Raw genomic sequence first — 57,671 nt, 5'->3', positions numbered from 1 at the left:
CGTCTTCCCCGCCGACCAGGCTCCCGCCTCCCACAGCGGAGCCGACCTGAACGCCGGCGACTACGCCCGAGCCACCGTCACCTATCTGAACGCCTCCGGCCGTCAGGTCAACCAGGCGACCCCGGGCCACCGGATCACCACCACCGAGTACGACGACCACGGCCACCAGATCCGCACTCTGACCGCCGCCAACCGCGAGCTGGCGCTCGGCGGCACCGACGCGGCCAGGGCCCAGCTCGCCGACCTCGGCATCGACACCCTGCCCTCCGCCGAACGTGCCCGCCTGCTCTCCAGCAGCAGCACCTACAGTGAGGACGGCCAGCAGGAGACCGCCGTCCTCGACCCGCTGCACCGCGTCACGCTGGCCGCCGACGCCGTCTCCGGCTCCACCGTCCTGGCCAGGGCGGGCAGCCAGCTGCCGGTCCGTCAGCAGACCGTGAAGACCTACGACGAGGGCCGCCCGACCGACGGCTCCGCGAAGATCAAGAACCAGATCACCCGGACCACCACCGGCGCCCAGCCGCGTGCCTGGCCCGAGCTGCTGGTCGACACCCGGCAGGACCGCACCACCTACGACTGGGCCCTCGGCGTGCCGACCGCCCAGACCAAGGACAGCGCCGGGCTCGCCCTGACCACCATCACCAAGTACGACGCCCAGGGCCGGGTGACCGCCACCCAGCTGCCGTCCTCCAACGGGGCCGACGCCGGCACCACCTGGACCAGCTACTACACCGCCGGCGGCACCGGCGCCTGCGCCAACCGTCCCGAGTGGGCCGACCTGATCTGCCAGACCGGCCCGGCCGGGGCGATCACCGGCGGCGGCGCCAACCCCGCCCAACTGCCCACCAGGACCACCCAGTACGGGCAGTTCGGCCAGGTCGCCCTGCTGACCGAGACCGCCAACGGTGTCACCCGCACCACCGGCACCACCAGCGACGCGGCCGGACGCCCCGTCACCGTGACCGTCTCCGGCGGCGTCGGCGCGGCCGTCCCCGCCACCACCACCGCGTACCACCCGGGCACCGGCTCGGTGGTCCAGCGGAGCTCGGCCACCGGCGGCACCGTCTCCAGGACCTACGACGACCTCGGCCGCCCGCTGACCTACACCGACGCCGACGGCGCCGTCACCTCCACGGAGTACGACGCCCTCAACCGTCCGACCAAGGTCACCGACAGCGCGCCGTCCACCACCACCTACACCTACGACACCGCGATCGACCCGCGCGGCCTGGCCACCTCGGTGACCGACTCCGTCGCCGGGACCTTCACCGCGCGCTACGACGCCGACGGCAAGCCGCTCACCCAGGGCCTGCCCGGCGGCTACACCCTGACCGACCGTCAGGACCCGACCGGCGCCACCACCTCCCGGACCTACACCCGGGACTCCGACGGCACCGTACTGGTCTCCGACGGCATCAGCGAGACCGTCCACGGCCAGCGGGCCACCCACACCGGCACCCCCGGAGTGACGGCCGCCCAGACCTACGCCTACGACGGCGCCGGCCGCCTCACCCAGGTCCAGGACACCTCGGTGGACGCGGTCTGCACCACCCGCACCTACACCTTCGACAAGAACACCAACCGCACCGCGCTGGCCACCGCCACCGCCGTCCGCGGCCAGACCTGCAGCACGGCGGGGGGTGCGGTCGCCGGTAGCACCTACGACAGCGCCGACCGCCTGGTGAACGCGGGCTACGCCTACGACGCCTTCGGCCGCACCACCGCGCTGCCCGGCTCCACCGTCGCCTACTACACCAGCGACCTGGTGCAGCAGCAGACCACCGGCGCCACCCGCCAGACCTGGAGCCTCGACTCCGCCCAGCGCCTGCGCAGCTGGACCACCGAGACCAACGGCTCGGGCAGCTGGACCGCGACCGGTAGCAGGACCAGCCACTACGGCACCGACGGCGACAACCCGCGCTGGGTCACCGAGGATGCGGCGGGCACCCTGACCCGCAACGTCAGCGGCGCCGGCGGGAACCTCGCCGCCACCACCACCAAGACCGGTGGCATCGTCCTCCAACTCGCCAACCTGCACGGCGACGTGACGCTGCGCCTGCCGTTGGACACCGCCGTCGCCCCCACCGTGCTCGACCACGACGAGTACGGCCAGCCCCGGGCCGGCCAGCCGGCCGCCCGCTACGGCTGGGTCGGCGACAAGCTGCGCTCGGCCGAGACCCCGGCCGGGCTCACGCTGATGGGCGTCCGCCTCTACAACCCGGCCACCGGCCGCTTCCTCTCCACCGACCCCGTTCCGGGGGCCAGCGCCAACGCCTACGACTACTGCAACGCCGACCCGGTCAACTGCACCGACCTCGACGGGCGGATGCCGGGCTGGCTGAAGGCGGCCCTCAAGGCCGCCGTCGCGCGCGCCGTCCAGCTCGCGGTCACCGCGGCGGTGGCGGCGTGGGTCCCGTTCCTCGCGCCGTGGGCCCTGCACATCGGCAACTGCGCCGGTGGCGCCTGCGCCGGCGTCCTCTTCGGCTCCGGCGGCTGGAAGCAGCGCATAGTCTGGGCCGTGGCCGGATGCCTCGCCGGGTTCGTCTTCGACCGGGGCGTCTCCCAGCGGATCATCGACAAGGTGGTCGGTGTCGTGAGGCGGTTCATATGACAGCGGCGGAGCAGCGGGACGGGCAGGGCGAGCGCGACGCTGCTCGCCGGGGCGAGCGTGACGGTGACGGCCGGGGCGGGCATCCGCTGCGGGTCGCCGTCCGCAACGGTGCCTGGCTCGCACCGTCCTTCCTGGTCGCCTACCTGATCGCCGATCAGCTGACGACCACCGCCACCGCCCGGACCGTGGGCACCCTGCTGCTGGCCCCGGCGATCGGCCTCCTGCTCCGCCTGACCGTCACGGGCCTCCGGCGGCTCGGCCGCTGACCCTGCCCGACCATCCGACCGGCCCGCTCCTTCCTGGAGCGGGCCGGTTCGTTTTGCGTTCAAGTGAATGGAATTTGCGTCTTGCTGCCCGAGTATTGCGTGCGGATGTCGCCCTGATTACGCTTCAGTCGCCCGCCACGGGTGCGGAGTGGACGAGGACGACCGGTCGAAGGAGAAGCGAATGGGTCTCACGCGGCGCACGTTCCTGCAGGCGGCCACGGCCGCGGGGGTCGCCGGGGCGGTCGGGCTCGGAGAGGGGGCACTCGCCGGCCCGGCCGCCGCCGCGGTGAGCGGCCCCGGGGACGTGGTCGGGAAGGTGACCGTCGGGTACCAGGGGTGGTTCGCCTGCGCGGGCGACGGGGCGCCGGTGAACGGGTGGTGGCACTGGGCGCAGAACTGGGGCCAGGTGCCGTCGGCCGCGAACCGGGCGATCGTCGCGTGGCCGGACGTCCGCGACTACCCGAGGACCTACGGCACCGCCTTCGCCAACCTGGGGAACGGGCAGCCGGCTTCGCTGTTCTCCTCCTACGACCAGTCGACGGTGGACGTGCACTTCCGCTGGATGCGGGAGTACGGCATCGACACCGCCGCGCTCCAGCGCTTCAACCCGACCGGCGGCGAGGGCCCGACCCGCGACGCGATGGCCGGCAAGGTGCGGTCGGCGGCCGAGGCGCAGGGCGTGAAGTTCTACGTGATGTACGACGTCTCCGACTGGACGACCATGCAGACCGACATCAAGGCGGACTGGACGGGCAAGATGCGCGCCCACACCGGCTCGGCCGCGTACGCGCGGCAGAACGGGAAGCCGGTGGTGTGCATCTGGGGCTTCGGCTTCAACGACGGCCAGCGACCGTTCGGCCCGGACGCCTGCCTGGACGTGGTCAACTGGTTCAAGGCGCAGGGGTGTTACGTCATCGGCGGGGTGCCGACCTGGTGGCGCACCGGCGACCGGGACTCCCGGCCCGGGTTCACCGGGGTCTACCACGCCTTCGACATGCTCTCGCCGTGGATGGTCGGCCGGATCGGCAACGCCGCCGACGCCGACAACTTCTACAACGTGGCGACCGTGCCCGACCTGGCGGACTGCACCGCGCGCGGCGTCGACTACCAGCCCTGCGTGCTGCCCGGCGGCGTGGGCGACCGCCAGCGCGCCCACGGCGACTTCATGTGGCGTCAGTTCTACAACATGGCCCGGGCGGGCGTGGCCTCCGCGTACGTCTCGATGTTCGACGAGTACAACGAGGGCAACCAGATCGCCAAGACCGCCGAGTCCCAGGCCTGGGTACCGGCCGGCTCCGGCTTCCTCGCCCTGGACGAGGACGGCACCGCCTGCTCCTCCGACTACTACCTGCGGCTGACCGGGGACGGCGGCCGGATGCTCAAGGGGCAGCTCGCCGTCACCGCGACCCGGCCGACCCCGCCGGTGGCCGGGGGCGGCGACACGGTGCCGCCCACCGCCCCCGGGAACCTCCGGGTCACCGCCGTTACCGACACCACCGTCGCGCTGGCCTGGACGGCCGCCACCGACAACGTCGGCGTCACCGGCTACCGGGTGCGGCGGATCACCGGCACCACGGCGGTGCCGGTCGCCACCGTCGCCGGGAACGTGACCTCGTACACCGTCAACGGCCTCGCCCCCGCCACCGGTTACACCTTCGACGTGCAGGCGCTCGACGCGGCGGGCGCGGTCTCGGCGCCCTCGGGGCCGGTCTCGGCGACCACGGCCACGGGTGGTTCCCCCGATGTCGACCTGGCCCGGAACCGGCCCACCTCGGAGAGCAGCCACACCCAGGTCTACGGCTCCGGCAACGCGGTCGACGGCAACCCCGGCAGCTACTGGGAGAGCGCCAACAACGCCTTCCCGCAGTGGCTCCAGGTCGACCTGGGCACCGTGGCCGGGGTACGCCGGATCGTGCTGACGCTGCCCCCCGTCGCGGCCTGGTCGACCAGGAGCCAGACCGTTGCCGTCAGCGGCAGCACCGACGGCACCGCGTTCACCCAGCTGCTCCCCGCCGCCGCCGTCACCTTCGACCCTGCCACCGGCAACACCGCCACCCTGAACCTCACCGCCACCGCCCGACACCTCCGTCTGACGTTCACCGCCAACACGGGCTGGCCGGCCGGGCAGGTCTCGGGCTTCCAGGTCTACGGCGGCTGAGCGGGGGGCTGGCGCTCGTGTGACCCAGCGCACGGCGGAACGGGGACTTCGGACCCGTCCGCCGGGCCCTCGGTCGTCCGTACGGTTTCACGGAACACCGTCCCACCACGAACGATGGACCCCTGTTGAACCCGTACGACCAGCCTCATCCGCCTGCCGCCGCCCCGCCGCCCGGTCCCCGGAGCTTCGGGAACCGCCTGGTGCGGGTCGCGGCCCTCGTCCTGCTGCCCCCGATCGCCGCCGTCTGGCTGTGGGGCTCGCGCCGCCTGAACGTGACGGCCAAGGTGCTGCTCACCGTCTGGTGCGCCTTCGCCTCGCTGATCTGGCTCGGCGTGATCATCGGCCCGACCGAGAAGGACGCCGCGACGCCCGGGACGCCGTCCGTCACCCCCACGGCGACGGTCACCGCGACCGCCACTGCCTCGGTGACCGCGACGGTCACGGCGACGCCGAGCCCGGTCCAGGAGGAGGCGCCGACTGCTGCTCCGACGCCGACACCGACGCCCGAGCCCGTTGCCCCGACCACCCCGCCGCCGGCACCCCCGGTTGCGGCGACCACGCCGCCCGCCCCGGCCGCACCGGCTGCCCCGCAACAGAACGAGGCGTCCCAGGGCGGGGGTGGCGGCTCGGCGTACTACGCCAACTGCACCGCCGCCAAGGCTGCAGGCGCCGCTCCCCTCTACCGCGGCGAGCCGGGCTACCGTTCCGGCCTCGACCGTGACGGTGACGGGATCGCCTGCGAGAAGTGACCCGACCAGTCACCGGTCAACGTGACCCGGCCCGGTTGGCCTGACCGAGCGTCAGGCCAACCGGGCCTTCGCGTGCTCACCTCCGGCTCACTTCCAGACGGCGAAGGCCTCGTCGTCCTTGCGGCGCAGCAGGCCGCCCTTGACCCACTCGACCTTCGAGGGGGCGGCGGTGGAGCCCGTGGCGGAGAGGTAGACCATGCAGCCCTCGTAACTCTCGCCCGCTCCCGCCGCCTTGAACTTGGCCGAGTCGTGCGAGTCGAGGCACTTGTCGAACTTCGGCGCCTCCTTGTAGCTCAGCTTGCCGTCCGCCCCGACCACCGGCTCCGGGAAGGCGGCCATGATGCTCAGCCGGGTCAGCAGGTCGCCGTCGGCCGTGACGTCGAAGGAGGGGCCGGTCACGTCCCCGGCAGCGGTCTTGGTCACCTTGTAGTGCAGGTAGTAGGGCGTGCGGCCCTGGTACTTGGACGCGTCCTTGAGCACGGAGAGGTCGGCGGTCGTCCCGGCGACCACCCGCTCCACGCTGACCTCGATGTTGTCCTTCTTGGCGCCGCTGCCGTAGGACAGCTCCTGGGTGTCGGAGCAGCTGGTGAGCAGCAGTGCGGCGGTGGCGGTGCCGAGGACGGCAACTGCGGTGCGGTGGTTCATGGTTCCCCCTGTGGCTGTGGTCGAGCGGGACGTTTCTACCGCAGGTCGGCGGCCGCGCGCTCGCACCGGGCGCGGGCGGAGATGAGGATCACATGCCAGGCGCGCGGCCCGGCCGGTGGCGTCAGGTGAGGTGATCCGGCGTCAGCAGGACGCTGTGGACGCCCCGGAGGTTCCCCTCGGGGCCGCCGGACAGCTCCGCGACGATCACCGCGACGGCGTGCACCGGGACGGTGTCGGGGGCGACGTAGACCGGGGCGCCCGGATCGAGGGAGCCGGGGCCGTGCAGGGTGAGGACGGGCTCGCGGTCGAGGGGGCGGCCGTCGTGGGCGAAGAAGAACAGGCGGTGGTTACCGGCCCGGACGAACGGGGTCTCGGAGCTGGTGGTGAAGGTGATCCGGCGTGCGGGGTCGAGGGCGGCGGTGGCGAGCGCGCGGACGTCGGCCGCGGGGCTCAACTCGTAGCGGCCGGCCGGGCCTTCGAGGGAGTGCAGCATCCCGGTGACGAAGCTCTCGACGACCTCGCGCTCCGCAGGCGTCTCCAGCCGGTCGACGGTGAGGTCGGCGGCGGTGGTGAGGTCGAGCACCAAGGTGCCGTCCGGGTGCGGGGGTTGCCGGGCGACGGTCAGGGAGAGGTGGGCTCCGTCGGCGGGGGTGAAGAGGTGGTAGTCCGTCATCCGGGGCGACTGCCCGGCGGCCTCCATGACGGCGACGGCGCCGGAGAGCACGGGGATCCGGAGCGGGATCCGGCCGTGCGGTGCGGAGAGGTCGGCGGTCAGGGCGAGCTGCGGTGCGCCGAGGAGTAGTTCGTCCGCGTGCAGAACGGCCCGGTCGCCGTGCTCGGCCACCACGCCGGTGAAGGAGAGCGCCCGGAACGGGCCGGAGGCCGTCCGGGCGGCGTGCAGGGTGGCCAACCGCCGGTTCAGCGCGTCAACGTCCTTGGTCATCGTCGTGGTCCTCGTTCCTCGGTGCGTCGGCCTCACGGTAGGGGGTCCCACCGACGGCGGAGGCCGGTGCGCGGGGTCTGTCGGAGGGGTCTGGGACAATCCTGGAGGTGCCTCAACTCTGCTGTAGATCAGGCCAGTTGGAAGCTTCACCGGATCGTGTGGGATTGCCGCCGAGCTGCCGACAGGGCCCCCGTCCGCCTCCTACCGTGGGACTCCCAGCGAGAGGACCCCCTCCGGGGAGTGAGGAGCACCGCTTGTCCGGCATGCAGACCTCGAAGGGCGCCGCCACCGAGGAGACGGGAGGGACGGGAGAGGGGGACGAGGAGGTCCGCTCCCGCTTCCCCGGTGACGGGCCGCAGGAGTTCGTCGAGTCGATGTCCACCGTCGCGATGGTGCGGCGGCTGCCCCAACTTGTGCGCCGGGCACTGGGCCTGGCCTGGGAGGCCGACCGGGCCGCGACGGCGTGGCTGCTGGTGTGTCAGGTGCTGTCGGGCGTCTTCGAGGCGCTCGCGCTGTACTCGACCACCGGGACGCTGGCGGCGCTGCTGGCCCCCGGCCCGGTCGGCGAGCACCTGCGGTCCGCCGCACCGTCGTTGACGCTGCTGGTGGTGTCGGCCGGGCTGCGGGCCGTACTGGCCATCGCGGTGGTGGGTCTGTCCGGCCGGGTCTCGCCGAGGATCAACCGGGAGGCCGACCTGGCGCTGCTCGCGGCGGGCTGCTCCGCCGAGTTGAGCGCCTACGACGAACCGGCCTACTCGGACCGCTGGGAGGCCGCCGACCGCGGCGCGGCCACCACCCCCGACCTGCTCTCCAGCGCGCAGGACGTGATCGCCGCCGCGATCTCGCTGATCGCGGCCGCCGGCGTGCTGGTCACCCTGGACTGGCGGATCGTCCCGTTCCTGCTGCTGGGCTCGGTGCCGACCGGCGTCGCCGCCGTCCGCACCGCCCGGATCCACTACCTCGCCTCCCGCTCCACCAACGAGGAGCGGCAGGCCCTGCGGGTCTACCGTTGGTACCTGATCGACAAGGGCCGTGCGGACCAGGTCCGTTCGGACCAGGTCACCCCGTTCATGATGGGCAAGTACCGGCGGGTCGAGGCGCGGATCGCCGCCGCGACCGATCGGGCCACCCGGGAGGCCGCCCGGGTCTCGCTCTGGGCCGCCCTGGGCACCGGCGCCGGCAGCGCCCTGATCTGGGGCACCCTGCTCTACCTGGTCGCCTCCGGCCGGATCGACCTCGCCGCGGCGGGCGGCGCGGTCTTCGCGATCCGCACCGCGACCGGGGGCGTGCAGGGCATGGTCGGCAACGGCACCCGGCTCTACCGGATGGGGCTCTACCTGGACGACTACTTCACCTTCCTGGACGAGGCGGGCGGCTACCGCATCCGTCGCGGCACCGCCGTCCCGGGTGCGCCGAAGGCCGTCGAGGTCCGGGGCCTGACCCACCGCTACCCCGGCGACCAGCAGGAGCCCGCGCTGCGGGACGTGGACCTCACCCTGCGCTCCGGCGAGATCGTGGCCGTCATCGGCCAGAACGGCAGCGGCAAGACCACCCTGCTGAAACTCCTCTCCGGCCTGCTGCTGCCGCAGACCGGCACCATCACCTGGGACGGCGTTCCGGTCGAGGCGATGGACGCCGAGGCCCTCTGGTCACGGGTCGCCCGGGTCCCGCAGGAGTTCGCCCGCTGGCCGCTCTCCGCTGCCGAGAACGTCCACCTCGGGCACGGCGACGCGGACGTGATGGCCGCCGTCCGGGACGCCGCCGCCCGGACCGGCTTCGACGAGACGGTGGACCGGCTCCGCTCCGGCTGGCGCACCCTGCTCGCCCAGGGCTGGCTCGGCGGAGCCGAGTTGTCCGGCGGAGGCTGGCAACGGGCCGCCGTGGCGCGGGCCTTGTACCGCACCACCCGCAACCCCGGCCTGCTCGTCCTGGACGAACCGACCAGCGACCTCGACCCGCGCGCCGAGCACAAGATCCTGCACGCCCTGCGCGCCTTCGCCCCCGGCCGCATCACCCTCCTGGTCACCCACAACGTCACCAACGCCGCCCTCGCGGACCGGGTGATCGTGATGGACGCCGGCCGAATCGTCCAGAGCGGCACGTGGCCCGAACTCGCCGCGGAGAAGGGCCTGTTCCGCGAACTCCTCGACCTCCAACGCGACCGCGCCGTCCCGGCCCCGAGGTCACCCGAGGCGGATGGGTAGCATCGGCGGGACAGCCGAGCACCAGGAGCCACCGCCATGTCGATGCCGCGCATTGGAGTCGCGATCGTGACGATGGGCACCCGCCCGCGGGAGCTGGAGGCCCTGCTGACGTCCGTGGCGGAGCAGGACGCGCCGGCGGCCCGGGTGGTGCTGGTCGGGAACGCGACGCCGCTCACCGACGTCACGGCGGACGCCGGGGCGAAGGTCACCAAGGTCCCGCTGGAGGAGAACCTCGGCTGCCCCGGGGGCCGCAACGTCGGGCTCCGGATCCTGCGCGAGTCCGGAGAGGTCGACGTCGTCGTCGAGTTGGACGACGACGGGCTGCTGATCGCCACCGACGTCTTCCGCAGGATCCAGGAGCTCTTCGCGGCGGACCCCCGGCTGGGGATCGTCGGGTTCCGCGTCGCGGACGAGCAGGGGCACACGCTGCGGCGCTGGGTCCCCCGGCTGCGGGCGGGCGACCCGATGCGGCGCGGGCTGGTCACCGCCTTCCTCGGGGGTGGGCACGCCTTCTCCGTCCCGATGCTGGAGCGGATCGGCGACTGGCCCGGGGAGTTCTTCTTCGGCCACGAGGAGACGGACCTGGCCTGGCGGGCCCTCGACGACGGCTGGGACATCCTCTACGAACCGGAGTTGGTGCTCCAGCACCCCCGCACCTCCGCCGCCCGGCACGCCGTCTACTACCGCAACACCGCCCGGAACCGGGTCTGGCTCGCCCGGCGTCGGCTGCCGTGGCTCCTGGTGCCGGTGTACCTGGGCGTGTGGATCGTGCTCACGCTGCTGCGGATGCGGTCCGCCCGAGGCCTGAAGGCGTGGTGCGGCGGGTTCGTCGAGGGGATCCGCACCCCCTGCGGGCCGCGCCGGCCGATGAGGTGGCGGACCGTCCTGCGGATGACCAGGCTGGGGCGGCCCCCGCTGGTGTGAGGGCGGGCGGCCGCCGGTCGGCCGTGTCGGTCAGGAGGTGCGGTCCTCGCGCAGCCCGGCGCGGTCGGTGACACCGCGCAGGTGCTCCTCGAAGTACCAGGCGGGGTCGCCGCCCATCCGGGCCAGCATCACCATGCCGGTGACGATCACGTCGCACACCTCCGCCCGGACGTCGTCCCAGGTGTGGGAGAAGCCCTTGCGCGGATTCTCGCCGAGGGCGCCGATGACGGCTTCGGCGACCTCTCCGCACTCCTCCTGGAGCTTGACGGTCTGCACCAGCCACTGCTGTTCGAGCGGCAGGCTGGACGCCGAACTCAGGTGTTCTGCATGGACGTTGATGCTCTGCCAGGTCTCGTTCACGGAGTCGATGATGGCGTTGTTCGATTCTGGTGTTCAACCCGGGCGGTTCCCGGCGAACCCGGCCCGAACGGTGCCTTTTCGATCAGGGCCTTCCGCCGGTCCCGGCCAGAGCCGGGGCCAGAGCCGGGGCCCCGTCCTCGGACCTCGGGCCTCGGAGCGAGGACGGGGCCCGCTCGGCTATGGTCGCGTGACCGCCGCCTCGGCGATCTTCGACTCACAGGGGAGCCACGCAAAGGTGTCATCGATACCCGACCCGCACGGTGCCGTCGCCGACCGGGCCGCCGACAGCCCGGTCGCCGGAGCGCCGGAGCCCGAACCGGCCGGCAGCGAGCGCGGGGCGACCGCGGCGCTCGTCCTCGGGGTGCTGGGGTTCACCGGGATCGGTGCGCTGGCCGGGATCGGCGTCGGCCTGGCCGCGTTGCGCCCGCAGGGTGGCCGTCCGCGCCGGCGGCGCGGGCGCGCGGTCACGGGTGTGGTCCTGTCGGTGGCCTGGCTCGTGGCGCTGGCGCTGGTCGTCCCGGGACTGCTGGACCGCCCGGCCCCGAAGGTGGCGGGGAAGGCCCCGGAGGAGAAGACCCTGCTGGTGGAGCTGACCACGGGTCAGTGCCTCGTGGAGGTGGTCGCGGTCGGCAGGCTCGAGGACGCGCTGGCCACCGTGCCGTGCGACCGGCCGCACCACGCGGAGGTCACTGCCGTGGCCAGCCTGCCCGGTCGTGAACTCCCCGACGACGCGGTGCTCGGCCGGAAGTGCGCGGGCGTGCGAGGGGACTACGCCCCCGACGCCCTGCGGCTGCCCGAGGACGCGGGAAGCCGAATGATCATCATTGACGATCACATGAAGGTCGTCTGTCTGATCGAGACGGAGCAGGCCCGCAGCGGTTCGCTCCGGCAGGACGCCGGCCTGCTCTCCACCAAGCAGATGGCCTACCTCGCCGCCACCCGCGACTTGGAGGTGCTCCTGACCACCTGGCCGGACAAGGCGGTCGCCGACGCGGTCGAGGAGCACCGTGAGTACGCCCGCCAGGTGGCCGACGCCGTCACGGGCACCCGGGCGGCGATCGACGGCCGCGACTGGGGCAGCTCCAAGAAGCCGCTGGTGGACAAGTACCGCCTCGAACTCGACGAGCTGGCCGCCCTCGCCCGGACCGTGCGCACGGATCAGAACACCGCGACGGTGGAACGGGCCGTATCCGACCTCCGGGACCTGGCCTTCGGCCGCGCCAACCGCGACCTGCGGATGGAGATCGGACTCTCCGGCTGACCCGGGGACACGGTCCCGCTCGTGAGCTCCGCGTCGCTGGCCTCCGGCGGGCCGGGGTCAGAGCCGCAGCTGCCCGTCGAAGCCGTCGTGGCCGGCGCCGGGTGCCGTCAGGGCGAGCCAGCCGTGGCCGCGGACCGGGGTGTCGGCGTCGATCGTGGCCGGGTCCACCGAGAGGTGTGCGGCGGCGGTGTTGACGTCGGTGGTCTCCGCCCGGCCGGGGTCGTCGGCGTAGGCCTCGTACTCGTCCGGGTCCTCCGCGAAGTCCGCCTCGGTCAGCACGGTCTCCCAGGGCAGCGGCGTTCCGGTCCACTCGGAGTCCTCGTGGCGCCAGTAGCCCCGGACCACCTCGCCGTCCTCGGCCGCCGCCCAGATCACCGCGTCGGCGAACGGGTCCTGGTAGTACACCTGGGCCCGGCCGCACGCCTTGCTGAGCCGCTCGATCACCTCGTGCAGGCCCCAAGCGGTCGTCCCCAGCGGCTCGTTGGCGTAGATCAGCCGCCAGCCCGCGTACTCGGGCGTGACGTACACCCGGTGCACCGCCTCCGGTGCGTACTTGGTGTCCTCCTGCTGCGCCTCCTGCCCGTACCGCGCCGTCACCGGGATCCGCTCGTGCAGGCCCAGCACCTCGAAGGCGGCCTCGTACGTCTCGCCCGGCACCGCCAGCCACCAGTGGTCGGGCTGCTCCTCGGGGCTTTCGGCGGCGAAGGCCTCGCGGGCGAGCCGCTCCCACCCGGCGCGGTCGTGGCCGGCGGACGTGGAGGTGGGGGTGGCCAGCAACACGTCGACCAGGCGGGCGAGATCGGCATCGGCGGGGATCACGGTGTTCATTCCGGCGAGTCTAGGCCGACCGGCTGACGCCGCGTCACGAGACGGGCGGGCCCTGGCCGTGGGCGGCCGCGCGGCGTTCGCGGACGGTGACGGTGAGGAGGGTGCCGAGGTTGAGGGTGAGGATCAGGAGGAAGCCGAGGCCGTCGAGGCGGGAGAGCAGGTCGCTGGAGGTGAGGGCCTCGACGGAGCGGCGGACCAGGGAGACGGTGGCCGGGACGACCAGCCAGCAGAGGTTGGCGAGGGCGATCAGGATGCCGAGGACGTGCAGGGGGAGGTAGCGGCGGATGATGCGCTGCTCGCGCTCCGGGATGCCGGTGAGGGGGGTCGGGGGGCGCCCGCGCAGACGGTTCGTCAGGTTGTGCAGCATCAGGCGGGCGTCGGCGTTGAGGTTGCCGAGGCGGAGCCAGTTGGTGAGCACGTAGTAGAGGTCGGTGCGCAGGAACACCGCGCACTGGAAGACGAACTGGACGGCGCACAGGTAGGCCACGGCCCGGGCGTAGCCGCTGTCGAGGCCGGACAGGCGCAGCGTCCAGCAGACCAGCAGGACGGACAGGTCGAAGGTGATGCCGGCCAGGTAGGGGGCGTAGCGCTCCTTGCGGGGGAGGGCGCGCACGCCGGTCATGTCGGTCTGGGCGACCAGGAAGTACATCCGGCGGCCGACCGAGAGCGAGCCGACGCAGCCCCTGGCACGGGCGGTGAGGAGGTGGGCCAGCTCGTGCAGGAAGATCAGGGCCCAGCCGATCAGGGTGAGGACGATCATGCTGGTCATCGGGCGGGGGTGGACGAGGGCGTCGCCGGAGCGCGGGAGGAGTTCGGGGCGGGCCAGCAGGAGCGCGGGCACGGCGAGCCAGACCAGGGCGTACAGCACGCGCAGAGGTGGTGCGAGGAGCCAGCCGACGGCCGACTGCGGGAGGCCCGACAGCAGCCGCCATCCGCGCGGCCGGGTGGCCTCGGCCGTGGTGGCCTCGGCCTGGACGGCCCGCCCGTCGATCGCGCGGACGAAGCCGCACTCCTCCAGGGCGGCCAGGAAGTCCGCCAACTCCGGTGCCGATCCGTAGCGTTGGGTGAAGCGTTCGCCCGCCTCGGCGAGGGTGAGGCCGCTGGAGAGCCACTCGATGACGGCCACGCCCTCGCCCGGGAGGCCAATGAAGGTGCCGGTGTCGGGGCGCCCCACCTCGTGCACTCCGTCCTCGGGCGGTCCGATGTGCAGCGGGTGGAGTTCGACGGTGCTGGTGTCGGTCAGCGGGGTGGTCATGTCCGCTGCCCCGGAGTGGAGTCGGCGGGGACGGAGCAGGACGGACAGTCGGGCCGCCGGATGCCGTCCGCGTACTCGATCTCCATCCGCTGGAGGTCGAGGACCAGCCGGCGTCCCCGGATCGCCGGGACGGCCGCGCCGGTGAGCTGCTTGGTGACCTCCAGCGCGGTGATGTTGCCGACCAGGCCGGCCACCGGGGCGGTGCAGGGGTTGACCCCGGTCTCGCCGAGCTGCTCGACGATGTAGGTCGCGGCCGCGGCGTAGTCCGCGGACTGCTCGCGCGCGGTGCGCTGGACGCAGTCGAAGCAGGCCGTCTCGCGCGGGACGTGCAGGAAGGCGCTGACCGTCAGGCCGGAGTTGCCCGCCCGCACCCACGGGACGTCCTCCGCCAGGGCCGCCGCGTTGAACCACTCGTAGATCCGCAGCCGGGGCCGGTCGGCCGCGCAGACGACCAGGTCGCGGCCGGTGGTCCAGCGCCGGGCGTCCGCGACCCCCGCCACCCGGGCGACGTGCGCGGTGACGGCGGTGTGCGGGTTGACGGCGGCCAGGTGCTCGGCGGCGGCCTCCGCCTTCGGGCGGCCGATGTCCGAAGCGCCGTACAGGACCTGGCGGTTGAGGTTGGAGGGGTCGACCACGTCGTGGTCCACCAGGGTCAGCTCACCGACGCCGAGCGCGGCCAGCGACAGGGCGGTGAAGGTGCCGAGGCCGCCGAGGCCGACCACGGTGACCCGGGCCAGCTTCAGGCGCTCCTGGTGGTCGAAGCGGGTGGTGCCGGGCTGGTGGAAGTGCGAAAAGAACTCGAAGTTGCGGCGGTAGCGCACCACTTCGGCCTCGCTGAGCACCGCTGGGGGAGCGGCTGCGGCGTCCTCCAGGAAGCCGGCCTCGTCGAGACCGGCGACGGCCGCCACGACCTCCTCCGGGCGGACGGCCGGATCGAAACGGAGCATCGACTCGATGACCTGGGCCGTCGTCATGCTGCCGTCGAGGAGGTTCAGCAGGTGCCAGGTGTGCCCCCGGGCGTCGTCCTGCAGGTCGGCGGCGATGCCGAGGTCGGTGCCGAGCCGGATGCGGCCGTCGCCGAGGGGGATCGGGGGGAGGACGGGCTTCACTCTGGGCCGTATCACGGTGGTTCCTCTCCGCGCGCTGCGGACCGGGAGGGGAGTCGGCGGAGCGGCGGGGCCGCGGCCGACTCCCCGGCCGGGTGTGGATCAGCAGTCGTTGGTCAGCTCACAGCCGGCGGTGGTCTCGATCTTCTCGAGCCGGCGGACGACGATCGCCATGGGACACCTCCCTCCCGGGTGTCGGTGCTTCTGCGGGCCGTGGCCCCGAGTCGCACCACCATGACCCGCCCGGGGTCCCGGGCACATGAGCCCGATGTCCCCTGTCCGAGGCCACCCGACGGGGCGTCACTCCCCGCGCAGGGCCGTTCCGACCGCGGCGTCGACGTTCTGCAGGGCCTGCTCGGGCGGTGTCCGCCCGAGGGCGGCGGCCGGGATCTCGGCCTTCTGGGCCTCCCACCGGGCGGTGAAGCCGTGGCGCTGCTGGAGCAGCAGGTCCGGGGTGCTGCGGTCGAACTGGGCGGTGATCGCGGCCCAGCTGGTGTCGGTCCGGTAGTAGGACTCGACCTCGACCCTGGTGTCCGGGGAGACCTTGGCGACCTCGTACGGGAAGATGCCGTGGAACTCCATGAACCTGGCGCTGCGCTCGGGCGAGGCCAGCCAGCGCATGAACGAGCCGGCGGCCTGGGGGTCCGTCAGGTCCGAGCGCGCCACCAGGCTGTGGCCGCCGACGGCCGAGCAGCCGCTCTTCGGGCCGGTCGGCATCGGGGCGACGGCCCACTTGCCGTTGGTCTTCTCGTTGCCCGCGGCCACGTCGGAGATCACGCTCTGGTAGAAGGAGAACATGGCGACGTCGCCCTCGACGAAGCCCTTGAGGGCGCTGGCGCCGGGGGTCGAAGTCCGGTCCGCGTAGAAGGACTTGAGGTAGGCCAGTGCGGTCCGCCCGGCCGGGCCGTTCTGGGTGGAGGCCTTGAAGTCGGGCGAGGTGAGGGTGCCGCCGGCCTGGCAGAGCAGGCTCTCCCAGGTGGGGTTGACGGCGTTGAGGTGGTCGTCCATGCCCTTGAACTGCCAGCCCGTCACCTTCCTGCCGGCCGCCGCCGACTTGGTGGTGATCGTGGTGGCGGTGGACTTCAGCTCCTCCCAGGTCTTCGGGGGTGCGGTGAAGCCGTACTGCTGGAGCACGTCGGTGCGGTAGAGCAGGACGCCGACGTCGAAGTAGAGCGGGGCTCCGTAGAGCCGGCCCTGGTACTCGTTCACCTTCACCAGCGGGCGGAAGCGGCGGAGGTCCTCCGGGGTGTAGCCGAGGGCGTCGAGCGGGGCGAGCTTGGCGTGGGTGAGGTAGTCCAGTTCGAGGCCGTTGTTGGCCAGCCAGACGTCCGGGCCGTGGCCGTTCATGACGGCGTTCTTGATGGTGTCGCGGCCGTTCTGCCAGTCCAGCACGGTGAGTTCGACGGTCACCTTGTTCTGGGAGGCGTTGAAGTCGTCGACCAGGCGCCCGAGTTCGTACGGTCGGCCGATCCAGAACGGCATGGTCCAGAACGTGATGGTGGTGCGTCCGGTGGTGCGGGGTGCGGGTGGGGGCGAGCAGGCGGCCGCGGGGGTGAGGCAGCAGGCGGCCAGTGCGGCTGCCGTGATTCTTCGGGGGAGGGAAGCCATCGGCGAAGAATATTAGATATACGAAATCTGTTCCAGTGGTGCGGCCAGCTCCGCCCAGGCGAGCAGTCCGGCGGCCAGCGGGAGCACGCCCCAGGCGTCGCTCACGGCCGCCACCAGCTGCAGGCCGCGGCCGCTGCAGTCGGAGGCGGGCACCGGGGCGGCCGGATCGAAGCCCGGGCCGGAGTCCTCCACCTCCAGGCGCACGACATGGCGTCCCGGTTTCGGCTCGCACAGTGCGAGGGTGACCCGGGCCGGCGTGCCGGCGTGCCGGACGGCGTTGGTGGCGAGCTCGGTGGCGATCAGGGCGAGGTCGTCGGCCAGGCGGCCGAGCTGCCAGTCCGCCAGGGCGGCGGCGACGTGGCGTCGCAGCTGCCCCGGTGCCCGGTCGTCGGCGAGGAGGTCCCACCGGCGGACGAGGGGGTGGGAGGTGGTGGTGAGGGTGCGAGGCATCGGAGGCTCCTCGGCTGGAGGGGGCGTCGCTGAATATAGTATACGAAATCTGATCAATTGGGACGGGGTGCGGGCGGGCCGAAGTGGCTGGTGGTGGCGGTACGGGAAAGGCGGGTTCGATCCGGGGGATATCGCATACGATGAACGGATGGGACAGAGCAACTGGGCGGAGCGCATCCCCGCCGTGAAGAGCAAGGCCGACCTGGCCTACGAGAGCCTGCGCGGCGCCATCGCCCAGGGGGACCTCAAGCCGGGCGAGCGGATCAACATGGACGAACTCGCCCGGAACTTCGGCGTCAGCAAGATCCCGATCCGGGAGGCGGTGAAGCGGCTGGAGTCGGACGGCCTGCTGGTCTCCCGGGTGCACGCGGGCGTCACGGTGGCCGGGATCGACGTCAACGAGATGCGCGGAGTCTTCCTCGCGCGGGAGTCGATCGAGGCGCTGGTCGCGGAGCTGGCGGCGCAGCAGATCGACGACCGGCAGCTGGCGGAGCTGGAGGAGGTCCAGGAGGCCATGCGCGCCTCGCTGGCCGGGGGCGCGACGGGGGAGATGGCGGAGCTGAACTCCCGCTTCCACCGGCTGCTCGCCGAGGCGGCCGGCTACCGGGTACTCGGTGACCTGGTGGAGCAGCTGCTGCTGACGATCCGTCGGTACCGCATCACCGCGCCGCTGGGCGAGCGCAACTGGCGCTCGGTGGTCGAGGAGCACGACACGATCATCGCCGCGCTGCGCAGCCGCGACCCGCAGGCCGCCGCGGCCGCGGCGCGGGCCCACATCGGCTCGCAGGCGGCCCACGAGGTGGAGCAGGGCGAGGAGTCCGAGTAGGCCGGCGGAAGCGGGCCGGCTTCGGTCGGCGCCGGTCGGGGGCGGCCTGCGGCCGGCGGGTGGCGGCGACGGGCGTACGAGGCCGCGTGGGCCGGGCCGGGTGGTGGCCGGCGGGGCGGGGAGCGGCGGTGCACGAGGTCTTCGTGCGCCGCCGCTTCCGCGTTCGTCGGGCCCCGGGCCCCGGTCAGTGGGTGTGCAGCGGGGGCAGGCCGAGGCGTTCGCGGTGGGCGTCGCGCAGCAGGCTGGCCGGGCTGAGCACCGAGGCCCCGGCGTCCAGGACCAGTTCCGAGCCGGTCAGCGCGGCGGCCGCCGGGGAGGAGGCGAAGGCGACGGCGGCGGCGATGTCCTCGGGGGTGAGCAGGGTGCGCATGGGGTTGCTCTCCCGGAGTCGGACGAGGTCGTCCTCGCCCGGGGCGAGCCGTGACTCGGTGGCGGGGGTGCGCACCCAGCCGGGGGAGAGGGTCACGAAGCTGATCCCGTGGTGGCCGTAGTCCACGGCGAGCTGGCGGGTCAGGGCGGCGATGGCGCCCTTGGCGGCGGCGTAGGCGGGCAGCCCGGGGGCGGCGGTGCGGTGCAGGACGGAGCCGACGGTGACCACCGCGCCCGAGCCCGCGGCCGTCATCACGGGCAGCACCTCGCGGACGCAGTGGAAGACCGAGTCGAGGTTGACGGCCAGCACCTGCCGCCACTGCTGATCGGTCGTCAGGTGCAGCGGGGCGCCCTCGGTGACGCCCGCGCAGGTCACCAGGACGTCGAGACCGCCGAGCCGCGCCACGGCTGCGGCGACCGCGGAGCGGACCTGCTCGGGGTCGGTCACGTCGGCGTGGTGGTAGGCGACCCCGGGCAGTCCGGGGTCGGCCAGGTCGAGGGCGGCCACCCGGAGGCCGTCGGCGAGCAGGCGGGCGGCGACCGCGCGGCCGATGCCGCCCGCCGCGCCGGTGATCAGGGCTGTGCGGGCCATGGGGCCCCCTTTCGTCGTCTGCCACAGGAAGGTATACGATATCCCAAAATTCTCGACCGGCCCCGGAGGTACCCGTGCACGAAACCGACCTGCTCACAGCCCTGCGGGATCGCCGGATCCTGGCCGTCGTCAGGGGCAACGACCCCGACGCGGCCCTGGATGCGGTGCTCACCCTGTTCGGCAACGGCGTTCAACTGGTCGAGGTCTCGCTCACCACGGCCAACGCGCTGCACGTCCTGGAGCGGGCCCGTGCGGCCCTCGGTCCGTACGCGGCGCTCGGCGCCGGCACCCTGCTCACCGCGGCGGACGCCCGGGCGGCCGCGGCGGCCGGTGCGGCGTTCGCGGTGACCCCCGGGCTGACCGAGGCCGTCGGCGAGGCGCAGTCCCTCGGCATGCCGGTGCTCGCGGGCGCCGTCACCCCGACCGAGGTGGCCCAGGCCTACGCGGAGGGGGCGACGGCCGTGAAGCTCTTCCCCGGCAGCCTGGGCGGCCCGGCGTACCTGAGGGCCCTGCGGGATCCGTTCCCCGACGTCCCGTTCGTTCCGGTCGGTGGTGTGGCCGCCCGGGCCGCCCGGGAGTTCCTGGCGGCCGGCGCGCTCGCCGTCGGTGTCGGCGGCCCGCTGGTCGGGACCGCCGCCGACCGCGGTGGCGACACCGGCGGGCTGCTCGCCCGGATCGCCGAATTCCGCAGCCTCGCCGAGGAGTTCGCGTGCCCGACGTCCTGACCCTCGGCGAGGCCATGGCGGCCCTGCGGGCAGACCGGCCTCTGCAGCTCGGCGGCTCGCTCGCCCTGTCGGTGGCCGGTGCCGAGGCCAACGTGGCCATCGGGCTCTCCCGGCTCGGCCACTCCGTCCGCTGGGTCGGCGTCACCGGCGAGGACGAGTTCGGCCGCCTGGTGCGGCGCACCCTGCGGGCGGAGGGCGTCGACCTCTCCTGTGCCGCCGTCGACCAGGGCGGCGCTCCCACCGGACTGGTGGTCTTCGAACCCCGGGTGGCCGATCTGGTGCGGGTGGCCTACTACCGCGCCGGGTCGGCGGGTTCGCGGCTGGCGCCGCGTCATCTGGCCGCGGCCCTCGGCGAAGGCGCCTCCGTCGTCCACCTCACCGGTGTCACCGCCGCCCTCGGGCCCGGCCCCCGGGCGGCGGTGGAGGCGGCCGCCGGGTCGGACGGGGCCGCGATCTGCCTGGACGTCAACTACCGGTCCAAGCTGTGGTCGCGCGAGGCGGCGGGCGAGGCGCTGCGTCCGCTGGTGCCGCTGCTCGACGTCCTGGTGGCCTCCGACGACGAGCTGGAGCTGGCCGCACCGGCCGGGGCGGGCTGCGAGGCCGAGCGGGTCGAGGCGCTGCTGGCCCTGGGCGTCGGCGAGGTGGTGGTCAAGCGCGGCGCCGAGGGTGCCGAAGTCTTCACCGTGGACGGATCCGTCGCCAGGCCCGCCGTGCGGGTACCGGTCCGCGACACGGTCGGGGCCGGGGACGCCTTCGTCGCCGGGTACCTCTCCGGGCTGCTCGACCACCTGCCGGTGGAGGGGCGGCTCGAACGGGCCGTCACCACGGGCGCGTTCGCGGTCGCGGCGGCCGGGGACTGGGAGGGGCTGCCGTTCCGTCAGGAACTCGGCCTGCTGGGCGCCGCGCCCGGCGCGACGCTCCGGTGACGGCCGCCGAGCACGGTGCTTCCGGGCCGGGACCCGGCGGCGATGCGCCTGGTTCGGGCTCCGGGGGCTGGCGGGAGTGGTGCCCCGGGCGGTTCCAGCTGGCCGAAGGCGCGCGCTGGCACGGGGGTCGGCTGTACTTCACCGACCTGCTCCGCGGCGTCCTCCACAGCAGCGGGCCGACGGGTGACCTGCGGACGGAGGCCGAGCTGGACGTCCCGCTCGGTGCGGCCGCGCCCGTGGCGGGCCGGGAGGGCGAGTGGATCGCCGCCGCCGGGGCGGGGGTTGTCCGGCTGGCCCCGGGGGCGCCGCCCCGGTGGACCGCCCGGCCGGAGGCCGACGCGCCGCGCCCGATGCGGATGAACGACGCCGCCTGCGATCCGGCGGGCCGGTTCTGGGCCACCAGCATGGCGGCGGACGCGGCGCCCGGAGCCGGTGCGCTGTACCGCACCGACCCGGACGGCTCGGTGCACCGGGTGCTGACCGGGCTGACCGTCCCGAACGGGCCCGCCTTCGCGCCGGACGGCCGCACCCTCTACCTGGCCGACAGTGCCAGGGGCGTGATCACGGCCCATCAGGTGGCCCCGGAGAGCGGCCGGTTGGGGCCCTCGCGGCTGCTGGCCGGCCCGGCCCGGCTGGCCGGGAGGCCGGACGGCATGGCGGTGGACGACCGGGGCTTCCTCTGGGTCGCCCGCTGGGGCGCCGGTCGGGTGCACCGGTACGACCCGTACGGGGGGCTGCGCGAGAGCGTGAGCGTGCCGACCGCCCACGTGAGCAGCGTGGCCTTCGGCGGCGGGTGGATGTTCGTCACCACCGCGCTGCACCGCCTGGCGGAGCCGGACCCGTGGGCGGGGGCGGTGCTGGCCCGTCCGTGCGGGGTGACGGCCCCGCCGGTGGCGCCGTACCGCGAGGGGCGGTGGCGCCCCCTCTAGCGGATATTTCGTATATCGAATACGTTTATGGTCTCTGTTGCGGCGAACAAGGGCAGCACGATGAGCAACACCCCCGAGGGCAGCGGCACGCGTCGCAGGATGATCGCCGGCACGGTCGGCACCGTCCTGGAGTGGTACGACTTCAGCCTCTACGGACTCGCCTCCGCCCTGGTCTTCGGCCCGCTCTTCTTCGGCTCCGCCGACACCGCCGCCACCCTGGCCTCCTTCGCCACCTTCGGCGTGGGCTTCGCCGCCCGACCGCTCGGGGGCCTGCTCTTCGGGCACCTCGGCGACCGGGTCGGCCGCAAGAAGGTCCTGCTGCTCACCCTGATCGCGATGGGCGTCGCCACCACCCTGGTCGGCGCCCTGCCCACCGAGGCCGTCGCGGGAGCGTGGGCACCCGTGCTGCTGATCGCGCTGAGGATCTGTCAGGGCGTCGCGGTGGGCGGCGAGTTCGCCGGCGCCACGCTGCTCACCGTGGAGAGCGCGCCCGACGGACGGCGCGGCCTGCACGGCGCCGTCCCCGCGATGGGCACCGGCGCGGGCTTCGTGCTCGCCACCGCCGTCTTCGGCACCGTCTCGCTGCTCCCCGACGAGGCCTTCCTCGGCTGGGGCTGGCGCGTCCCCTTCCTGCTCAGCGCCGCCCTGGTCGTCTTCGGCCTCTGGCTGCGCCGGGGCATCGAGGAGACGCCCGTCTTCCACGCCCTGCGGGAGAGCGGCGGCACCGTCCGCTTCCCGCTCGGCGCCCTGCTGCGCCACCACCCGCGCGCGCTGCTGCGCGTCGTCGGCATCACCGTCTCCGGCTTCGTCTGGGGCTACCTGATCCAGGCCTTCGCCCTCTCCTACGCCACCAAGGACCTGGGCATCCCCCGCTCCACCGTGCTCTGGGCGGTGGCGCTCGCCTCCGCCCTGGAGATCGTGGCGATCCCGTTCTGGGGCTGGCTCTCGGACCGCCTGGGCCGGCGCGTCGTCGTCTGCGCCGGGCTGGTCTGCACCGCCGCCTACGCCTTCCCGTTCTTCCGGCTGCTGGAGACCAGGAGCGTGCCGCTCGTGTTCCTGGCCCTGGTGGTCGCGATCCCGCTCTGCAAGGACATGGTCTTCGGCCCGCAGGCCGCCCTGGTCGCCGAGCAGTTCGACGCCCCGGTCCGGTTCAGCGGCGTGAGCGTCGGTCGCGAACTCGGCGGGGCGCTGTTCGGCGGCACCGCCCCGTTCATCGGCACCGCCCTGGTGGCCGCCACCGGATCCGCCACCCCTGTCGTCCTCTACGTCCTGGCCGGCTGCGCCGTCACCGCCGCCGCCGTCCTCACCGCCCGTACCCCAACCGCCTGATCCCCCCTCAGACCGCCCTCCCCGTACCCGAGGAGAGGGCACGGCACCCCAGGAGAACCGCCCGTGACCACCCAGCCCCTGCGCATCACCAAGGTCGAGGCCCTCGCCCTGTCCGCCAGCTTCGACGACCTCTACGACTCGCCCGAGGACGTGCCGGACTGGCTGCGCTACCCCGCCTCCAGCCACCTGGTGCTGCCCCGCCGGGGCCAGTACGCGACGCTGGTCAAGGTGCACACCGAGGACGGCTCGGTCGGCATCGGCGAGGCGTACGGGCTGCCCAGCCCGCAGGTCACCGCGACCGTGGTGGCCACCGTGCTGGCCCCCCTGCTGATCGGCCAGGACGCGCTGGCCACCGGCGCGATATGGGAGCGGCTGTTCAAGGGCCAGGCCGCCGGCGGCCACAACCGGGGCTTCTACCTGGAGGCCATGGCCGGCATCGACCTCGCCCTGTGGGACCTGCGCGGCAAGCTGGCCGGCCTCCCCGTGCACCGCCTGCTCGGCGGACCGATCCGGGAGACCGTCGACTGCTACGCCAGCCCCGTCGCCCTGCACGCCGACCCGGAGGACTCCGCCCGCCAGGCGCTCGGCTTCGTCGAGCAGGGATTCAAGGCGTTCAAGGTCAAGATCGGCCGCGGCGAGCGCACCGACCGGGCCCACCTCACCGCCGTCCGGGCCGCCGTCGGCGAGGACGTGGAGATCCTCACCGACGTCAACTGCGCCTACGACCTCGACCAGGCCACCCGGGTCGGCGCCGTCCTCGCCGACCTCGGCATCTCCTGGTACGAGGAGCCGCTCCAGGTCGACGACCTCGCCAACCTGGCCGAGCTGCGCCGCCGCACCGGCCTGACGATCGTCAACGGCGAGACCCACTTCACCCGCTTCGACATGCGGGACTCCCTGGTCCAGCACGCCATCGACGTCTTCATGCCGAACGTCGCGCGCTGCGGCGGCATCACCGAGGCGATGCGGCTCTCCGCGCTGGCCTCCGCCTTCCACGTCGACATCGCCCCGCACGGCGTCGGCTCCGGGGTCAGCCTCTGCGCGGCGCTCCAGCTCTGCGCCGCCACGCCGAACCTGCGCACCTACGAGTACAACCGGCTGCCCAACCCGATCCGGGAGAACATCCTGCTCAACCCGCCGAAGTTCACCGACGGCGCGCTGGTCGTCCCCACCGGCCCGGGCCTCGGCTTCGAGCTCGACGAGGACGCCGTCGACCGCTACGTGGTCGCCCGCTTCTGACACCCCCGCAGACCGTCGGGCCGGCACCCCCACGGCCGGCCCGGCCCCGAACGTGGCGGACGGCGCCTGCCCTGACCCCGTCCGCCACTCCCGCTCCGGCCCCTCCGCCGGTGGCCTCCGGGCCCCGGCCAGCGGCGGGGGAGGACCGGCCCCGCGAGCCCGGGTCGCACCACGGCACCGTCAGCCGTGGCGCGGCCCGGGCTTCGTGCGTTCGTCCCCCTGACCCGTGTGCTGGGCACCGCCGTCAGCCAGGAGCTGGCGTACGGCGGGCTGGGGAGCGGCTTCCTGTGCGCCAACTCGGGCGGCACCCGGCTGTCCGCCGGGCTGAACGACGGCATCCACCTGGTGGAGACGCAGACCCTCACCGAGGTCCGGAGCGAGGACACCGACCCCGGCCGGATCCTGGACGAGCCGGTGTGGGACGCGGTGATCGGCCACCGGCGACGACGCGTACGAGGGCGTGGTCCTGGCCGCGCGGACGCTGGAGCGGGGGGCGTCCCGCTGGCCCCGGCGGGAGAGTCGTCGGCGCCGATGGTCAGCGCGATGAGCGGCGGGCCCGACGGCGCGCTGTTCCCGTCACCTTCGGCGGGTTCGTCATCGCCACACCGGTGGGCGAGGACCCGCTGGTCTGACGGAACGTCGGGAGGGCCCGGCCGACGCCTCCCTCTGGCGTCGGCCGGGCCCTCCCGACCTGCACCGGCGCTTCCGACGCCGGGGTGTGACGGTTACTACTCCTTGACCGCTCCGCCGGTGAGGCCGCGGACGAAGGTCCGCTGGAGGAGGACGAAGGCGAGCACCACGGGGATCGCGGCCAGGACCGAGCCGGCCATCAGGAGGTCCCAGCGGGGGGCGAACTGGTTCTGGAACTGGGCCAGTCCGACCGGGAGGGTGCGCAGGAGCTCGTCGTTGGTGACGAGGGAGGGCCAGGCGAACTCGCCCCAGGTCCACATGAACTTGAGGACCGCGACGGTGCCCAGGGCCGGCCAGGAGTTGGGCAGCAGGATGCTGACCAGGGTGCGCAGCCGGCCGGCGCCGTCGATGGCGGCGGCCTCGTCCAGCTGGACGGGCAGGGTGATGAAGTGCTGGCGCAGCAGGAAGATGCCGGTGGGGCTGGCCAGGAAGGGGATGATCAGGGCCCAGTAGGTGTCGATCCAGTCCAGGTCGCGCATCACCAGGTAGAGCGGGACGAGGATGACCTGGGTGGGGATCATCAGGGTGGCCAGGATCAGGGTGAGCACGGCCTGGCGGCCGCGGAAGCGGATCCGGGAGAGCCCGTAGGCGGCGAGGGTGTCGAAGACCAGGTTCCCGGCGACCACGGCCCCGGCCACCAGCACCGAGTTGAGGAACCAGCGGCCGTACGGGAAGGCGGAGACCACCTCCGTGTAGGCGTCGCCGGTGAGGTGACGGGGGATCAGGCCCTGCCCGCTGCCGACCAGGTCCTCCAGGGGCTGGAAGGAGGTGAGCAGCATCCAGAGCACCGGGAGCCCGGCGAAGACGGTGACCGCGGTGAGCCACAGGGCCGGTGCGAGACGGGAGGGGGACGGCGGGGACGCCGGGGACTTGCTCACGACTCCTCCCGGGAGGTCAGCTTCAGGCGGACGAGGGTGATCGCCAGCAGGATCACGAACAGCACCACCGAGGCGGCGGAGGCCACGCCCACGTCGGTCAGCAGGCGGGTGTAGATGAAGGTGACCACGGTCAGCGTCGCGGTGCCCGGGCCGCCCTCGGTCATCACCCAGACCTGGTCGAAGACCTTGAAGGAGTTGAAGAGCAGGAGGAGGAAGACGGCGGCGGTGGCGGGCTTGAGCATCGGCAGCGTGATGGAGCGGAACTGCCGCCAGGGGCCGGCCCGGTCGATGGTGGCCGCCTCGTAGATCTCGTCCGGGATGCGCTGGAGCCCGCCGAGCAGGATCAGCGCGTAGATGCCGAACTCCTTCCAGATGCTCACCACCGCGACGGCGGGCAGCGCCAGGTCGTTGTCGAACAGCCAGCGGGCGCCGTCCGCGCCGAACAGGCCGATCAGGGTGTTGACCAGCCCGTGGTCGGGCTCGTACATCCACTTCCACACCAGGCCCGCGACCACCATCGGGATGACGGCGGGCAGCACGGTGACGGTGCGCACGAAGCGGGCGGAGGCGAGTTCGCGGTTGGCGGCCATCGCGGTGGCCAGGGCCAGCACGTAGGTGCCGATCAGCGTGACCACGGTGAAGACCACCGTGTTGACCAGGCTCTGACGGAAGGTGCCCGCCCCGAGGATGGTGGTGTAGTTCTCCGCGCCGACGAAGGTGCGCGGGCCCAGCATGTTCCAGTGGTCGGTGCTCAGCAGCATCGACTGGAGCATCGGGTAGAAGGTGAAGCCCAGGATCAGCAGCAGGGCCGGGCCCACCGAGAGCCAGCCGGCCAGCGCGCCGGTCGGGCGGCGCCTGCGGCGGCGGGGCTCGGGGGTGGCGGTGCGGCGTTCGGCGGCGGTGCTGCCGGGTGGGTGCTTGGCGGGGAGTTCGGTCACGGTCGTCATCGCCTCACTCCTTGCCGAGGGCCTGGCCGACCAGCTCGTCGACGGTCTTGAGGGCCTTGTCGACCGGGGCCTGGCCGTTGACGCCGGCCACGATGTTGGCCTTCTGGGCGTCCCAGCGGGCCTGGAAGGCGTGCCGGTCCTGGAGCACCAGGTCGGGGGTGTTGCGGCCCAACTGCTCGAAGATGGCCGCCCAGTTGGGGTCGGCCTTCACCTTGCCGTCGACGGTGGCCTTCACGGCCGGGTCCACCTTGGCCAGGTCGTACGGGAAGATCGCGTGGAAGTCCATGTACTGGGCGCTGCGCTCGGGCGAGGCCAGCCAGCGCATGAAGGTGCCGGCGCCGCTCAGGTTCTTGCTCGCCGAGCTGGCCACCAGGCTGTGGCCGCCGACCATGGAGCAGCCGCTCTTGGGGCCGGTGGGCATCGGCGCGACGGCCCACTTGCCCTCGGTCTTGGCGCCGCCGGTCTGGACGTTGGCGATGACGGACTGGAAGAACGGGAACATCGCGACGTCGCCGCTGATGAAGCCGTTCAGGGCGCTGGTGCCGGTGGGGGAGATCTTCTCGGTGTAGAAGGACTTCATGTACTCCATGGCGGTGCGCCCGGCCTCGGAGTTCTGGGTGGAGGTCTTGAAGTCGGCGGAGGTGAGGGTGCCGCCGGCCTGGCAGAGGAAGCTCTCCCAGGTGGAGTTGATGGCGTTGAGGTGGTCGTCCATGCCCTTGAACTGCCAGCCCGTCACCTTCTTGCCGGACTCGGCCGACTTGGTGGTGATGGTGGAGGCCGTGGACTTCAGCTCCTCCCAGGTCTTCGGGGGTGCGGTGAAGCCGTACTGCCGGAGGACGTCGGTGCGGTAGAGCATCACGTCGACGTCGAAGTAGAGCGGGGCGCCGTGCATCTTGCCGTCGTACTCGTCGATCTTGGCGAGCGGCAGGAACTTGGCGGTGTCGGCGGCGGTGTAGCCGAGCTTGTCGAGCGGGGCCAGCGCGCCGGCCTTGAGGTAGTCGAGCTCCAGGCCGTTGTTCATCAGCCAGACGTCCGGGCCCTTGCCGGCGGCGATGGCCTGCTTGATCTTGTCGCGGCCGTCCTTCCACTCCAGCAGGGTGAGCTCGACCTTCACCTTGGACTGCGAGGCGTTGAACTCGTCCACCAGGGCCTTGACCTTGGTGTCCTGGCCGATCCAGTACGGCATGGACCAGAACTTGACCGTGGTCGGGCCGGCGGACTCCGAGGACCCGCTGCCGGTGGAACAGGCCGAGGCGGCGAGCGCGAAGGCGGACGCCAGCGAGAGGGCGGCGATGCGACGGCGGAGTGGTGCCATGGGTGGGTCTCCTCGTGCGGCGGGCCCTGGCTGGGGGTCGGGCCCGGAGGGTTCTGGAGTGAGGGCCGATGCGGCGGCGGGCCGCTGGATCATCGGACTGATGCGTAACGTATGCGATATACGAAATCTTCGCCAGGGGCGTTGCCGTTTCGTGTCGTTCACGCCTCCGCAACGAAACCGCCCGCCGGGCCGGGGCGGCTCGACGGGCGGGGAGGTGGCGCAGGGAGGAGGGCCGGAGCCGGGACGGTTCCAGCGAAGCGGGTGGACCGCTAGGTAATCAATCCGGGTCGCTACCTACGGACGGGCTCTGACCAGGGCTCATGCCCGTCCGTCGCGCAGCGCGTCCCGGGTGGTGGCGAGTTTGCGCAGCACCTTGGCCACGTGCTGCTCGACGGTGCGGGGCGAGAGGAAGAGGGCGGCGGCGATGTCCTTGTTGGCGGCCCCGTCCCGGAGCAGCCCGGCGACCTGCTGCTCGCGCGGGGAGAGCGCGTCGCCGAAGCCGGCCCGGCCCCGGGACCGCGGGCGGGCCTGGCCGAGCTCCAGCAGCAGGTGGCGGCAGCGGGCGGCGTCGGTGGTGGCGCCGAGGCGGTCCAGGATGGTCGCCGCCTCGGAGAGCCTGCTGACGGCCTCCCCGGGCTGCGCGCCGGCCAGCGCCCGTGCGGCCCGCTCCCCGGCCAGGGCCGCGTGGTACGGGCGGCCGATGCCGGACCAGTGGGCGCGCGCGAGGTCGAACTCCCGGGCGGCGTCCGCAGGTTGGCCTTCGGTGGCGAGCAGGCCGCGGCACAGGTGCTGCTCGGCCACCGCCCCGGGCGCGTCCATGCCCTCGATCCCGGCGCGGTGACCCTCCGTCAGCTCCTCGGCGGCCGCCCGGTCCCCGCGTGCCAGGGCGGTCTCCACCGCCACGGGTGCCAGGCCCAGCGCGTAGACCCAGATCTCCTTGCGCGGCAGCAGCGGCAGGTAGCCGGCCACGGTGGACCAGGCCGCGTCCGCGTCGCCCCGGGTGAGCTGGATCCGGGCCAGCCCGGCGGCCGCGCCCAGAGCGTTGAGGTTCATCCGGGCGGTGTCGCGGGCCAGCACCCGGCCGAAGCGCTCGACCGCCCGGGCGGCACGTCCGCGGGCGGTGGCCGTGATGCCCTCGACGGTGGCCAGCAGGTCGTCCACGGCCAGCGGCTCGTCCACGTACTGCGCCCGGAAGGCCGCGTAGCGCTCGTCCCAGCCGTCCCACCCACCGGCCAGCCAGGAGAGCAGCAGCTCGTAGGAGCGGCAGTGCACCAGCAGGGCGGGCGCGCGGCGCAGCCGGGTGAGGGCCAGTGCCTCCGCCGTGTGCGCGGCGGCCCGGGCGTCGCGACCCAGGCAGAGGCCGGACTCGGCGGCGTTGGCCAGGGCGCGGGCGGTGTGCCGCACCACCTCCGGGTCCTCGTCCGCGCGGGGCAGGGCCGCCAGCAGCTCCTCCGCCTCGGGGCGGGCCTGGGTGCCCAGGACGGTGATCCGGTTGGCCCGTACCGAGGCGCGGGCGACCCGGTCGGGGCTGTCCGCGACGGTGGCCTCGGCCCGGTCCAGCCAGGCACGCTGCTCGGCGGCGGAGAACCGGCTGGTCTCCCACATCGCCAGCAGCGACATCGCGCGGGCCGCCTGCTCGGGCCGGTGTCCCTCCAACTCCTCGACGGCGCGCTCCAGTTCGGCCTCGCCGCTCGGGTCGGCGGCCTGGTTGAGCAGGAGCAGGCCGAGGTCGAGCCGGATCTCGCCGCGGGTCGCGGCGGGCAGGCCCGGGCCGGCCACGATCCGGCGCAGGGTGGCGATGGTGCGGGTGTACTCGGTGGCGTCCCAGGCCGTCCGGGCCAGCGCCAGCGCCGCCCGGGCGTGCAGCTCGGCCGGGAGCCCGGGCTCGTCGAGCACCTGGTGGAGCAGACCGGCCGCGGTGCCCTGGTCACCGCGCGCCACCGCCTGGTCGGCGGCGGCCATCGCCCGGTCCAGCCAGGCCGCGGTGTCGCCGAGCGCCCGGGTGTGGTGGGCGATCTGCACCAGCGGAGGCTCCGTCAACGCCCCCAGGGCGCGCAGGACCTGACGGTGCAGGCGGAGCCGGACCGGCCCGGGCAGGCCGTCGTAGTGCGCCTGGCGGCCGAGCGCGTGGGCGAAGCCGTAGGAGTCGGGCCCGTACTCGCGCAGCACCGAGGAGGAGAGCGCCGCCAGCAGCGCCGGCCGGGCCGCCTCGGGCGCCAGCCCGGCGCAGTCGGCCAGCAGCCGCTCGCCGGCCGGGACCGCCAGCACGGCGGAGACGTCCGCCAGGTCCACGGCCTCCGGCGGCAGTTGCGCGAGGCGCTCCGCGAACACCTCCCGCAGGCTGCGCGGCACCCCGAGCACACCGTCGCCGAGCCGGCCGCCGAGCGTGATCAGGTCCTCCTCGATGACCAGCGGCAGGCCCTCGCTGCGCTCGACCAGGGTGTGCAGCAGGGCGGGGGTGGCCGCCTCGGCGAGGACGGAGCGGGCCATCGCCCGCAGGTCGTCCGGGGCCAGGCGCTGCAGCGCCAGCTCGGCCCCACCGGTGCCGGGCGGGCGGCGGTAGGCCGCGCCGAGCAGCGGTCCGCGCCCGGGGGCGTCGCGGCCGCGGTGGGTGAGCACCAGCGCGGTGTCCGGCGGCAGGTCCCGGGCCAGCAGCAGGAGCAGGTCACGGGTGGCCTCGTCGGCCCAGTGCACGTCCTCGACCACCAGCACCACGGGCGCGATCGCGGCCAGCACGGCCCGGACGCCCCGGGCCACCAGCTCGCGCGGGAGGGTCGGGCCGGGTGGCAGCGCGGGGGAGGGCGGGAGCCGGTCGGCGAGTTCGGGCAGCAGGACCGCCAGCACGCCGGCCGCCGGGGAGAGTCCGTCCGGGCCGCCCGGGTGGTCCGGCGCGGCGGAGCCGTCAGAGCGGTGGGCGTCAGGGCGGTGGGTGGCGGGGTGGTGGGCGTCAGGGCGGTGGGCGTCGGGTCCGTGGGTGGCGGGCAGCTGGGGGCCGCAGCGGCGGAGCGCCTCCACCACCGGACCGAAGGCGAGCGGCTCGCGCAGCGGGTGGCAACCGCCGGTCACCACCAGCACGCCCTCGCTCCGCAGTTCGGCGGCGGCCTCGGCGACCAACCGGGACTTGCCGATCCCGGCCTCGCCCTCGACCAGCACGACGGAGGGGCGCGAGCGCGCCGCGCCCAGCAGGGCGGCGAGTTCGCGGTCGCGGCCGACGAAGGGCGGCGTCCTCCCCGGGCCGTCGGTACCGCCGGTCCGCGTCGCCATCGGTTGTCCTCCTCCGGATCAGGTACCCACCGTAGCGCCGCCGCCCGCGGGTCCGTCGTCGGCACGGTGCCGAACGGCGCAGGTCAGCGGCGCTCAGCCCGCCGTGAGGAGCTGGCGGCCCGACCCGTCGAACGGCCGCTGCTCGAACCGGCCGCCCGGGGCCCGAGGGGCCGTCAGGTACAGGCCGCTGTAGCGGTTGGCCAGGCGGAACCGGCCGTCCCCGGCGTCCTCCGCCAGCCACTCGTCGTTGGTCTTGGCGCCGCTCGCGTAGACGCACTGGACGAGCGCGGCCCCGGCGTCCCGGGAGGCGCCGAGCACCACCACGTCCTCGCCGGTGCCCCGGTTGACCATCCTGAGGTACCCGTCGCCCAGCGGGCGGAGCTCGAAGCCGCTCGCGGCGCCGCCGTCGGCGGGAGCGCCGACCACCGGGACGCCGCAGCCGGCCGCGCCGCCCTGGACCGCGAGCGGCTGCCCGTCGACCGGTGCGAGGGTGCGGAAGCCGGTGGGCGGAGTGAGGGCCCGGGTGAGCTTGACGACGTGTCCGCCGCGCGCGGCGTTCGGGACGGCGAGGGTGTCCCCGGCCCTGATCACCCGGCTGGTGCGGACCAGGCCGTCCGGGCCGTCGGTGGTGATCTCGGCGTGCCAACTGCCGTTGCCCAGGAAGGCGGTGGGGTAGGCGATGGTCCCGGCCGCGCCGCCGGTGACGGCTCCGAGGAACCAGCGGTCGGCGGACCGGCGGGCGATCACCGCCCCGGAGACCGGGCCGCCCTGGACGAACCGGGTCTCGTCCCAGACCGTCGGCAGCTGCCGCATCCAACGCTGGGCCTCGGGCCGGGCCCGGTAGTCGGCGACCCGGCCGCCGGGCAGCATCAACCCGCTCTCGTAGAGCACCCCGAGGGCCAGCTCGGCGCCGTCGGTGTCCGGGTTGGAGCGCTGGAAGCCCATCGGGGAGTAGTCCACCGGGCCGAGCGCGCCGCGGGTGAAGGGCACGGCCGTGACGTGGCCGATGGTGCGGCCGGTGGAGTACTCCTCGCCGCGCACGGCCTCCGAGGTGAGGACGTGCGGCCAGGTGCGGTGGACGCCGACCGGCAGGCGCGAGCCGTGCAGGTCGACCACCAGCCGGTGTTCGGCGGCGTCGGCCAGGGCCGCGTCGTACCACTGCTGGCGGGCCCTGGCCTCGGAGCCCATGAAGTCCATCTTCACGCCGGCCACGCCCCACCGGTTCAGCCGGTCGAACTCCGCGCCGCGCTTCGCCGGGGTGTCGAGGTCCTGCCAGTGGTACCAGAGCAGGATCCGCACGTCCCGGTCGCGGGCGTACGCGACCAGCTCGGGCATCCAGCCCACGCCCTTCCAGCCGTCGTCGACCAGCAGGTACGGCCAGCCTTGCGAAGAGGCGTAGTCGGCCCAGCCCTTGAGCTTGCCGAGGTCGCGCTGGGTGGCCTTGCCGCCGTCGAACCAGGGCCAGGCGGCGATGCCCGGCACGATCCAGGAGGTGTCGGCGATCCGGGACGGCGGGGCGACGTCGTCCTCGAGGGTCGACTCCACGACGGTCGCGGTGGTGCCGATCACGGCCACCCGCCAGGGGGTCGCGAACGCGTCGGTGCGTGCCACCTGGCTGTCGGCGAGCGCGACGGTGAACCGGCCGGTGCCCTGGGTGTGCGTGAACCGGCCGCCCGCGTATCCGCCGTCGACCCCGGACTCCGAGAGCAACACGCTTGTCCCGTCCGGAAGTTGGGCGAACAGGTCCATTCCGAGGTCACCGGTCGGGACGGCCGCGAGCGGGGAGCTGCTGTAGAGCGCCTCGTGGGCGGGGCCGTAGGAGGAGCGGGTGAGCTGGGCGTCCGGCGGCAGCTCGAAGGCGGTCGCCTCGCGCAACACCGTGGCGCCGGTGGGGAGTTCGTAGCGGAGGGCGATCCCGTCCGGGGAGGTGCGCAGGTGCACGGTGAGCCGGTCGGGGCCCTTGGCGAAGACCAGCCGGGTCTCGGTGGCGGTGCGGTCCCGGAGCCGGGCGCCGCCCACGGTGGTGCGGTAGGCGTCGTGGACGGTCCGGTCGGTACGGTTGACGAAGGCGAGGCCGGTGCTGAGGTCGGCGGCGGCGGTCACCAGGCCGATCGGCGCGGGGAGCAGGGCCGGGTGGCAGTCCCGACTCGCCGTCAGGGTGGGGGATCCGGCGGGGTCGAGGGCCATGGTGGCCCGGACTCCGTCGCAGCCGGCGTCCGTGGCGCCGGGCTGGGCGGTGCTCCAGCTGTCGGGGGAGGCCGCGGCGGAGGTGGCGGGGAGGCCCAGGAGGGCCAGTGCGGCAGTGGCGGCCAGCAGGCCGCGGGGGTACGGCACGAGACGTCCCTTTCTCGTGGGGTGCCGCGCCGGGGTGGTCGGCGCGGGCATGGGGGTGCCTCGGACGGGTGGCGGAGGCTGGGCTGCTCGGCAGCTCGGACGGCGCGTGGCGCACGTCGCTCGGATCACGATCGAACGAAATCCAACGTGATGCGACAGAAGGAAAACGCTCCGCCTGACGCCCTGTCAAGGGGCCTCGTGCGCCGAAAGGACATCGGCATCGGGTCTGGCGGTCAGGGTCGTATATCGCATACCTTTTCCTCACTCAACTCTCCCACCACCCAAGGAGAACGACCATGTCCCCCAGTGACCAGCGCGGACCCAGCCGCAGATCCCTGCTCCGCGGCGCCGCCGTCGGCGGTGCGGCGGCGGCCCTCTCCCAGGTCCTCCACCACTCGGCCGCCCGCGCGGCGGGGTTGGACTCGGGCGACTACACGATCCGCTTCGACAACGGTGCGCGGCAGACCATCAAGGGCCTGGGCTTCGAGATCCAGTCCGACTCGATCGGCTCGGGCAACAACGGCATGCCCGACCTGGTCAGCGGCGTGCCGTACGACCTGACGCCCAGTGAGCGCACCCGCTTCTACCAGCAGATGCTGAAGATCCGCTCGGACCGGGGCTTCCGCTACTGCCGTCTCGCGCTCGGTCTCTACCACCGCGGCGTGACCGCCGACGGCAAGCGGTTCACCGACCGGTACGAGGGGCAGACCGCGCTGCTCGCGGAGATGATCCGCGAGGCCGGCATCGAGGGCGTCGCCGCCGAGTACTGGTCCCCGGCGCCGGCCTGGAAGGTGAACAACGCCCTGGTCGGCAAGTCCCCGGACGGCAAGCCCTACGGGCTGGCCTCCTTCGCCCCGGCGGACCTGGACGCGATGGGCGAGGCGATGGTCGCCGACCTCGACTTCCTAGCGGCCCGCGGCATCCCGATCAGCATGTGGGGCCTGCAGAACGAGCCCGACGCGTACACGGCCTACTCCTCCTGCTTCTACGACGCCCCGCAGTACCTGGCGGCGTTCAAGGCGGTCGCGCCGAAGATCCGCGCCAAGTACCCGGACGTGATGATCCACGCCGACAGTCGTGGCGGCTGGAGCGGCGAGCGCGGCAAGGCGCTCATCGCCGATCAGCAGGCCCTGCGCCACGTCGACGCGTGGACCTACCACCGGGTCGGGAAGTACGCCGACGAGCAGGTCACGGGTGACTACACGTCAGGTGCTCTCGGCCGGCCGGTCTTCAACAACGAGTTCGAGTACCTGCACGCGACCGACTCGTTCAACCGCACCCTCAACACCGCTCACTCGATCATGAACTGGATGACCTTCCAGAACTCCCCCACCTGGTTCTGGCTGCACGCCCTGAAGCCCACCACCAACTCGGAGTCCAAGGGCTACTCGCTGGGCTTCTGGCGGCCCCCGCACGACACCGACTTCAGCCGCTACCAGAACATCAAGGCCGGCCACTGGGACTGCAACCCGGAGAACTGGAACGCCGTCTCGGGCTTCGTCCGCTACATGCCGTGGGACTCCGTGCGCCACCACGTGGAGGAGCCCGTCCACGAGGACGGCAGCGCCTACCTGGAGCACCGGATCATGGCCTGGAAGACCCCCCAGGGCAAGCAGGTCTTCGCGGTCACCAACCGCTCCTCCAGCCGGTCCTGGACCTACAACGTCGACACCCAGACCGCCGCCTCCTTCGAGGGCCACCGCTACGGCCCCGCCACCCACAACCAGGTCCTGGCCGCGAAGACCGGTCCCACGCTCGCCATCACCGTCCCGCCGCTGTCCGTGGAGTTCTGGGTCCGCACGCCCTGACCCCCCCCCGTCACCGGGAGCCCCGTCGACGACGGGGCTCCCGGCCCGGCTCAGGCGCGGACCCAGAACTCGATCGACTTGCCCGGGACGGTGAACTCCAGGGTCGGGCCGGCCTTGGCGGCGAGGGTCCGGTTGTGGGTGGCGGGGCCGTAGCGGTGGCCGTGGAAGGTGGCGGCGGTCCGGGTGTCGACGGTGTAGGTGTACGGGGTGTCGTCCCGGTTGGTGACGGCGAGGACGGGCTTGCCCTGCGGGGTGCGCCAGGCCATGATCCGCTGGCCGGTGTAGGGGCTGCCGTCGGTGTGCAGCGGCTCGTCGACGTGGTGGCGGACGGAGTCCCAGGGCAGGTACTTCACGAAGCCCGCGACGGCGTTCCAGTTGCGGGGGTTGAAGTCCCAGTGGCCCGGCGCGATGTGCGGGAAGCGGGAGAAGTCGGTGTCGTGCGGGGGGCGCCAGAAGCCGAGTGCGTAGTTCTCGGCCTCCGCGTTGGTGGTGGGCTTCAGGGCGTGCAGCCAGAACCAGGTGGGGGAGTTCTGGAAGGTCATCCAGTTCATGATCGACTGGGCGGTGTTGACGGTGCGCCAGTCGGACATCGGGCCCTGCCGCTCCAGGTACTCGAACTCGTTGCTGAAGACCGGCCGCCCGGCGGCCCCCGAGGTGAAGTCGCCGGTCAGCTGCTGGTTGCTGTCGGCCCCGATGCGGTGGAAGGTCCAGGCGTCCACGTACCGCAGGGCCTCGGGGTCGGCCAGGATCGCCCGGCCGCGCTCGCCCTGCCAGCCGTGCTGGCTGTCGGCGTGGATCGTCACGTCGGGGTACGCGGCGCGGACCTTCGGGGCGACGGCCTTGAAGGCGGCGAGGTACCGGGCTGCGTCGTAGGTGCAGGAGGGGTAGCGGGTCGAGACGCCGGGCTCGTTCTGGAGGCCCCAGTGCAGGACGGGGACGCCGCGGTCCGACAGGTACCGCAGGTCGGCGACCATGGCGTCGCCCATCGCGTCCAGATCGGTGTCCGGGGCGAGGGTGCCGCCGATGAGGCTGTCGTTGCTCTTCCAGGTGGGGGCGGGGGACCAGTACTCGGCGGCCACGCCCTCCACGCCGGACTCGCGGATCAGCTCCGCGAGCAGGGCGGTCTGGCCCTCGTAGCGGTCGGTGAAGCGCTCGCCGGAGGCGTCGAGGCCCCGGTGGTAGAGCCCCAACGCCAGCCGGCAGTACCGGAATCCGCGGTCCGCGCGGACCTTGAGCATCTGCTGGTGGAAGCGGCTGCGCTCGCTCGGGACCAGGTCGTGCGGCACGCCGCTGACCAGCTCGGGCAGTCCGTCGTTGGAGGAGCCGATCGAGTCGGACTGGAGCTCGAAGCCCAGGCCCTTGATGGTCTGACGCGGTGCCAGGTCGAAGCGGATCGCGTAGCGGCCGGAGGAGGCCGCCGCGTGCGCGGGGGCGGGGGACAGGAGGGGTGGGAGGGCCGCTGTGGCGCCGGCGGCGAGCAGGCCGCGCAGGACGGCCCGGCGGCCGGCGGGGTGGGGTGAACCGGTCATGGGCAGTGACCGTATGAGATATACGAAAGTTTGGCCAGGGGTGACGCGCGGTCAGTTGCCGTCACCCGCGCCCGAACGCAGGTGCGCGCGCAGCCAGTCCTCGGTGGCCGCGACGTGCATCAGGGCGGCCGCCCGGGCCAGCGGGGCGTCCCGGGCGGCCAGGGCGCGCAGGATGGCCTCGTGCTCGGCGACCGCCTGGTCGGCGGCGTGGTCGTCGACCAGGCCGCGCCAGATCCGGGCCCGCAGCGTCCGGCCCGAGATGCCCTCCAGCACGGTGGTCAGGGTCTCGTTTCCGGTGGCGGCGGTGACCGTGCGGTGGAACGCGGCGTCGTGCAGGTTGAGCCGCTCCGGGTCCTCGCGTGACTCCCGCATCGCGGTGAGGTGGGCCGCCAGCTCCGCGAGGGCGTCCTCGCCGATCCGGGTGGCGGCCAGTGCGGTGGCGGCGGGTTCGAGCAGGCGACGGGTCTCCAGGAGCTCCAACAGCGTCTCTCCGCCGAGCAGTTCGACCGCTCCGGCGAGGTTCTCCAGCAGCACGCCGGGGGCCAGGCTGGTCACGTAGGTGCCGTCGCCGCGCCGGATCTCCAGCACCCGTGACACGGCCAGGGCCTTGACGGCCTCCCGCAGCAGGTTGCGGGACAGGCCGAGGTCCGCGGCCAGCTGCTGCTCGGGCGGCAGCTTCGCGCCGGGTGGCAGCGCGCCGGAGCGGATCAGCTCCCGGATCCTGGCGATGGCCATGTCGGTCAGTGACATCCGGGGCTCCTGGGTGGTCGCGCTCGTCACCGTGGCAGACATCCCATCAATGACGTGGGGATTGGCGGGTTCCCGCCGCCAGAAGGCCGGATACCTGGACAGCCGCGGACCGCTGCCCAAGAGTACATCCCATGTCCCGGCCTGTTCTCCGTCCGGTCGAACTCCTCTGCCGCACAGGCTGCCTGACGCTTCGAAAGGGCGATGTCCGATGAACCGCATCACCGGGATCGAGGTGGCGGACGTCCGCTTCCCGACCTCCCGAACGCTCGACGGCTCCGACGCGCTCAACCCGGAGCCGGACTACTCCGCCGCCTACGTGACCGTGCGCACCGACGAGGGCGAGGAGGGCCACGGCCTCGCCTTCACCGTCGGCCGCGGCAACGAGGTGGTGGTCGCCGCCGTCCGCGCGCTGGCCCCGCTGGTGGCCGGGCTGCCGGTGGAGGCCACCCTCGCCGACCTCGGCGGCCTCTCCGGCCGCCTCACCGGCGACGGCCAACTCCGCTGGCTGGGGCCGGAGAAGGGCGTCATCCACATGGCCGCCGCCGCGATCGTCAACGCGGTCTGGGACCTGTACGCCCGCCGGGCCGGCCGGCCGGTCTGGCAGCTGCTGGCCGGGATGAGCCCCGAGGAACTGGTCGCCCTGGTGGACTTCCGCTACCTGCGGGACGCGCTCACCCCGGAGGAGGCGCTGGAGATCCTGCGCCGCGCCGAGCCCGGACGGGCCGCCAGGCAGCGGGAGTTGCTCGCCCACGGGTACCCGGCCTACACCACCACCCCCGGCTGGCTCGGCCACGACGACGAGAAGCTGGTCCGGCTCTGCCGGGAGGCGGTGGCCGAGGGCTTCACCCAGATCAAGCTCAAGGTCGGCGCGGAACCGGCCGAGGACCGGCGGCGGCTGGCCCTGGCCCGGCGGGCCGTCGGCCCGGACGTGCGGATCGCGATCGACGCCAACCAGGCCTGGGGCGTCGGAGAGGCGGTCGAACGGACGGCCGCGCTGGCCGGGTTCGCGCCCTACTGGATCGAGGAACCGACCTCGCCCGACGACATCCTCGGCCACGCCCGGATCCGCGCCGCCGTCGCGCCGGTGAAGGTCGCCACCGGCGAGCACTGCCACAACCAGGTGATGTTCAAGCAGCTCCTCCAGGCCGGCGCGATCGACGTCCTGCAGCTGGACGCCAGCCGGGTCGCCGGGATCACCGAGAACGTCGCGATCCTGCTGCTGGCCGCCAAGTTCGGCGTGCCGGTCTGCCCGCACGCCGGGGGCGTCGGCCTGTGCGAGATGGTCCAGCACCTGGCGATGTTCGACTACGTGGCCGTCAGCGGCAGCACCGAGGGCCGGGTCATCGAGTACGTCGACCACCTGCACGAGCACTTCACCGTGCCGGCCCGGATCGACCGGGGCCGCTACGTGGCCCCCGTCCTGCCCGGGCTCGGCGCCCGGATGCACCCCACCTCGGTGGCCGACCACCGCTACCCCGAGGGCCCGGTCTGGGCCCGGCAACCGTCCCCGCGCTGACCCGGAGCGAGCGTGCACCACCGGAAACTGGGCACCACCGACCTGACCGTGCCCGAACTCTCCTTCGGCGCTTCCCCGTTGGGGTCCGTCTACGGCGCCATCGACGAACGGGACGGCATCGCCGCCGTCCGCACCGCCCTCGACCTCGGCGTCACCCTCTTCGACGTCGCCCCCTACTACGGCGCCACCGCGGCGGAGACCCTGCTCGGCCGGGCCCTGCACGGGGTCGACCGCGGCAGCTACCTGCTGGCCACCAAGGTCGGCCGCTACGGTCCCGCCGACTTCGACTTCGGCGCAGACCGGGTCAGGCGCAGCGTCACCGAGAGCCTCGCCCGGCTGCGCACCGACCACCTCGACCTGGTCCAGTGCCACGACGTCGAGTTCGGCCGGCCGGAGCAGCTCGTCCGGGAGACGCTGCCCGCGCTGCGCCGGCTCCAGCGGGAGGGGCTGGTCCGCCACGTCGGCATCACCGGGTACCCGCTGTCCGTGCTCGCCGACCTGGCGGGGCGGGCCCCGGTCGACACCGTGCTCTCGTACGGCCGGTACACCCTGCTCGACCGCCGGCTGGCGGACTGGACGCCCCGGTTCGAAGCCCTCGGAGCCGGAGTGCTCAACGCCTCGCCGCTCGCCATGGGCGCGCTGACCCGGCCGGGACCGCCGCCCTGGCACCCCGGCCCGTCCGGGCTGCTGGCCCGCTGCGCGGAGGCCGCCGAGCTCTGCGCGGCCGCCGGTGGTGACCTCGCCAAGCTCGCCCTGCAGTTCTCCGTCCGGGCGCCCGGCGCCGCCACCACCGTGGTCGGTGCCCGCAGCGCCGAGGAAGTGCGGCGCAACGTCCGGTGGTTGACGGATCCGGTCGACGAGGACCTGCTCTCCCTGGTGCTGGACCACCTCGCCCCGGTCCGCGACCAGGACTGGGGGGCCGCGCCGGAGGCCCGGCCGTGACGCCCGGGCTCGTGGACGCGCACGTGCACCTCTGGGACACCGGCCGCTTCGCCTACCCCTGGCTCGCCGCCACCGGGCTGCCCGCCACGGCCCTGCCGGAGGACTTCGCCTCGGCGGCGGGCGAGCCGGTCCGGGCGATCGTGGTGGAGGCGGGCCGCCGGGCCGGACAGGCCGGGGCCGAGACCGCCTGGGTCCGGGCGGCGGCCGCCCGCCGTCCGGAGATCCTCGGTATGGTCGCGCACCTGTCCCTGGAGCTGCCGCACGGCCTCGCCGCCCGGGTGCACCGCCTCGCGGCCGACCCCTTCGTGGTGGGCGTGCGCCGCCTGCTCCAGGACGAACCCGCCGGGTTCACCGCCGGACTGCGCGACGGGATCGCCCTGCTCGGCCCGGCCGGGCTGCCGTTCGACGCCTGCGTGCGCGAGCACCAGCTCGGCGAACTGGACGCGTTGGCGGCGGCCTGCCCGCAGACCGTCATCGTCCTGGACCACCTCGGCAAGCCCCGCCCCGGGCCCTCGGACGGCGGGAGCTGGCAGCGGGCCCTGCGCCGTCTGGCGGCCCGGCCCAACGTGCTCTGCAAGCTCTCCGGGCTCGCCACCGAGGCCCCGCCCGGCCGGGCCGCACCCGGACTGCTGCGCCCGTACCTGCGCACCGCGCTGGAGCTCTTCGGCCCGGAGCGCTGCCTCTACGGCGGCGACTGGCCGGTGCTCACCCTCGCCGTCCGCTACCGCGACTGGCTCGACCTGGTCCGCGGCGAGCTCTCCGCCCTCCCGCCCGCCCAGGCGCACGCCGTCCTCGGCGGCAACGCCCTGCGCGTCTACCGGCCCGCGGGCACCACTGCCTGACGATCCGTCACCACCACTGGAGCTCCGATGCACCAAGCCCTCTACACCGGCGACCGGACGGTCCTGGTCCGGCCCGCCGCCGCCCGCCCGCCCGCCGCCGGACAGGTCCGCCTCGACGTCGCGTACACCGGCATCTGCGGCACCGACCTGCACGTCCTGCACGGCGCCATGGACGGCCGGGTCACCCCGCCCGCCGTCCTCGGCCACGAGATGTCCGGCCGGATCGCCGAGCTCGGGGACGGCGTCACCGGCTGGGCGGCCGGCGAGCAGGTCACCGTGCTGCCGGTCCGCTCCTGCCTCGACTGCCCGGCCTGCCGGGACGGACACCGGCACCTCTGCCACCGGCTGGACTTCCTCGGCCTCGATTCCGCCGGTGCCATGCAGAGCAGTTGGACCGTCCCGGCGGAGCTGCTGGTCCGGCTCCCGGACGGCCTGCCGCCGGAGCACGCCGCACTGGCCGAGCCCACCGCCGTCGCCGTGCACGACGTGCGCCGGGCGGCGCTGCGGACCGGCGAGCACGCCGTCGTCATCGGCGGCGGCCCGATCGGCGTCCTGATCGCCGTGCTCGCCCGCGAGGCCGGGGCAGAGGTGCTGCTGGTCGAGCCGGACGCCGACCGGCGCGCCGTAGCCGAAGGCCTGGGCCTCGCCTGCGCCGATCCGGCGGCGGTCGAGGTCGGCGCCGTCGTCGAGGACCGGACCGCCGGTGCCGGTGCCGCCGTCGCCTTCGAAGTCTCCGGCGCCGCCCAGGGACTGGCGTCCGCCGTGCGCTGCCTGGCGGTCCGCGGCCGGCTGGTCCTGGTGGCCATCCACCCCGAACCCCGCTCAGTCGACCTGCACCGCTTCTTCCTGCGCGAGCTCACCCTGCTGGGCGCCCGGCTCTACGACCGCGCCGACTTCGAGGAGGCCGTCCGGCTGCTCGCCGGGGGCCGGGTGCCCGCCGACCGTCTGATCTCCACGATCGAGCCCCTGGGCCGGGCGCCCGAGGCCTTCGCGGCCCTCGACTCCGGTGGCGGAGTGATGAAGGTCCTGGTCGACTGCCGCGCCACCGGCCCGGCGGGTGAGGAACGGTGACGACCCGTCAGCACCTCGGGCGCTTCGACCTGAGCGGACACCTGGCGGTGGTCACCGGCGCCAGTCGGGGGATCGGCCTGGCCATCGCCGAGGCGCTGGCCGCCGCGGGCGCCGACATCATCGCCGTCAGCGCCCGGGTGGAGCCCGCCGGAAGCGAGGTCGCCCTGCGGGTCGGCGCGCTCGGCCGGCAGTGCCGCACCCTGCGCGCCGACTTCGCCGACCGGGCTGCGGTGGCCGCGCTCGCCGCCGAACTCGCCGATCTGGAGCGGCCGGTGGACATCCTGGTGAACAACGCCGGGACGATCGTCCGGGCCCCGGCCGCCGAGCACACCGACGCCGACTGGGACCGCGTGCTGGCCGTCGACCTGAGCAGCCAGTTCGTCCTCAGCCGCGAGCTCGGGCGGCGGATGCTCGCCCGCGGCTCCGGCAAGATCGTCTTCATCGCCTCGCTGCTCAGCCACCAGGGCGGCATCACCGTCCCCGGCTACGCCGCCGCCAAGTCCGGCATCGCCGGGCTCACCCGCGCCCTCGCCAACGAGTGGGCCGCGCACGGCGTCAACGTGAACGCGATCGTGCCCGGCTACGTCGCCACCGACAACACCCGCGCCCTGCGGGAGGACCCGGCCCGCAGCGCGGCGATCCTCGACCGCATCCCGGCCGGCCGCTGGGCGGAGCCCGCGGACCTCGGCGGCGCGGCGGTCTTCCTCGCCTCGGCGGCCTCCGACTACGTCCACGGCACCCTGCTGCCCGTCGACGGAGGGTGGCTGGGCCGATGACCACCGCCCCGCCCAGCGCGCCCAGCACGCCCAGCACGCCCGGCCCTGCGGACTGGCGGCAGTTCCTCGGCGGGCTCGATCCGGTCTGGCAACGGATACCGACCGGTTTCTACGACGGCCCGTTCCTCGGCAACGGCGGCCTCGCCGCCTCCGTCCGCCGACCCGAGGACGGGACCCGGCTGCGCTTCGTGCTCGGCGACAGCCGGGTCCGCGACCACCAGGAGGCCGGCGGCCCGCTCTGGGGCGGCACCCGGCTGCCGGTCGGCCACCTGACCCTGCGCACCGCCGGCGCCCTCACCGACGTGGACCTGCGGCTCTCCCTGCTGGACGCCGAACTCACCGGCACCCTCACCACCACCCGCGGCACCGTCGCCCTCAGCGCCTACGTGCACGCCGACCTCGACCTGCTGGTGGTGCGCTGCCGCCCGCTGGCCGGGACGGAGGAGATCTCCTGGGAGTTCACCCCGGCCCCGGCCGTCCCGCCCCGCCAGGACTTCCACCCCGAGCAGCGTCCGGCGGAGCTGCTGGACAACCCGCCGCCCGTGCTCACCGACGGGCGCTGCGTCCAGGACCTCGCCTGCGGCGGCCGGACCGAGACCCGCTGGCGGGCCCGGGACGAACCGGACGGCACCACCACCCTGCACTGCACCGTCGCCCACAGCCCCGCCGACCGCTCCGCCGGACGGACCGCGCGGGCCACCCTGGCCACGGCGGACCGCACCGGCGGCGGGCGGCTGACGGAGACTCACCGCGCCTGGTGGCACGCCTACTACCCGGCCAGCTTCGTCTCCGTCCCCGACGCCCGGCTCCAGGGCTTCTACTGGATCCAGCTCTACAAGCTCGCCAGCGCGACCCGGGCCGACCGGCCGCTGCTCGCCACCCACGGCCCCTGGCTGGAACCCACCCCGTGGCCCGCCGTCTGGTGGAACCTCAACGTGCAGCTGGAGTACTGGCTGCTGAACGCCAGCGGCCACCCCGAACTCGACTCCCTGCGCACCGCCTTGGAGCACGGCACCCCCGGCCTGCTGGCCTCCACCCCCGAGCCCTACCGCGCCGACTCCCTCGCCATCGGCCGCTCCAGTCAGGAGGACCTGCGCAGCGAGGAGGCCGGTGTCCCGGGCCGGGACGAGCCGCTCCCGGAGACCGGCAACCTGCTCTGGGCCCTGCACACCGCCCGGCTCGCCCAGCGCCACACCATGGACCGGCCGTACCTGCGCGACACCGTCCTCCCGCTGCTGCGCAAGGCCGTCACCTACCACCTGCACTTCCTCACCGAGGACGAGCACGGCACCCTCCACCTGCCGCCCACCCACTCCCCGGAGTACGCGACCGCGGCCGACTGCAACTACGACCTGGCGCTGCTGAGTTGGGGCTGCCGGACGCTGCTGGAGGAGGACGCCCGACTGGGCACCGGGGATCCGCTGGCCCCGACCTGGCAGGACGTGCTCGACCACCTCGCCGCCCCGCCGCAGCACCCCCAGGAGGGCCTGCTGATCGGCCGCGACCTCCGGCTGGCCGACTCCCACCGGCACTACTCCCACCTGCTCTGGTTCCACCCGCTGCACCAACTCGACCTCACCGAGCCGGAGAACCGGGACCTGCTGCGCCGCAGCATGGACCACTGGCTCGGACTCACCGGCGCACTGCGCGGCTACAGCTCCACCGGCGCCGCCACCATGCACGCCCTGCTCGGCGAGGGCGACGCCGCGCTGGAGCGCCTCGACGAACTGCTGGACGACCACGTCCGGCCGAACACCATGTACGCCGAGACCGGCCCGGTGATCGAGACCCCGCTCTCCGGCGCCCAGAGCCTGCTCGACCTGCTGCTGCAGAGCTGGGGCGGCGTGCTGCGCGTCCTGCCCGCCGTCCCGCGCGCCTGGGCCGACGTCACCGTGCACGACCTGGTCGCCGAGGGCGCCTTCCGGGTCAGCGCGGTGCGCCGGGACGGCACCACCCGCTGGATCCGCGTCCGCAGCGGAGCCGGCGAGCCGTGCCTGGTCGATCCGGGTCGGCTCGCCGGGCCCGCCGAGGTCCGCCCCCTGGCGGGCCGTGCCGGACCGACCGCCTGGGCGGTGCGCCCCGACGGCCTGGTGGAGATCGACCTGCCGGCCGGCGCCGAGTGCCTGATCACCGCGGCCGGCGACCACCCGGACCTGACGGTGGCTCCGGTCGACTGTCCGGACGACCACCGCTGGGGTCTGCCCCGCATCCCACCCACCCTTCCGAGAACGGGACACCGCCGATGACCACCCGTCCGCTCCGCCTGCTCCTCGCCGCCGCACTCGCCGTCAGCGCCCTGAGCGCCTGCGGTGGCTCCGACGAGGGCTCCTCCTTCACCTACTGGTCGATGTGGAACCAGAACGAGCCGCAGGCCAAGGTGATCCAGGCGGCGGCCGAGCAGTTCACCAGGGAGACCGGCACCAAGGTCACCATCCAGTGGCAGGGCCGCCAGGTGATCCAGAAGATCACACCCAGCCTGAAGAGCGGCGCCGCCGCCGACCTGGTGGACAACTCGGTCAACGCGCTCGGCGCCCTGGTCGCCGCCGAGCAGAGCGCCGACCTCACTCCGGTCTACGCGGCCAGGATCCCGGGCGAGGAGAGAACCGTCGGCGAGGTGATCCCGGCCAAGTACCGGGCCTACCTCGAGGACCGGGCCGGCAGGCCCTTCATGGTTCCGTACGCGGTCGCCACCGAGGGCGTCTGGTTCGACGCCACCGCCCACCCGGAGCTGGCCGCCTCCCCGCCGAAGACCTGGGAGCAACTGCTCACCGTGCTCGACACCATCAAGGCCACCGGGACCGCCCCGATCGCCCTGCCCAGCAACGACCCCTACTGGACCCTGCTCACCCTGCAGCGCCAGCTCGGCACCGAGGGCGTGCGCGCCCTGGCGGCCGACCGCACCGGCGCGGCCTGGGACGACCCGAAGGTCCGGGCCGCCGCGGCCAAGGTCGAGCACCTGCGGAAGAACCACTTCATCAAGGGCTACGAATCCACCCAGGGCACCCAGGGCCAGACCAACTGGGCCCAGGGCAAGGCCGCCCTCTACCTCAACGGCACCTGGGTGCCCGGCGAGAGCCGCCCCAACGTCCCCGCCGGCTTCACCTACGGCAACTTCCAACTCCCGGCGATCGACGGCGGGAACACCGCCGTCGGCGTCAACTTCTTCGGGTTCGCCGTCCCCAAGAGCGCAAAGCACTCCGCCGAGGCCCGGCAGTTCATCGCCTACTTCATGAACAAGGAACGGCTGTCGGGGCTGGCGACCCAGGCCCTGACCATCACCCCGCGCACCGACATCCCGGCGCCCGTGGAGCTGGCCGCCGTCGCCGAGGCGATCGACGGGAACGAGGTCTACCCGGACCAGGCCCGCCTGTTCGTCGACTACGCCGCCTGGGCCACCAAGGCCTACACCCCGAACGTGGTCCGCTTCATCCAGGGCGTCACCACGGCGGACGAGTTCGTGGCGCAGACCAGGCAGGCCTCGGTGGACTTCTGGAAGGCCAACCCGTGAGCGCCCGCTCACCGCTGGAGCGGCGCCGCGGACGGATCTCCGTACCGTTCACGGCGCCGGCCCTGGCGCTGTACACCGCCCTGTTCACCGGGCCGAGCCTCTACTCGGTGTACACCAGCCTCACCGACTGGGACGGCGTCAACTCCCCACGGTGGGTCGGCCTCCGGAACTACACCCAGCTGCTGCGCGACCCGGCGTTCGGCTCGGCCTTCGGCAACACGCTGAAGATCGTGTTCGGGGTCGGCGCGGTCGTCTTCCTGCTCAGCTTCGGCTTCCTGCTGGTGCTGCGCGAGCTGCGCGGCCGCCGGCTGATCCGGGGCGTGATCTTCCTGCCGCACATCGTGTCCTCCGTGGTGCTGGCGATCTTCTGGGGCTCCCTGCTCAGCCTCGACGGCCTGGTGAACCAGGCGCTGGAGGGGGTGCGGGCCGACCCGGTCGACTGGCTGCGGCCGAGCTGGACCATGAACGCCGTGCTGCTCGCCCTGGTCTGGATCAACACCGGCTACTACGTGACCATCCTGATGGCGGGCGTCGACCGGATCCCCGACTCCTACTACGAGGCCGCCCGGCTGGACGGGGCCAACGCCTGGCAGCGGTTCCGCCACGTCACCCTGCCGATGTCCTGGGACGTCACCGGCGCCGCCGCCGTGCTGTGGACCATCACCTCGGTCAAGATCTTCGAGTTCCTGCTCGCCTTCAGCGGCAGCCAGGGCGGTCTGCCCCCGACGTACCAGTGGAACAACGCGCTGTTCGTCTACGGCGAGACCGTCGGCGGGCTCACCCCGCTCAACCAGTTCGGCTACGCCTCCGCGTCCGCCGTGACCACGCTGGCCTTCGTCGCGGTGCTGGTGGCGGTCCTGCGGCGGCTGATGCGGCGCGAGGCGCTGCAGTTCTGACGACCCCTCGGTCCACGGAAAAGAGGTACCCACGATGACCACCCGCCGAGGCCGCACGGCCGCGGTGCTCCTGCGGCTGCCGGGAACCGCCGCCGTCTGGCTGTTCACCGGTTTCTGCTTCTTCGCCTTCGCCCACCTGCTGCTCAGCTCGGTCAAGAGCAGCCGGGACGTCCTGGAGCACCCCTGGGCGCTGCCGGGCCGCCCGCACTTCGAGAACTGGGCGACGGCCTGGCGGGACGGCGGCTTCGGCCCCGCCTTCGCCAACTCCGCCCTGCTGGTGGTCACCGCCTCGGCGGTGACGGTGGCGGTGGCCGGCCCGGCCGCGTACGTGCTGGGGCGGCGGCCGGGCCGGGTCTCCCACGGGATCAGCCTGTACTTCGTGCTCGGGCTCGGCATCCCGGTGCAGGTGATGGTGCTCCCGCTGTACGCGCTGATGAACGAACTCGGGCTGATCGACAGCCTGTTCGGGCTCTTCGTGCTCTACGTGGTGACCTCGCTGCCGTTCACCGTCTTCCTGCTGACCTCCTTCTTCGCCTCCCTCCCGGCCGAGTTGGAGGAGGCGGCCGCCCTGGACGGGGTCTCCGCCGCGATGACCTTCTGGCGGATCATGCTGCCGCTGGCCCGCGGCGGCCTGGTGACGGCCACCCTGCTGAACGCGATGGGGATCTGGAACGAGACCCTGCTGGCGCTGATGTTCGTCCAGACCAACGAGAGGTTCACCCTGCCGCTGGCCCTGCTGAACTACTTCCAGCAGCAGCAGTTCACCGGAGCCGACTTCGGCGCGCTCTTCGCCGGGGTCTCGATCACGGTCCTGCCGATGATCGCCCTCTACGCCTGGCTCGGCCGACGCCTCACCGAAGGGCTCACCATGGGCGCGGGCAGGTAGCCGACGTACGGAGGCCGAGGCGGCTCCCCGGAGAGTCCGGGGAACCGCCTCGGCCGCTGTGCTGACGCCCGCTCAGCCCCCGGTCACGAAGAACACGAAGGAGAACTCCGCCGGGGCGGCGTCGAGCCGGTACCCGGGCAGCACGCCCGGCCCGCAGGAGGCGGAGCCGAGGCCGTGCTGCCCGTGGTCCAGCTGGAGCCGGACGGTGTCACCCGGGACCAGGTCCGGCAGGTGGCGGGCCCGGTCCAGCTGCTCGGTGGTCCAGCGGCGGGCGGTGAACCAGAACTCGGGCTCGCCGTCGATCCGCAGGGTGGCCGTGCCGTCGGTGAGTTCGGCCCAGCGGACGTCGGCCCGGGCGCCGTTCTCCTGCGGGCGGACGTACGGGGTCTGCATCGCGTCCACGCTCATCGCGTAGCGGCCGGGCAGGGCGGCTGCCCGGGAGTCCGGGTAGGCCTCGCCGGGGCCGCCGCCGAACCAGCGGGCCTCGCCGAAGCCGGCGGGGAGCCCGAGCCGGATGCCGAGCCGGGGCAGCGGGACCGTCCACTTGCCCTCGGGGTGGACCGAGACGGTGAGGCGCAGCCGGTCCGCGTCGGCGTCCGCGCTCCAGCGGTGCACGGTGCGCAGGCCGAGGGCGGTGGCGGCCGGTGCCACCCGGGTCGTCACGGTGAGGCCTTCGGCGGACGGCTCGACGGCGTCGGTCCGGTGCCGCATCCGGTGCAGCCCCAACCGGCGCCACTGGCGGTCGAGTTGCTCCTCGGGGCGCCACTGCGGCCCCTGGTCGTTGTCGGTCGGGGCGCGCCACACGTCCAGCCTTGGGCCCCGGACCGGCACCTCGCCGAGGCGGAGAAGCTCGCCGGTGCGCGCGTCGAACTCGGCTGGGCCGAGCAGGATGCGGCCGTTCCCGGACCGGGGTGCGCTTCCTCGTACGGGTGCGAGCGCGGGCCGGGCCCGGACGGGGATCCGGCCCCAGGCGACGGTGTGGCCCTTCGGTGCCCACGGCTGGTGGCCGGCCAGCACCGCCAGGACGGTCCAGGCCGCCTCGCCCTCCGCGAACGGGGCTTCCGGCAGCGTGAGTTCGGCGGCCTCGCCCGGTCCGAGCGCGGGGACGGCGAGCGTGTGTTCCGCGACGGTGGCGCCGTCGACCTGATGGGCGGCGGTGAAGGTGAGTGCCGACAGGTCGGCGAAGTCGTGCAGGTTGGACACCCGGACCGTGCCGGGCGCACCGCCCGGCCCGATCCGGACCGGCTCGACCACCTTCTTGTACTCGGCCAGGGCGGGGGAGGGGGTGCGGTCCGGGAGGAGCAGGCCGTCGCAGACGAAGTTGCCGTCGTGCAGCTCCTCGCCGAAGTCGCCGCCGTAGGCGTAGCCGTGCTCGGGGTGGGCCAGGCCGTGGTCGATCCACTCCCAGACGAAGCCGCCCTGGCAGCGCTCGTAGGTCTCGAACAGCCGCTGGTACTCGGCCAGCCCGCCCGGGCCGTTGCCCATCGCGTGGGCGTACTCGCAGAGGATGAAGGGGAGTTGGCGCCGCCGCTCGGGGCCGCCGTCCTCCCGGCGGCCGATCAGCTCGACCTCGGCGTGGTCGGCGTACATCCGGGAGTAGAGGTCGGTGTCCGCGCAGGTCTGGTCGCCCTCGTAGTGCAGCGGCCTGGACGGGTCGCGGCGCCGGATCCACTCGGCCATGGCGGTGAGGCCGCGGCCGGTGCCGGACTCGTTGCCGAGCGACCAGACGATCACGCTGGGGTGGTTCTTGTCACGTTCGACGGTGCGGGCGGCCCGGTCGAGCAGGGCCGGGGTCCAGCGGTCGTCGTCGGCCGGGTTGCCCTGCCAGCCGAGCGGTTCGAAGCCGTGGGTCTCCAGGTCGCACTCGTCGACCACCCAGAGGCCGAGCTCGTCGCAGAGGTCGAGGAAGGCCGGGTGCGGGGGGTAGTGGCTGGTGCGGACGGCGTTGACGTTGTGACGCTTCATCAGCACCAGGTCGGCGCGCATGGTCTCCGGGTCGAGGGTGCGGCCGGTGACGGGGTGGAACTCGTGGCGGTTGACTCCGCGGAACAGGACGCGCCGGCCGTTGACCTTGAGCAGCCCGTCCTCGACGGCCACGGTGCGGAAGCCGATCCGCAGCGGGACCCGTTCGCCGGCGGTGGCCAACTCGGCGTCGTAGAGGCGGGGCGTCTCGGCCGTCCAGGCTTCGACCGGGACGGTGGCGCTCGCGCCGGTGGCCAGGTCGAGGCCCAGGTCCGGAACGGTGACCCGGCCCGGCGGCTCGCTGTCGACGCGCAGCGTGCCGGTTCCTGTGAGGTGGTGGTAGGAGGCGTGCACGGAGAAGTCGCCGACCGCGCCGTCCGGGCGGTGAAGGAGCGTCACCTCACGGAAGACGCCGGGCAGCCACCACTGGTCCTGGTCCTCCAGGTAGCTCCCGGCCGACCACTGGTGGACGCGGACGGCGAGCACGTTTCCGGTGCGGCGCAGCAGGGGGCCGACCGCGAACTCGTGCGGCAGGCGGCTGCCCTTGAAATCGCCGAGCACCTGGCCGTTGAGCCAGACCCGGGCGCAGGACTCCACGCCCTCGAAACGGATCACCGCGTCGCCGTCGGCCGGCCAGCCGGCCGGCAGGTCGAAGGAGCGCAGGTGGTCGCCGGTGGGGTTCTCGGTGGGCACCCGGGGCGGGTCGACGGGGAAGGGGAAGAGGGTGTTGGTGTAGACGGGCGCACCGTGCCCCTGGAGCACCCAGTGGCCGGGCACGGTGATCTCGTCCCAGCCGGAGGCGTCGTGTCCCGGCCGGGCGAAGGACTCGTCGTGGGTGTCGGCCTCGGGGGAGAGCCGGAAGTGCCAGCGGCCGTCGAGGGACAGGCGGTGCACGTCGGACCGGGCGTACCAGGCGCGCGGCGGCAGGGCGCCGGTGCCGGGGGAGGGGTCCTCGTGGTGCGGTAAGGGCTTCATGCGCAGGGGACAGTATTCGATATACGAAGATTGTGCCAGCATCCCGGAGGATCGACGGTACCCCTGGCGTTAATTTCGTATATCGCATATGTTTCGCGCCATCGCTTCCGCAGTCCCCCACGGAGGAAGAGCCATGACCAGACCCGAGCCGCACGGCATGAGCCGCCGTTCCGTCCTGCGCGGCGCCGCCATCGCCGGCGCCGCCGCCTCCCTGCCGCAGATCCTCACCGCCACCCGTGCGCACGCCGTCGACGACAACACCGGCGGCGGCTACGTCATCGCCTTCGGCGACAGCGGGGCGAAGCGGCAGACGATCCTCGGCCTCGGCTTCGAGATCCAGTCCGACTCCATCGGCTCCAACGACGGCCCCACCGACGACGGCCTGGTCAGCGGCGTCCCCCTCGACCTGACCGCCGCCGCCTACACCCGCTTCGTCAACGAGATGCTCAAGGGCGGCCGCAGCGACCGCGGCTTCCGCTACTGCCGCCTCGCCATGGGCCTCTACCACCGCGGCGTCACCGCCGACGGCAAGCGCTTCCAGGACCGCTACCCGGACCAGACCAGGAAGCTGGCCACCATGGTCCAGGACGCGGGCATCGAGGGCCTCGGCGTCGAGTACTGGTCGCCCGCCCCCTACTGGAAGAGCAACGGGCAGCTCGGGGGAGGCTCGGCGAAGAACGCGACCCTGGCCTCCTTCGCCCCGGCCGACCTCGCCGCCATGGGCGACGCGATGGTCGCCGACCTGGACTACCTGATCGAGAACTCCCGGGAGACCCCGAGCTCGGCGCCGAGGCTGAAGGTCTCCTGGTGGAGCCTGCAGAACGAGCCCAACCAGGGCGCCGCGTACAGCAGTTGCAAGTACACCGACGAGCAGTACCGAGACGCGTTCAACATCATCGCCCCCAAGATCCGCGCGAACCACCCCGATGCGAAGATCCATGCGACCAGCATCAGCGGCTGGTGGTACAACCGGGGCGCGGTCCTCAAGAACAACGCCACCTCGATGCAGTACATCGACGCCTGGACCTGGCACAAGATCGGCTCGGACAGCAACACCCAGATCACCGAGAACTACACCGGCAGCGGTGTCGCCTCCAGGCCCGTCTTCAACAACGAGTTCGAGTACCTGGGGGGCCACGGCCCGGTGACCGACCGGGACACCCTCAACACCGCCCAGTCGGTCATGAACTGGATGACCTTCCAGGACGCCCCCACCTGGTGGTGGCTGCACGCCCTCAAGCCCAGCACCGACGCGCTGTCCGAGAACTACGGCCTCGGCACCTGGCGGCCCCCGAACGCCCCCGTCGACAGCCGCTTCCCCAACCTCCAGCCCGGCGACTGGACGTGGAACCCGCGCAACTGGAACGCCCTCGCCGGCTTCGTGCGGTTCATGCCCTGGGACTCCGTGCGCTACCACGTCGAGGAGCCCCACCCCAGCGCCGCCAACGGCGGCCTCGCGACCCACGCGAACGGAACCACGACCCCGGGCGGCGTCACCTACCGGCCCGACCAGCGGATCATGGCCTGGAAGACGCCCGCCGGCAAGCCCGTCCTCGTCGTCACCAACCGCGGCACCGCGAACTACACCTTCACCATCGACACCCAGACCACCGGCACCTTCCGCGGCTACCGCTACGGCCCCTCCACCAACATGCTCAACGTCGGCGCCAAGACCGGCACCACCCTCACCGTCACCGTCCCGCCCCTGTCCATCGAGTTCTGGGTCCACGACTGACGCGCCGGGTGCCGGCGGGCCGCGCCCGCCGGCACCCTTCCGGCGGGCCGGACCGCAGCGGTGCGGGTGGGCGCCCTGGATGCTTCACGTACCGATTGACGCTCCCGTTGCGCGACCGTGGCCGTCCGGGGGCTTCGGGTGGGAGGTGGTGCATGAGCCAATGGAAACGCACAGAAGCACCACCGGGCCCGGGGCGCCGTGCGGCGCTAGGTTGGACCCGGCGGCGCGGCGCCCCGGGCGGTGCGGCCGGCGGCGCGGAGCGGCGGACCGGGCGCGGGTACGAGACGGTGACGGTTCGAGTGGAGCACGGCGGATGAGCAGGCAGGACGAGCCGGGCAGCGGCGGATTCCCACGGCGGGCCCCCGCCTTCGTCGGACGGCGGCGTGAGCTGGCCGCCCTGCTCGGGGCCGCGAACTCCCGCCCGGCGGTGGTGATGGTGGAGGGCGAGGCCGGGATCGGGAAGTCCCGCCTGGTCGCCGAGGCGGCCGCCGAGCTGCGCGGCCAGGGGGTGCGCGTGCTCACCGGCGCCTGCCACCCGCTGCGCGAGCCGCTGCCCTTCGGACCGGTGGTCGACGCGCTGCGGGACGCCCGCGGGTGGCTGCCCGGGGACCGGGCCCTGAGCGCCTCCGCCGGCGTGCTGGCCGCCCTGCTGCCCGACCTCGCGGACCGGTTGCCGCCCGCTCCGCCGCAGGAGCAGGGCGGTGTCGTCTCCCGGCACCTGGTCGCCCGGGCGGTGCGGTCCCTGCTGGAGGCCGTCGCGCCCGCGGTCCTGGTGGTGGAGGACATGCAGTGGGCGGACGAGGCCACCCGGGAGCTGCTCCTGCTGCTCGGGCGCGACCTGCCGGACGAGAGCGTGCTGGTGCTCACCTACCGGGCCGAGGACCTGCCCGCGCACGGACCGGTGCTGGGGGCGGCGTTCCGCCGTCCGCCCGGCACCAGCGGCGCGGAGATCTCGCTCCAGCGGCTGGGCGCCGAGGACCTGCGGGCGATGGCCCGCTCGGTGCTCGGCGAGCAGGTGACCCCGGCACTGCTGCACGCCCTGGCGCAGCGCAGCGAGGGGCTGCCGCTGGTGGCCGAGGAGGACCTGATCACCCTCGGCGGCCACCGGGCCGGGACCCGGCTCGGCGTCCCCCGGAGCCTGCGGGAGATCTTCGCGGAGCGCACCGACCGCCTGCCGCCGGCCGCGGTGGCGGTGGTGAACGCGGCGGCCGTGCTCGCCGTCCCGGCGGGCGAGGAGGTGCTGGCCGCCTGTGCCGGACTGGACCGGGACGAGGCCGGCCAGGCCCTGCTGGTCGCGCTCGCGGCCTCGGTGCTACGCGAGCACGGGCCCGACTCCTACGGCTTCGCCCACGTCCTGGCCCGCCAGGCCCTGTACGACAACCTGCCCGGCCCGGTCCGCGTCCACCTGCACCGCCGGGCCCTGGAGGTGCTCCGGGCGCAGCCCGCCCCGCCACTGGTGCAGATCGCCCACCACACCCGGGCGCTCGGCGACACCGCGGCCTGGCTGGAGCAGGCGATGGCCGCCGCCGACCAGGCGGTGGCGGTCGGCGACCAGGGCACCGCCGCCACCCTGCTGCACGAGGTCCTGGAGGAGCCGAGGCTGCCCGCCGAGCTGCACGCCCGGGCGGCGCTGGCGCTGGCCCGGATCGCCTGGGACGCCACCGAGTACACCCGCACCGTCGCCACCCTGCGCCGGATCGTGGCCGGCCCGGGCCTGCCGGTGGCGGCCCGCGGCGAGATCCGGCTCGACCTCGGCCTGATGCTGCTCAACCAGGCCGCCGACCCGAGCGGCGAGGCCGAACTGGAGCGCGCCGTCGAGGAGTTGGAGGGTCACCGGCCCGAGCAGGCGGCCCGCGCGATGTCGCTGCTGGCGATGGGGGAGGCCAGCCGGTTCTCCGCCGCCGAGCAGCGCGCCTGGCTGGACCGGGCCGAGGCCACCGTCGCGGACAGCCCCGACCGGGTCGCCCGCGCCTCGGTGCGGGCCAACCGGATCACCGTCCTGGCCGGACAGGGCCGGCCCGAGACGGCCGCCCTGCTGGCCGCGCTGCCCCGCGCGGACGAGGACCCGGAGGTGGTGCGGCACACCGCCCGCGCCCTGGCCAACGCCGCCGAGATCGGTATCTGCCTCGGCCAGGACGCCCGCGCGGCGGAGCAGTGCGCCGAGGCGGTGGCGCTCTCCCGGCACCACCACGCGCACGCGCTGCTGGTGCACTGCCGCTCCTACGAGCTGCTGCTCGCCTGGCTCGGCGGCGGGTGGGAGGGCTGGGAGGAGCGGCACGCGGCCTTCCTCGCGGACTACGTGGACGAGCCGCTGGCCGTCGACGACCTGCTGGCCACCGTCGAGGGCCTCACCGCCGCAGCCCGCGGCCGGGTCACCCGGGCCGTCGAGCGCTTCGGCCGGGTGCTGGCCCGGGACACCACGCGGATGAACGTCAACGCGCTGGGCGCGGCGGCCGGGCTGGCCCGGATCCAGCTCTCCCGGGGCGACGCGGACACCGCCTGGCGGACGGTGACCGACTACCTGGACGTGCTGCCCCGGAAGGAGGGGTGGGTCTACGCGCTGGACCTGGTCCCGGCCGCGGTCGAGATCGCCCTCCACCGCGGCGACCGCGGCGCCGCCGAGCGCCTGACGGAGGATCACCGCGCCGGGACCGCCGGGATGGACGCGCCCGGGGCGGTGGCCGAGCAGCACCTGTGCCGCGGCCTGCTCGCCGCCGAGCTCCAACCCGAGGACGCCGCCCGGGAGTTCGACCGGGCGCGGGCCCAGTGGTCGGCGATCGGCCGGCCCTACCACGCGGCGCTCGCCACCGAGCAGGCCGCCCGGGCGCTCTCCCCGCTGCGCCCCGCCGACGCGGCCGAACGGCTCACCGAGGCGCTGGCGCTCCACGAGCGCCTGGGCGCCACCACCGACGCCGCACGCTGCCACCACCTGCTCCGCGGCCTGGGCCGCGAACGCCCGCCCTCGCGCGGCCGGGCCGGGTACGGCAGCGAACTCTCCCCCAGAGAACGGGAGGTGGCCCGGCTGCTGGGCGACGGCGCGACCAACAAGGAGATCGCCGCCGCCCTCTTCCTCTCCCCCCGGACGGTGGAGCAGCACGTGGCGCGGGTGCTGCGCAAGCTCGGCGCCACCCGCGAGGACCTGCGGACGGGCACCCGGCCCGAGTAGGCGAGGGCCCGGCGCCGGACCGTGGGGGTGGTCCGGCGCCGGGGGCGGTGGGGCGGGGGCTCAGCTCGCGCGGACGGTGATGTCGTCGCACCAGCCGAAGCCGGAGCCGGTGCCGACGTAGCAGTAGATCTTCGCGGTGGTGGCGTCGGGGCCGGTGGTGAAGCTGGTCGAGCCGTTGGCGAAGGAGGTGCCGGTGAACAGGGTGCGGGTGCTTGAGCCGGCCGTGTCGTACTGCTTGGCGCCGAGCGAGAGCTGGGTGCCGCTCGCCGAGATCCGGCCCCAACCGGCCAGCGTGTAGGTGGTGTTGGGCTTGACCTGGACGATCTGCTCGGCGGCGGCCTGAGCCGGGCCGACCTTCACGGCGCGGTTGCCGCCGTGCCTGACGGAGGTGTCGACGGTGACGCCGCCGTAGCTGGTCCAGGGGTTGAGGGCGGAGTTCTCGAAGCCGGAGTTGCGGACCAGATTGACCGGGGTGCAGGCGGTGTCGTCGAAGGCGGATTCCTGGGCGAAGCCGCGGTCGGTGCGGCAGACCTGCGGGAGGGCGTTGCCGAAGTAGTCCCGGGTGCCCAGGGTGGGGATCGGGGCTCCGGCGGCGCGGGCCGGGGAGGTGGTGGCGAGCCGGTAGTCGTTCGGGGTGGTGCCGCCGGCGTTGGCGAACTGTGGGTCGGATGTCTTCTTCTCGGGGTCGGCGGGCTCGTTGGCCGGGTGGTTGCCGTGGAAGGTGTTGGCAGCCCAGGTGAAGTCGGCGGCGTTGTAGGTGCCGTTGTTGTCGAGGCCGTCGAAGCCGCCGGAGCCGAGGTTGACGAAGACGTTGTTGGTGAAGCGGGCCTTGGTGGTGCCGTAGCCGTCCTGGACGAGGTCGGCGGTGGAGCCGGCCGGGAGGTAGACGGTGTTCTGGTAGAGGTCGGCACTGGCCTCGCCGGAGGCGGTCAGCCAGCGGTCCTCGTCGTGGTGGCTCAGGTTGTAGCGCACCACCGTGCCGGTCGAGCTGGAGCCCGATCCGCAGCTGCCGCAGAAGAGCATGAAGCCGCCCGCGTTGTGGTGGCTGTGGTTGAACTGGAAGACGGCCCGGTTGTTGCCGTAGTCGGAGTCGAAGGCCTGGCCGTCGCCGTTGTCGGAGAGGCGGCGGACGTGGTGCACCTCGTTGAACTGGATCAGACTGTCGTCCGAATTGATGGTCCAGATACCGGCGTTGGAGCCCATCGGCCGCATCGCGATGTCGTAGGCGGTGTTGTGCTCGACCAGCCCGCGGGAGGCGGCTCGCAGCACGATGCCGTCGCCGCCGGTGTCGCTGATGGTGTTGCCGCGGAAGATCAGGCGGGTGTTGGCCCGCCAGGTGTTCTTGGTGCCGCAGTCGTCGCCGGTGCCGTACTGGGGGCGGCACATCCAGGTGGTGCGGTTGGTCAGGCCCTCGCGGTCCACCCGCTGGATGCGGGAGTTCTGGACCAGGACGTCGTCGAAGTTGGTGGGGGTGGCGGTGCCGGAGACCCGGAACTGGATGCCGTTGGACCACTTGGTGGCGTCGCCGTTGACGTCGTGGACGTAGAGGTCGTCGGCGAGGTAGTGGGTGCCGACGCC

General features: G+C 73.6%; 43 protein-coding genes (1 of these 43 running past the window's edge). 25 read left to right on the top strand and 18 right to left on the bottom strand.

What is annotated here, in order from left to right; genetic code table 11:
* The 4 genes from ACWEPF_RS10155 to ACWEPF_RS10140 all read left to right on the top strand — a co-directional run.
* On the top strand, window positions 1-2,611 hold the final stretch of the coding sequence (locus ACWEPF_RS10155) for an RHS repeat-associated core domain-containing protein (RefSeq protein ID WP_452172220.1). The gene continues 3,617 nt to the left of window position 1, outside the view; only the last 2,611 of its 6,228 coding nucleotides appear in the window; its start codon lies off the left edge, out of view; its stop codon occupies window positions 2,609-2,611.
* Entirely contained in the window at window positions 2,608-2,877 is a 270-nt protein-coding gene (locus ACWEPF_RS10150) for a hypothetical protein (protein WP_452172219.1), read from the top strand. The genes ACWEPF_RS10155 and ACWEPF_RS10150 overlap by 4 nt, the downstream gene beginning before the upstream one ends.
* A 181-nt stretch (window positions 2,878-3,058) precedes the next feature.
* Window positions 3,059-5,035, top strand: a complete 1,977-nt coding sequence (locus tag ACWEPF_RS10145; RefSeq protein ID WP_452172218.1) for a discoidin domain-containing protein — start codon at window positions 3,059-3,061, stop codon at window positions 5,033-5,035.
* A 200-nt stretch (window positions 5,036-5,235) separates the two neighbouring features.
* Window positions 5,236-5,784: an excalibur calcium-binding domain-containing protein gene (locus tag ACWEPF_RS10140; RefSeq protein ID WP_452172217.1), complete on the top strand. Its 549-nt coding sequence runs from the start codon at window positions 5,236-5,238 to the stop codon at window positions 5,782-5,784.
* An 87-nt stretch (window positions 5,785-5,871) separates the two neighbouring features.
* Here the strand turns inward: ACWEPF_RS10140 and ACWEPF_RS10135 are convergent, their stop codons facing one another.
* On the bottom strand, window positions 5,872-6,429 hold the full coding sequence (locus tag ACWEPF_RS10135) for a hypothetical protein (RefSeq protein WP_452172216.1): 558 nt from the start codon (window positions 6,427-6,429) through the stop codon (window positions 5,872-5,874).
* 121 nt (window positions 6,430-6,550) lie between these two features.
* Window positions 6,551-7,372 (bottom strand): hypothetical protein, encoded by an 822-nt coding sequence (locus tag ACWEPF_RS10130; protein WP_452172215.1) that lies wholly within the window; start codon window positions 7,370-7,372, stop codon window positions 6,551-6,553.
* Window positions 7,373-7,635: 263 nt separating this feature from the next.
* On the opposite strand from ACWEPF_RS10130, the gene ACWEPF_RS10125 reads away from it, so the two are divergent.
* Window positions 7,636-9,576, top strand: a complete 1,941-nt coding sequence (locus ACWEPF_RS10125) for an ATP-binding cassette domain-containing protein (protein WP_452172294.1) — start codon at window positions 7,636-7,638, stop codon at window positions 9,574-9,576.
* Window positions 9,577-9,612: 36 nt separating this feature from the next.
* A complete protein-coding gene (locus ACWEPF_RS10120; RefSeq protein WP_452172214.1) occupies window positions 9,613-10,500 on the top strand; it encodes a glycosyltransferase family 2 protein in 888 nt (295 codons plus the stop codon).
* Between the two features lie 30 nt (window positions 10,501-10,530).
* On the opposite strand, the gene ACWEPF_RS10115 is transcribed toward ACWEPF_RS10120, so the two are convergent.
* Entirely contained in the window at window positions 10,531-10,860 is a 330-nt protein-coding gene (locus ACWEPF_RS10115; RefSeq protein WP_345281573.1) for a MazG-like family protein, read from the bottom strand.
* Window positions 10,861-11,095: 235 nt separating this feature from the next.
* On the opposite strand from ACWEPF_RS10115, the gene ACWEPF_RS10110 reads away from it, so the two are divergent.
* Window positions 11,096-12,121, top strand: coding sequence for a DUF4190 domain-containing protein (locus ACWEPF_RS10110; protein WP_452172213.1), 1,026 nt, complete (start codon window positions 11,096-11,098; stop codon window positions 12,119-12,121).
* A gap of 57 nt (window positions 12,122-12,178) precedes the next feature.
* On the opposite strand, the gene ACWEPF_RS10105 is transcribed toward ACWEPF_RS10110, so the two are convergent.
* From ACWEPF_RS10105 to ACWEPF_RS10085, 5 genes are all read right to left on the bottom strand, one after another.
* A complete protein-coding gene (locus ACWEPF_RS10105; protein ID WP_452172212.1) occupies window positions 12,179-12,949 on the bottom strand; it encodes a hypothetical protein in 771 nt (256 codons plus the stop codon).
* Window positions 12,950-12,983: 34 nt separating this feature from the next.
* Window positions 12,984-14,204: a hypothetical protein gene (locus ACWEPF_RS10100; protein WP_452172211.1), complete on the bottom strand. Its 1,221-nt coding sequence runs from the start codon at window positions 14,202-14,204 to the stop codon at window positions 12,984-12,986.
* The gene (locus ACWEPF_RS10095; protein WP_452172210.1) at window positions 14,201-15,328 is read right to left on the bottom strand and encodes a HesA/MoeB/ThiF family protein; all 1,128 of its coding nucleotides are present in this window, start codon (window positions 15,326-15,328) and stop codon (window positions 14,201-14,203) included. The genes ACWEPF_RS10100 and ACWEPF_RS10095 overlap by 4 nt, the downstream gene beginning before the upstream one ends.
* Window positions 15,329-15,610: 282 nt before the next feature.
* Window positions 15,611-16,918, bottom strand: a complete 1,308-nt coding sequence (locus tag ACWEPF_RS10090) for an ABC transporter substrate-binding protein (RefSeq protein ID WP_452172209.1) — start codon at window positions 16,916-16,918, stop codon at window positions 15,611-15,613.
* Window positions 16,919-16,930: 12 nt separating this feature from the next.
* Window positions 16,931-17,368 carry an ATP-binding protein gene (locus tag ACWEPF_RS10085; protein WP_452172208.1) on the bottom strand — a complete coding sequence of 146 codons (438 nt, stop codon included), beginning with the start codon at window positions 17,366-17,368 and terminating at the stop codon, window positions 16,931-16,933.
* Between the two features lie 148 nt (window positions 17,369-17,516).
* Here ACWEPF_RS10085 and ACWEPF_RS10080 point away from each other — a divergent pair, with 148 nt between their 5' ends.
* On the top strand, window positions 17,517-18,194 hold the full coding sequence (locus ACWEPF_RS10080) for a GntR family transcriptional regulator (protein WP_452172207.1): 678 nt from the start codon (window positions 17,517-17,519) through the stop codon (window positions 18,192-18,194).
* Window positions 18,195-18,378: 184 nt separating this feature from the next.
* On the opposite strand, the gene ACWEPF_RS10075 is transcribed toward ACWEPF_RS10080, so the two are convergent.
* Window positions 18,379-19,155 (bottom strand): SDR family NAD(P)-dependent oxidoreductase, encoded by a 777-nt coding sequence (locus ACWEPF_RS10075; RefSeq protein ID WP_452172206.1) that lies wholly within the window; start codon window positions 19,153-19,155, stop codon window positions 18,379-18,381.
* Window positions 19,156-19,229: 74 nt separating this feature from the next.
* On the opposite strand from ACWEPF_RS10075, the gene ACWEPF_RS10070 reads away from it, so the two are divergent.
* The 5 genes from ACWEPF_RS10070 (at window position 19,230) to ACWEPF_RS10050 (ending at window position 24,303) form a co-directional block, all read left to right on the top strand.
* Complete coding sequence (locus ACWEPF_RS10070) at window positions 19,230-19,880, top strand: bifunctional 4-hydroxy-2-oxoglutarate aldolase/2-dehydro-3-deoxy-phosphogluconate aldolase (protein ID WP_452172205.1); 651 nt, start codon at window positions 19,230-19,232, stop codon at window positions 19,878-19,880.
* Between the two features lie 14 nt (window positions 19,881-19,894).
* Window positions 19,895-20,806, top strand: a complete 912-nt coding sequence (locus tag ACWEPF_RS10065) for a sugar kinase (protein WP_452172293.1) — start codon at window positions 19,895-19,897, stop codon at window positions 20,804-20,806.
* Complete coding sequence (locus ACWEPF_RS10060; protein WP_452172204.1) at window positions 20,803-21,735, top strand: SMP-30/gluconolactonase/LRE family protein; 933 nt, start codon at window positions 20,803-20,805, stop codon at window positions 21,733-21,735. Before ACWEPF_RS10065 ends, ACWEPF_RS10060 begins: the two co-directional genes overlap by 4 nt.
* Before the next feature lie 60 nt (window positions 21,736-21,795).
* Entirely contained in the window at window positions 21,796-23,064 is a 1,269-nt protein-coding gene (locus ACWEPF_RS10055) for an MFS transporter (protein ID WP_452172203.1), read from the top strand.
* A 63-nt stretch (window positions 23,065-23,127) separates the two neighbouring features.
* A complete protein-coding gene (locus ACWEPF_RS10050; protein ID WP_452172202.1) occupies window positions 23,128-24,303 on the top strand; it encodes a mandelate racemase/muconate lactonizing enzyme family protein in 1,176 nt (391 codons plus the stop codon).
* Between the two features lie 728 nt (window positions 24,304-25,031).
* Here the strand turns inward: ACWEPF_RS10050 and ACWEPF_RS10045 are convergent.
* The 5 genes from ACWEPF_RS10045 to ACWEPF_RS10025 all read right to left on the bottom strand — a co-directional run bounded on the left by ACWEPF_RS10045 (window position 25,032) and on the right by ACWEPF_RS10025 (window position 33,731).
* Window positions 25,032-25,871 carry a carbohydrate ABC transporter permease gene (locus tag ACWEPF_RS10045; protein ID WP_452172201.1) on the bottom strand — a complete coding sequence of 280 codons (840 nt, stop codon included), beginning with the start codon at window positions 25,869-25,871 and terminating at the stop codon, window positions 25,032-25,034.
* Window positions 25,868-26,818 carry a carbohydrate ABC transporter permease gene (locus ACWEPF_RS10040; protein WP_452172200.1) on the bottom strand — a complete coding sequence of 317 codons (951 nt, stop codon included), beginning with the start codon at window positions 26,816-26,818 and terminating at the stop codon, window positions 25,868-25,870. The genes ACWEPF_RS10045 and ACWEPF_RS10040 overlap by 4 nt, the downstream gene beginning before the upstream one ends.
* A gap of 4 nt (window positions 26,819-26,822) precedes the next feature.
* Entirely contained in the window at window positions 26,823-28,133 is a 1,311-nt protein-coding gene (locus ACWEPF_RS10035) for an ABC transporter substrate-binding protein (RefSeq protein WP_452172199.1), read from the bottom strand.
* 318 nt (window positions 28,134-28,451) lie between these two features.
* Entirely contained in the window at window positions 28,452-31,397 is a 2,946-nt protein-coding gene (locus ACWEPF_RS10030; protein ID WP_452172198.1) for a helix-turn-helix transcriptional regulator, read from the bottom strand.
* Window positions 31,398-31,490: 93 nt separating this feature from the next.
* On the bottom strand, window positions 31,491-33,731 hold the full coding sequence (locus tag ACWEPF_RS10025) for a glycoside hydrolase family 97 catalytic domain-containing protein (RefSeq protein ID WP_452172197.1): 2,241 nt from the start codon (window positions 33,729-33,731) through the stop codon (window positions 31,491-31,493).
* Between the two features lie 296 nt (window positions 33,732-34,027).
* On the opposite strand from ACWEPF_RS10025, the gene ACWEPF_RS10020 reads away from it, so the two are divergent.
* Window positions 34,028-35,539, top strand: coding sequence for a twin-arginine translocation signal domain-containing protein (locus ACWEPF_RS10020; RefSeq protein WP_452172196.1), 1,512 nt, complete (start codon window positions 34,028-34,030; stop codon window positions 35,537-35,539).
* A 50-nt stretch (window positions 35,540-35,589) separates the two neighbouring features.
* Here the strand turns inward: ACWEPF_RS10020 and ACWEPF_RS10015 are convergent, their stop codons facing one another.
* Window positions 35,590-37,068: a hypothetical protein gene (locus tag ACWEPF_RS10015; RefSeq protein WP_452172195.1), complete on the bottom strand. Its 1,479-nt coding sequence runs from the start codon at window positions 37,066-37,068 to the stop codon at window positions 35,590-35,592.
* 51 nt (window positions 37,069-37,119) lie between these two features.
* Window positions 37,120-37,818 carry a FadR/GntR family transcriptional regulator gene (locus ACWEPF_RS10010; RefSeq protein ID WP_452172194.1) on the bottom strand — a complete coding sequence of 233 codons (699 nt, stop codon included), beginning with the start codon at window positions 37,816-37,818 and terminating at the stop codon, window positions 37,120-37,122.
* Between the two features lie 208 nt (window positions 37,819-38,026).
* On the opposite strand from ACWEPF_RS10010, the gene ACWEPF_RS10005 reads away from it, so the two are divergent.
* Genes ACWEPF_RS10005 through ACWEPF_RS09965 form a run of 9 tightly spaced genes read left to right on the top strand, consistent with a single transcriptional unit; the run spans window position 38,027 to window position 48,255 of the window.
* Window positions 38,027-39,334, top strand: coding sequence for an enolase C-terminal domain-like protein (locus tag ACWEPF_RS10005; RefSeq protein WP_452172193.1), 1,308 nt, complete (start codon window positions 38,027-38,029; stop codon window positions 39,332-39,334).
* Between the two features lie 12 nt (window positions 39,335-39,346).
* The gene (locus ACWEPF_RS10000; protein ID WP_452172192.1) at window positions 39,347-40,276 is read left to right on the top strand and encodes an aldo/keto reductase; all 930 of its coding nucleotides are present in this window, start codon (window positions 39,347-39,349) and stop codon (window positions 40,274-40,276) included.
* Window positions 40,273-41,118: an amidohydrolase family protein gene (locus tag ACWEPF_RS09995; protein WP_452172191.1), complete on the top strand. Its 846-nt coding sequence runs from the start codon at window positions 40,273-40,275 to the stop codon at window positions 41,116-41,118. The genes ACWEPF_RS10000 and ACWEPF_RS09995 overlap by 4 nt, the downstream gene beginning before the upstream one ends.
* A 27-nt stretch (window positions 41,119-41,145) precedes the next feature.
* Entirely contained in the window at window positions 41,146-42,189 is a 1,044-nt protein-coding gene (locus ACWEPF_RS09990) for a zinc-dependent alcohol dehydrogenase (protein ID WP_452172190.1), read from the top strand.
* On the top strand, window positions 42,186-42,965 hold the full coding sequence (locus ACWEPF_RS09985) for an SDR family oxidoreductase (RefSeq protein ID WP_452172189.1): 780 nt from the start codon (window positions 42,186-42,188) through the stop codon (window positions 42,963-42,965). The genes ACWEPF_RS09990 and ACWEPF_RS09985 overlap by 4 nt, the downstream gene beginning before the upstream one ends.
* Complete coding sequence (locus tag ACWEPF_RS09980; protein ID WP_452172188.1) at window positions 42,962-45,211, top strand: glycosyl hydrolase family 95 catalytic domain-containing protein; 2,250 nt, start codon at window positions 42,962-42,964, stop codon at window positions 45,209-45,211. The genes ACWEPF_RS09985 and ACWEPF_RS09980 overlap by 4 nt, the downstream gene beginning before the upstream one ends.
* Window positions 45,208-46,473 (top strand): ABC transporter substrate-binding protein, encoded by a 1,266-nt coding sequence (locus tag ACWEPF_RS09975; RefSeq protein WP_452172187.1) that lies wholly within the window; start codon window positions 45,208-45,210, stop codon window positions 46,471-46,473. Before ACWEPF_RS09980 ends, ACWEPF_RS09975 begins: the two co-directional genes overlap by 4 nt.
* Window positions 46,470-47,369: a carbohydrate ABC transporter permease gene (locus tag ACWEPF_RS09970; protein WP_452172186.1), complete on the top strand. Its 900-nt coding sequence runs from the start codon at window positions 46,470-46,472 to the stop codon at window positions 47,367-47,369. The genes ACWEPF_RS09975 and ACWEPF_RS09970 overlap by 4 nt, the downstream gene beginning before the upstream one ends.
* Before the next feature lie 34 nt (window positions 47,370-47,403).
* Window positions 47,404-48,255 (top strand): carbohydrate ABC transporter permease, encoded by an 852-nt coding sequence (locus tag ACWEPF_RS09965; protein ID WP_452172185.1) that lies wholly within the window; start codon window positions 47,404-47,406, stop codon window positions 48,253-48,255.
* Between the two features lie 72 nt (window positions 48,256-48,327).
* Here the strand turns inward: ACWEPF_RS09965 and ACWEPF_RS09960 are convergent, their stop codons facing one another.
* Window positions 48,328-51,192 carry a glycoside hydrolase family 2 TIM barrel-domain containing protein gene (locus ACWEPF_RS09960; protein WP_452172184.1) on the bottom strand — a complete coding sequence of 955 codons (2,865 nt, stop codon included), beginning with the start codon at window positions 51,190-51,192 and terminating at the stop codon, window positions 48,328-48,330.
* A gap of 133 nt (window positions 51,193-51,325) precedes the next feature.
* Here ACWEPF_RS09960 and ACWEPF_RS09955 point away from each other — a divergent pair, with 133 nt between their 5' ends.
* Complete coding sequence (locus tag ACWEPF_RS09955) at window positions 51,326-52,927, top strand: hypothetical protein (protein WP_452172183.1); 1,602 nt, start codon at window positions 51,326-51,328, stop codon at window positions 52,925-52,927.
* A 313-nt stretch (window positions 52,928-53,240) separates the two neighbouring features.
* Window positions 53,241-56,093 (top strand): ATP-binding protein, encoded by a 2,853-nt coding sequence (locus ACWEPF_RS09950; protein ID WP_452172182.1) that lies wholly within the window; start codon window positions 53,241-53,243, stop codon window positions 56,091-56,093.
* A gap of 60 nt (window positions 56,094-56,153) precedes the next feature.
* Here ACWEPF_RS09950 and ACWEPF_RS09945 read toward each other — a convergent pair.
* Window positions 56,154-57,671: carbohydrate binding domain-containing protein (locus tag ACWEPF_RS09945; protein ID WP_452172181.1), on the bottom strand; the 1,518-nt coding region annotated here is incomplete at its 5' end.

It is taken from the genome of Kitasatospora sp. NPDC004289, assembly GCF_053602875.1.
Note: the sequence above shows the minus strand (reverse complement) of the source record. Positions and strands in the feature narration are given on the sequence as shown.

Bases quoted from the DNA above. Each gene is read 5' to 3' on its own strand.
- ACWEPF_RS10145 (WP_452172218.1), top strand. From the start codon at position 3,059: ATGGGTCTCACGCGGCGCACGTTCCTGCAGGCGGCCACGGCCGCGGGG.
- ACWEPF_RS10040 (WP_452172200.1), bottom strand. From the start codon at position 26,818: ATGACGACCGTGACCGAACTCCCCGCCAAGCACCCACCCGGCAGCACC.
- ACWEPF_RS10150 (WP_452172219.1), top strand. From the start codon at position 2,608: ATGACAGCGGCGGAGCAGCGGGACGGGCAGGGCGAGCGCGACGCTGCT.
- ACWEPF_RS10125 (WP_452172294.1), top strand. From the start codon at position 7,636: ATGCAGACCTCGAAGGGCGCCGCCACCGAGGAGACGGGAGGGACGGGA.
- ACWEPF_RS09990 (WP_452172190.1), top strand. From the start codon at position 41,146: ATGCACCAAGCCCTCTACACCGGCGACCGGACGGTCCTGGTCCGGCCC.
- ACWEPF_RS10030 (WP_452172198.1), bottom strand. From the start codon at position 31,397: ATGGCGACGCGGACCGGCGGTACCGACGGCCCGGGGAGGACGCCGCCC.
- ACWEPF_RS10010 (WP_452172194.1), bottom strand. From the start codon at position 37,818: ATGTCACTGACCGACATGGCCATCGCCAGGATCCGGGAGCTGATCCGC.
- ACWEPF_RS10075 (WP_452172206.1), bottom strand. From the start codon at position 19,155: ATGGCCCGCACAGCCCTGATCACCGGCGCGGCGGGCGGCATCGGCCGC.
- ACWEPF_RS09980 (WP_452172188.1), top strand. From the start codon at position 42,962: ATGACCACCGCCCCGCCCAGCGCGCCCAGCACGCCCAGCACGCCCGGC.
- ACWEPF_RS10080 (WP_452172207.1), top strand. From the start codon at position 17,517: ATGGGACAGAGCAACTGGGCGGAGCGCATCCCCGCCGTGAAGAGCAAG.
- ACWEPF_RS10105 (WP_452172212.1), bottom strand. From the start codon at position 12,949: ATGAACACCGTGATCCCCGCCGATGCCGATCTCGCCCGCCTGGTCGAC.
- ACWEPF_RS10065 (WP_452172293.1), top strand. From the start codon at position 19,895: ATGGCGGCCCTGCGGGCAGACCGGCCTCTGCAGCTCGGCGGCTCGCTC.
- ACWEPF_RS10020 (WP_452172196.1), top strand. From the start codon at position 34,028: ATGTCCCCCAGTGACCAGCGCGGACCCAGCCGCAGATCCCTGCTCCGC.
- ACWEPF_RS10090 (WP_452172209.1), bottom strand. From the start codon at position 16,918: ATGGCTTCCCTCCCCCGAAGAATCACGGCAGCCGCACTGGCCGCCTGC.
- ACWEPF_RS10005 (WP_452172193.1), top strand. From the start codon at position 38,027: ATGAACCGCATCACCGGGATCGAGGTGGCGGACGTCCGCTTCCCGACC.
- ACWEPF_RS09975 (WP_452172187.1), top strand. From the start codon at position 45,208: ATGACCACCCGTCCGCTCCGCCTGCTCCTCGCCGCCGCACTCGCCGTC.
- ACWEPF_RS09965 (WP_452172185.1), top strand. From the start codon at position 47,404: ATGACCACCCGCCGAGGCCGCACGGCCGCGGTGCTCCTGCGGCTGCCG.
- ACWEPF_RS10120 (WP_452172214.1), top strand. From the start codon at position 9,613: ATGTCGATGCCGCGCATTGGAGTCGCGATCGTGACGATGGGCACCCGC.
- ACWEPF_RS10085 (WP_452172208.1), bottom strand. From the start codon at position 17,368: ATGCCTCGCACCCTCACCACCACCTCCCACCCCCTCGTCCGCCGGTGG.
- ACWEPF_RS10100 (WP_452172211.1), bottom strand. From the start codon at position 14,204: ATGACCACCCCGCTGACCGACACCAGCACCGTCGAACTCCACCCGCTG.
- ACWEPF_RS09950 (WP_452172182.1), top strand. From the start codon at position 53,241: ATGAGCAGGCAGGACGAGCCGGGCAGCGGCGGATTCCCACGGCGGGCC.
- ACWEPF_RS10015 (WP_452172195.1), bottom strand. From the start codon at position 37,068: ATGACCGGTTCACCCCACCCCGCCGGCCGCCGGGCCGTCCTGCGCGGC.
- ACWEPF_RS09955 (WP_452172183.1), top strand. From the start codon at position 51,326: ATGACCAGACCCGAGCCGCACGGCATGAGCCGCCGTTCCGTCCTGCGC.
- ACWEPF_RS10130 (WP_452172215.1), bottom strand. From the start codon at position 7,372: ATGACCAAGGACGTTGACGCGCTGAACCGGCGGTTGGCCACCCTGCAC.
- ACWEPF_RS09960 (WP_452172184.1), bottom strand. From the start codon at position 51,192: ATGAAGCCCTTACCGCACCACGAGGACCCCTCCCCCGGCACCGGCGCC.
- ACWEPF_RS10055 (WP_452172203.1), top strand. From the start codon at position 21,796: ATGAGCAACACCCCCGAGGGCAGCGGCACGCGTCGCAGGATGATCGCC.
- ACWEPF_RS10135 (WP_452172216.1), bottom strand. From the start codon at position 6,429: ATGAACCACCGCACCGCAGTTGCCGTCCTCGGCACCGCCACCGCCGCA.
- ACWEPF_RS10035 (WP_452172199.1), bottom strand. From the start codon at position 28,133: ATGGCACCACTCCGCCGTCGCATCGCCGCCCTCTCGCTGGCGTCCGCC.